The sequence below is a fragment of the Fusobacterium massiliense genome (assembly GCF_900095705.1).
In the GTDB taxonomy this organism is placed as follows: domain Bacteria; phylum Fusobacteriota; class Fusobacteriia; order Fusobacteriales; family Fusobacteriaceae; genus Fusobacterium; species Fusobacterium massiliense.
The window spans coordinates 191,576-246,935 of sequence record NZ_LT608325.1 but is presented as its reverse complement, the minus strand read 5'-3'; the positions used below and the strand labels follow the sequence as shown (position 1 = coordinate 246,935).

Genomic DNA, 55,360 nt, shown 5'->3' with positions numbered 1-55,360 from the left:
CCTATTCATATTAACTCCTAACTATAAAATTATAAAAGTTCAGGAATTGCTATATCTTGATATACCCAATTCATATATTTATTAGATAAATCAAATAATTTATTTAATTCTTTTTCATCAATTCCAATTTTTCTAGCAATCCCTCTCATTTTAGCAGTATTTAAATCTTTTACCATTCTAGCCCATGAACCAAGTGTTCCCATGAAACCAGCTGGAAGCCTTTGTTTAATATCATCAAGAGTTAAAATCAAATTTTCACTAATTCCATTGAGACATTTTTCAGTTTGTTTTCCAATCACATCTCTATAAAATAAGTTATTTTCAACATCTTCTCCTTCATCTTCAGACTCAAAATAAGTATTAAATATTTTATCTGCAACTGCTCTTGTTTTACTAATTAACATGAACTTATCAAATTTGATATAGCCTTCATTTTCTTTAATTTCTTTATCCCAAACCTCTTTATGTTTTTGACAAACAATTGAGATATTTAAAAGAGTTGTAGCAAACTTTGTAGCAAGAAGTTTTTCATCAGCTGGTTTTTTAATTATTTCAATTTCTTTTTTTTCATTTATTTTTATTTCCCTTTTCTCTGTTTTCTTTGCTTTCCTCATTCTTGACACCTTTCTCTGCCATAAGAGCAGCCAAAGCTAGTTTTAAAATATCCATAGAATCACATCCAGCTTTCCAAAACTATAAATGGAAAATTTAATTTATTTTTTAAATTTTTCCAAAAGCTATTTTTCATGTAATCAACTTCAAAGCCTTTTATTTTTTCTTTCTTTTCATAAGCTATTACAACTGCTTCATTAAAACTACTTGCAGTATATTCTCCATTAACTAAGTAAAAATTTTCTCCAACTTTTTTTATGTCTAGTAACATTATTTCTCCTTTACATCCAACCATAATACTTTGACTGACCTTGAAAGCCTTTTAAAACTTCTACTCCTATAAAGTCAAAACCATTTGATCCTTTACTACACCATCTCTTTTCATATTCATTAACTTCATTTATTGTTCCAGTTAAGTCCCAGCTTGAATATGAACCATTTCTATTACAAGCACTTAACTGATTTATTCCATAAATTTCTTTATATAAAATTGGTCTACTTACTTTCTTTTTAAATATTCCAAATTTATCTTTTATATTTTCTATTTTTCTTATTTTTAACATCTTATTCTCCTAAAATGTATTGACACTACAAATAACTTTCTGTTAAAATAAAACTGTTTCGGGGCTTTATCAACACGAGCAAGTTATTTGCAGTGTAAAATGATAAAGTCTTTTTTAGACTAATCTATTTAAAACCTTTATGAAAACTTTAAGTTCCTCTACTTCATTTCTTAAACTAACAATTCTTGCAATTCCTAACATAGCAACAGCTGCATCATCATTAATCAATGATTCATTATATTTAATAGTTGCTTCTGCTTTTTCTGTTAAAGTTTTTTTATCAATCATAGTTATAGTTCCTCCATAAGTTTTTGTAGACTGTTAATATATTCAGTCAATTCTTTTTTATATTCTGTTTTTTCTTCCTCTTTTAACTTTTTAGCTCTTTTTTCCATTTTTTTAATTTTATTGAAATTAAAATATTTTTGTTCTTTAACTTTAACTTCAACTTTTTCTTCTGCTTTTGGTGGAGCTAGAAGCTCTCTTATTTCTTTAACTTTTAAAACATCTGTACTTAAAACTGCTTGAACATCATCAAAACCTAATGAATTATGAGATAAGACTTTTATAGCCTGATCTGACAAACTAAATATTTTATCTTTATAATCAGGAAAGTAAGAATATAAGTTCCATCTTTTTAGAAATACAGAAACCATATCTTTCGTAAGACCTGCACTTTCATACCAAGCCATAAAACTTCCAGAAGGTTTTAATATTTTTTCTATCTCAGCTAATGAACTACAGATATCAAATAAATTATTTTTATATTTTCTAAAAGTATTTAAAATTTTTGCTTCATGTTCTTCAACTTGTTGTTTTTCAACATCTGAAATTTCGTAACTTCCGAAATCAAATTTTCTTAATTGACTTCCAGCTATTGCATCCTCAAATGCTTTCATTACATTATTTTCATTACTCATCTTCTATTTCACCCCACACTTTTATAAAAACATTTTTTATTTGCTCTAATTCTTGAGATCTTCTTTCCCAAAGTAAAGTACCTTTTTCAATTAAGTTTAAAATTATTGAAGATTGCTTAATTGGAATAGATAGAAATACCCCAGAACGATTTAACTTTTCTTTTAAAAAAGAATAAAAGTTCTTCTCTATTGCAGTTCTTCCTACTCTATTTGGAATGACAGCTCTAATCTTAGATAGATCTGTTTTTTTAAGTAAGTTTAAAATAGAATTTGTTGTAACTGAATCTAAAAAAGTTGGAACAATTATATGTTCAGCTATATCAACAAATATTCTGTCCAGATCCATAACTGGAGAACCATCTATAATAATGTGGTCAAATTCTTTTTTTAGATTATTAATTTGTTTCTTAAACTTTTCATCAAGATTCCCTTTTACCTTATAGTCTTGAAGATGTAAGAAAAATAGATTAGGTCTTAATTTTGTTAATTCATAATTTTTCCCTTCCAACATATCTTCAAGTCCTTTTTTCTTTGTATCTTCAATTTTTATTCCAGAATAATTTAAAATATTATTCTGAGAGTCTGAAGTTAATATCAAGACTTTTTCATTTTGAAAAGCTTTATAGGCTCCTAATTGTAAAGCTATCCAGCTTTTACCTACTCCGCCTTTATTATTTTTTACAAGTACGACTCCCATAATCTCCTCCTATTTTTAAATTTTTTTATTGTTCTTTTTTGCAAAATAAATTTTATGATTTTGTAAATTTATTAATTTTACTCCACTAGCTTTCAACTCTATTAATGGAATACTTTTATGTTGTTTTTTATTTTCTAATACAAATACTCCATCTTTTCTTCTTTTTACAATTCCACATAAAATTAAATTTTCATCTTTTGTTGCTAATAGATAATCATCTGTGTATATATATTTTTTATCTTCTTTTATTCCTGTACTCTCCAACCAAATGACATCTTTAAATTCAAAAGTTAGTTCTTCATTTTTGTTTATTCCTGTTATTTTTCTACTTTCAAAGTTTATGTTTAAAACTTTATAAACTCCACCAGTAACAATGCTGTAAATTTTACCTCTTAATTTCACTATTTAATCTCCTTCTTGTTATAAAATTCAGGTTCTCTAAGTGCTTCTTTTATTCCAGCTCCTATACAATATAGGTCAAAAGATAATCTACCCCAGTTGTAGCAATATTTATATTTTTCAAAATCTAATTTTTTGTCCTCTGGAAGCTTGGAGTTAAGTTCTTGAAAATCTTTTTGAATTCTGCACCATTTATCAAAAGGCATATTAATTTTTATAGATTCACTCATAACATCACTCAACTTCCTTTATAGTAGGTCTTTCAATTTCAACTATCTTAGGATTTTTTACCTCTATTATTTTTGGTTTTTCTTTTTGATTTTTCATAATCCCCCTTTCAAATATCAAAAGTAAATTAAATCTAGCTAATTTTTTTCTTGAATATATTTAAAAATGAACGGAGTAATTAATCTATAATACATAACTGTGCTATTCTTTTTTAATTCAAGAAAATGATTAATATTATTATTTTTTAAAATTTCATTCTCTATCTTTTCTTGTTCTTCTAGGGGAAGCTCCCAAAAAATCTTAAGAAATTTTTCATTTCTTTCACTCTCCTTTTTTTCTTCTTTTTTTAAATTTTCCTGTTCAATTTCTCTATTTTCAATTTCTTTAAGGTTAATTTCAGCAGTCCCTTTAAAAAGATGATTAGAGAAAATAGCAGCTATATTTTTTACTCCTGGTTTATTTTTTAAAATATCTATTTGTTCTTGGAAGAGTTTTAAAAGATATCCCAAAGAGTTGATCTTTAATAACTCAATAATTTTATTTTCATGCTTCTTAGAAAAATCAATTTTATTTTCTTTGAACCATTCTTTTATTCTTTTTAAATCTTCAGAACAGTCATATGATTTATTATGTTCTTTATGATTTAATTTTTTATTTAAGTTATTTATTATATATTCTTTATTGTTGCCATTTTCAGACAAACTAGTTTGACTATTTTCAGCAGAATAGTTTGTCTTTTTTTGACAATCCAGTTTGTCTGAAAACGACAAACTGGATTGCTGATTTTGGAAAACTAGATTTTCAATCATTTCATAGTTGACTTTAAAATATCTTTTGCAGGGAACTCCCTTATTTTTTTGTTCCAATATTTTTAAGTCAATTAACTCTTTGATTATCTTATCTTGCTTGTGTCTACCAAGCCCTGTAAGTTCTCCAATTTTTTCTATGGTTTGATAGAACCAACCCTCATTATCTGATAGTCCGTCAGATGCTTCTATAAGAATTGTTAGTAGGAAGGCTGATTCTATCCCAAGTTCTTTAACAATTTGCTTATTCAATGTGTAATAGTTACTGGACATCAATAACTGCTTAAATGTTTTTTCTTGCATTTTATCCAGCTCCTTATTTTTTAATAAATTGGTTTTTTAATCAGTGAATATTGTTGAGCTATTTCTTCACAGATTTGTCTTATTTCATATTCTCTAGCTGCTGATAACTGGTCAGCAGTTTCTTTTTTATTTTCTTCAATCATTTCTTGTGTTATCATTTCATTTATTAAATTTGCTAATGCTTTTTCTATTTTTTTTCTATCTTTTATATACATTTAAGCCTCCAATTAATCATTTAAAATATCTTTTAAAGTCCAAATTTCAATGTTCTTTGTGCTTATATATTGCCAAAGAACTTCATCTTCATAGCCATTATCTAACTTATCTTGATATTCTTTTAGAAGCTGTCTTCTCAAATCTTCAAGTTTTTCTACTTTCTTTTCAATATATTCTTTACTTTTCATAATATTATCCTTTCTTTAATTAATTACTTCATTCCTTTATAGAGTTTTTCAAGTTCTTTCATTGCTTCCATTAATTTTGGATGCTTAGAATTCATTATTTTATTTTTTGTTTCTTCATACCAATTCTTGCTAATATCACTATTGATATAATGTATTCTTTGTATTCCTAATAAATTCATTTGTACTTTTCCTTGTAATTCCACTAAGGCAAATATTGTTTTTGTAGTTTCATCTATAAAATATAAATCTTTCATTTTTTATCTCCTTAAAATCTTTTTTTTATTTCTTCAGCAAAACTTTTATCAATGTTCAAACAGCAAGGTTGAATATTGAATTTTTCTGGTAAAATTGAATATTTAAAATCAATTTCTTTTTTTGCTTCTTCTTCAGAAGTAAATGCTAAAAGAATAGTTTTATCAGCATTAGTTATGATATAAATAGTTCTAAAATTTTCAGGTATTTTATCTTTTTTCTTAGGCATTTTTATCGCCTACTTTGATGTTACAAGGATAGCCCATTTTCTTAAGTTCATCCTTAATTTCAATGAATTTTGTTGTTTTTCCATACTTGTTAATTAGTTCTTGTAGTTCTGTTAGTTTCATAAATCTTCCTCCCATTCTCTTGGGAAATACAGAAAATATATTGTAATATTATAGTGATTATGCTATAATCACTTATATCAATAAGGGAGTCAATTATTTATAATTACTTCTTTGAAAGAAAAGAGTACTTTGGTCGGTGGCTCTTTTTTTTATTTTCTCCATAACTTCAAATCATTTTTACACTCATCTAATTGTTATTAAGAAACTAATAAGTAAAAAATTTTTAATCATTACACTTCCTTATTTTGAATTTTCTATATCCTTCCCATAATTTAAAAAAGTTTTTTATTAATTTAAACAATTTTTAATTGTTATAAACTAATAATAATCTATTTTAAATTGTTTGTCAAGTGTAAAAATTGTTTTAAACAATTTTTTTTGTATAAAAAAGATTGTAAAATTGTTTTTAATAGTATATAATCATATTAAAAGCAATTTAAAATTTTTAAAGGAGGCTTAATATGATCAAATTCAAAATTCATATTTTAATGGCTGAAAAAAGAATGACTCAAAAAGATGTCATGGAAGCCACTGGGATAACAACTACAGTAATGAATAAATATTACTATGGTACAATAGTTAGAATACCTACTCTTCATATTGATAAACTTTGTAAATTATTTAACTGTCAACCAAATGATTTATTTGAGTATATTCCAGATGATGAAAAAAATATTCAAGAATAATTAATCTTTTAATAGCACAGCCCACAAGTGTTAAATGCTTAGGGGGAGTAATTTGTGAGTCATGCTATTCAAAGATTATTTTTTTAAATTATCACTTTAAGATTTTTTAATGTATTTTCAGGAATTTTTAAAATACTTTCAACTTGTTTTAAAACTTCTTTATTCTTCTTTTTTATGTGATGCCACATTAATTGTCTTGACATATTAAGTTTACTTGCAAGTTGACTAATTTTTATATTTTCTTCAATACATTTAATTTTTATAAACTTCTCAATATCCAAATTATTCACATTTACCTCCTTTTGTTTATGTTTACAATCGTAAATACTTACTAAGGTAAATATAAACTATCTATTTACTTTTGTCAACACTTTTTTTAGAAAATCGTTTACTTATGTAAATAAAAATTATAAAATAAAACAAAAAAAGGGAGGTTAAATATGGATGAAAAAATAAAAGAATTAGGAACTTATATTGATAATTTAAGACAAGAAAAAAATTTAGGATTTAATCAATTATCAAAAAAAAGTGGAGTTAATGCGAAAACTTTAAATGAAATAATGTATGGAAAATCAAAAAGAGTAAACCCTGTATATTTAATTCAATTGGCAAAAGCATTAGGAGTTCACTATAAACAATTTTATTGGATTATTGGATATTTACTTCCTGAAGATGATATTGTAAAAAATAAAAAAATAGGGGATTTTAATTTTATTAATACTAAAATTGGGAATAATAATATTATGGTAGGAGGGAATATTTCTAGTTCTACTATTACACAAACAACCGAAAAAAACGAAAAAAATATGTCACTTGATCTAACAAAACTTAATGAAGTTGATGCTGAAAGTATAAGAAATATCTACAATTCATTATTAAAAAAATAACATAGAATAAGGGAGGAGAAAAATGGGTATACATTGTTATGAAAGTGAGATTGGAAATAATAATATTTTTGTTGATGGAGATTATACAGTTAGTCAAAATATTTTACCAAAAGAAAAAATTTTAAATATCTATGAAAATATGTGTAATTATTATTACTTTAAAAATCTTACTACTTATAAACTAAGACTACATAATTTTATTTTAGAAAGTTTACCTTACTATGAATGGACTCCTGAGGAAGAACAAGAATTTTTTATTGTATTAGGTGATACTTCTGAATTTCTAGATGAACAAATTAATTATTATAAAGCAGCTATTGATGTTTTTCCAAACTCTATTGATGCTAAAAGGCTTAAATGGGCATATATAAAATGCATAGTTATTAAATTTTTTAGAGAATTATTTCCAGTGAATAATTAAAATAAGATATTAAAATTTTTTTATTAGGAGGAAAAATGAAAAGTTTAGAAGAAATTCAATTAATGTTAAAAGAATGTAGTGCAAAAGATTTTTTTGGAACTAAAAAGGAAGTAAAAGAACTCCCTAATATTATTCAGGATAATGAAGTAATAACTTATGCAACTTCAGGATTTCTAAATAATAATACTTGGTTGATTGTTTCAACAAATAAAAGAGTAATTTTTTTAGATAAAGGAATAATATTTGGATTAAAACAAATTGAAATACCATTGGAAAAAATAAATTCAATAGGACATAAGAAAGGATTAATTTTAGGTGACATTGAAATTTGGGATGGGGCTTCAAGAATGAAAATTAAAAATGTTCAAAAAGATACATTAGTACCTTTTGTAAATGCAGTCAATAAAGCTAGAGAAGAATTGAGAAAACCACAAGAAGCTAAAGTATTTCATCAACAAGTTAGCTCTGCAGATGAAATATTAAAATTTAAGTCATTATTAGACCAAGGTGTTATAACTCAAGAAGAGTTTAATAAAAAGAAAAAGGAATTGTTAGGATTATAGATTATAATAAATTTTTTAAATAAAAATGGAGAGATAAATTTATCCTCCATTTTTATTTTATATATTTTTTATATTAAGTCCACTTAAACTCTACTATTCAAAAAAAATTATACTTTCATTTACAATAGTAAAACTTGCTTTTTTAATAAAAGTATGATATTAATTAAATCAATTTAGATGTATATTGTAAATACTTACTTTGGTAAATGTAATTTGAAAGGAAATTTCATGAACTATGAATTTGACTACAATTATCTAATAAAAATAATCTCAAAAGAAAAAGTTATGTATGAAAATTCTGAGTATATAAACATTATTGCTAAGTTTTGTTATTTAGATAAAAGAACATTTAAACAAGGTTATGAGAAACTTTCTAAAAAATATAATGATGAACAATTTAAGATTCTTACATATCAAAAAATAAGGAGGAGCTGGTATGAATGTCCAAAGCCAAGAATTCGGATAAAGAAATAGGTCATAATTTTTGCAGTTGTGGAGAATATCTATACTCTGAAAAAGAAGAAAGAATAAGGGTAGCAAAAGGTAGAAAAGTTACAATCTATCTCAAAAGAAAAGAAATAGAGATAATTTGTCCAAACTGTGATGAAATAACAAAAGTGAAATTCTGATGTATGGACTAGATAGAGCTTGTGTCTTTGTTGATGTCCAGACCGATATTTTGTATGTAAGAGAAAGAGTTAAAAAAATGTTTCCTCATTCTTTTTCAGAAAGTCTTTCAAATCATACAAATAATTACAAAATTGATAAAAAAAATATAAATTATATCAAGTTGGAAGAAAAAAAATTAAAAAAGATAACAACAATAAAAATAGATTTTTCTTATCCTAGATTTTTTGAAGATGATAATATTTTTCCATTATCTGATGAAATAAAAAAAATTATAGTGGAAGATAATCTAATAAAACTAATCAATGGTCTAACAGACTATGAAATAACAGAAGATGAAGTAAGATATGAATATTTTGAATTTACTACACAAGAGGCAGTTGGAAATTTTTATAAATTTCATAATATCATAAGTTACTTCTTCAAAGCACTTACAAGAAAGTATGATGATTTGGATAAGGTCCAATATTATAATTTCAATCAAAATGAAAATAAATTTTATACAACAGGTTTTACATTCCAACCAATGATTGGTTGGAAAATTAGACTTTACTCAAAAGGTCATGAAAACAATAAAAAAAATAATATAAGAAAAGTCAAAGGAGCAATTCTTAGACTTGAACACAGATTAACAAAGAAAATTATAAAAAGCTACTTTGAGTTTAACTCAATAAAATATATAACAATAAAAGACATAAAAGATTGCATTCAAAACACAATATCACAAACTTTAGGAAAAATGCTGATTGAAGAGGTAGAAAAATCAGTTGAAGTCCTTAAAGAAAAGTTTATAAATTTTAGATGTCAAGATTTAGATTCACTAATTAGAGATAATTTAGAGTGGATATTTGACTATAAAATAGTTGATGATATTGTTACTAGTAGTAGCAATAAATGCTACAGACAGGTTGTTTTTTATCGTAGCAAGATAAAAGATATCCTTACTCATTCACAGCAAAGAGCATCTCCACAAAGAGAATTTTTTTCTAATATAGAGAGGCTCGAACTATTCTTCGCAAATCTAATACTCTTTAATTGCAAAGTCAAATGTGATACCAAAAATCATTTGGCATTTTTTTGCAAAAAATAGGAAGAAAAAACTTCCTATTTTCACACATTCAAAAAAATTTTTCCATTTAATATCAATGCTTTTTAATAGTTTTCTCGCGTGATAATAATGTGAGGCACTTTAATCCTGAAACTGAAAATATAATTATTTGTTTTTATAATGCAAAGATTTAAAACAATTTAGAACAGGGAGGACTATGGAAATAATTAAAATCAATTTAGATGTTTTAAAAGAAAATCCAAATAATCCTAGAAAAAGTACAGATAGTCAAATTAATCTATATAAAAACTTATTAGATAGATTTGGTTGTGTATTTCCAATAATAGTTGATGCTAATAATTATGTTGTTAGTGACTATGCAAAAGTAGAAGCAGCAAAAATATTAGGAGTAACTGAAATTGAATGTATTTCCATTGAAAATTTAACTGAAAATGAAATACAAACAATAAGAATTGGAGAAGCAAGGGCAATAGAGCTAGGCGAATGGGATTATCAAAAATTATTTGAAGAACTGACAAAACTAGGAGAAAACCTAGAATTAACAGGATTTAATATAGATGAGATTGAAGCATTATTACCTGGTGAAGTTCTTGATGAAAATGAAATAAAAGAAATAGATATTCCTGATGTTGAAGAAAACTATTTTTCAAAGCAAGGGGATATTTGGTTATTAGGAAAACATAAACTTATGTGTGGAGATTCAACTAATTTAGAAGATGTTAAAAAATTAGTTGATAATGAAACTATGGATTTAATGGTTACAGACCCACCATACAATGTAAATTATGAAGCAACAAATGGAAATAAAATTAAAAATGACAATATGAGTTCTGAAAACTTTTATAAATTTTTATTAGATTTTTATAAAAATTCTTTTGAAGTTATGAGAGCTGGTGCAGCTTATTATATTTTTCATGCTGATAGCGAAACAAAGGCATTCAGAGGAGCATTGGAAGAGGCAGGATTTAAAATATCACAATGTTTAATCTGGGTAAAAAATCAATTTGTTCTATCAAGACAAGACTACAATTGGAGACATGAACCTTGTCTTTATGGTTGGAAAGAAGGAGCAGCACATTATTTTATAAAAGATTTTACACAAGATACAGTTATAGAAAAAGATTTAAAAGCTATTGAAAATTATAGTAAAAAAGAACTAATAAATATTTTAAAACAGATGTTAAGAGAGCAAGAAAGCATAATTAGAGAGAACAAACCATTGGTAAATGATGTTCACCCAACAATGAAACCAATCAAATTAATTGCTAGATTAATTCATAATTCTAGTAAAAAAGATTGGAATATTCTTGATTTATTTGGTGGGTCAGGAAGTACATTAATTGCAGCAGAGCAGTTAAACAGAAAAGCATTTTTAATGGAATATGATCCTAAGTATGCTGATGTAATAGTTAAAAGATATAGAAGTTTAGGTAAGTTAGATATTATTTTACAAAGAGAAGGCAAGGAATATAAGTGGGAGGAAATAAAAGATGAGTTAATCAGTGAGGCATAGAGATGAGTAAGTCAGATAATTTTAATGAGAAACAATTAAAAGTCTTAGAAATATATGTAGAACTAGAATTGATTAAGTTCAGTAAAAAGAAAAAAGACTTTTATGATGAGATACAAAAAAGAACTAAATATAACAAAAATACTATTATCTCTTGGATAAATAGATATCTTGTTAAGTATAAAGAAATCAGAGCAGAAATAGTTGAAAAACAAAATGCAAAGATATGCAACTTTGAGGGCTTGACAGAAAAACAAACTAAATATGTTATATACCGAATGTCTGGAATCGGAAAAGAAGAGGCGAAGGAAAAAGCTGGCTACAGTGAAAAGACAAAAGCAGCAAACATAGAAAGAAGTCCAAAGGTTGCAACTAAGATAACAGAATTAAGAGAAATACTATTTCAAGATACACAATTAGGGATATTAAGTATAGCAACAAGATTAAATAAAATTTTAAATAGTGCAATAGAAGGAGTAGATATAATTGAATACATAGATGAATCTAGTCCTGATGGACACACAGTAAGCAAGAGAGTGCGAAAGGACAAACCACTATTAGCAGGAGTAGCAGCAGCAAGAGAGTTAAACTCAATGCTAGGTTACAGAGTAACTGATGAGGCTAAACTGAAAGCTGTGATAAACAGTGAAAATGATACAGCTGTGAGTGATGAGGACTTCGAGTAATCAAAAAGGTACTGTGACGAAAATTTTTTATTAGAGGGTGCGGCTGGAGGCTCGGAACTTTTCAAATACGAAATTTTTTGATTTCCTTCCCAGTTCCAAAATTTATATATACGCATGGGAGAAAATATGATACTTGCAAATGAAAAACAATTATCAAAAATTCTTAATATTTCTGATAGAAGGGTTAGAGAACTGTTCAAGGATTATAAATCAGAAAATGGAAGTTACCCTCTTATTAAATGTGTAACTGAATTTATAAATCAAACCAGGAGTGGAGATATAAACCTGGTAACACAAAAAACTTTTGCAGAAATTTTAGGACTTAGTGAAAAGACAGTTAAAGAACTTGCAAATCGTGGAGTATTAGAAAAAAACTCTAATGGACAGTTTGATTTGAAAGATAATTTAAAAAGATATTTAACTGTTAATGATGAAAGAAATAAGAAAAAAGCAGTTGAAAGAGAACTGCAACAGTTTAAACTTGAAATTTTACAAGATAAATATCATCAGGATGAAGATGTTAAATATGTTTTAACTGATATTTTAGTTAAATTTAAAGCAAAATTACAAGCAACAGCTGTAAAAATTGACAACGAAATTACTGAAATATCAGAAGCTGATAGATTAGATTATTTAAAAAATACTTTGATAGATTGCTTGGAAGAACTGGCAAATTATAATCCACCAATTAATAGGAGAAAAGCAAAAGATGTATAAAAAAACCAGAGAATTAATAAAAGAGTGTTTAAGAATATTGAGACAACCACCACTTGTAAGTGTTATGGAGTGGGCTAATCAATATAGAGTTTTAGATACAACATCAGCAAAAGAAGTTGGTAAATTCAACGTTGAAAGAACACCATATATGATAGAAATATATGAAAAAATAACAAAAGGAGAAACTAAGCAAGTTACATTGATGATGGCAGCACAATTAGCAAAGAGTGAGTTAATCATCAATACAATTTTAAGATATGCTCATTTAGATCCTTGCCCAATGTTAATAGTTCAACCAACTGATGAAATGGCTAGAAGTTTCTCAAAGGAGAGAATACAACCAGCTATAAATAATTCTATATTACACACAATTATTAAAGAACCTAGTAAAAAAGATTCTGGAAATACTGTTACACATAAAATGTTTCCAGGAGGATATATAGCTTTTGTTGGAGCTAATTCTCCTTCAAAGTTAGCAGCAAGACCTATCAGAAACATATTTCTTGATGAAGTTGACAGATATCCAAAGAGTTCAGGAAATGAAGGAAGTCCTATTTCACTTGCTAAAAAAAGAACTTCTACATTTGATGATATTACAAAACACATTATTACAGGAACTCCAACAGTGAAAGGTTCATCTGAAATAGAAGATGAATATAATAATTCAAGCCAAGCTGAATGGTATATTCCCTGCCCTAACTGTAAGAAAGAACAGACTTTTAAATGGGGTAACATAAAATTTGAACCTGATGGAAGTAATGTAAGAATGGTCTGTCCTCATTGTGGTAAAGCATTCACTGAAAAAGAGTGGAAAAAAGGTAATGAAAAAACTGGAAGATGGATACATAAATATCCTGAAAGAACAAAAAATCTAGGTTATCACTTGAATGGATTAGCTAGTCCATTTAGAAACTGGGAATCTATTGTTCAAGAATGGCTAGAAATTAAAGGAGATGTTGAAAAGCTAAAAGCCTTTATAAATACAGTTTTAGCTGAAACCTTTGAACAAGAATATACAGGAAGATTAGATCCTAAGAAACTTATTAAGAGAACTAGGGAAAAATATAGTTATATTCCTGATAAAGCTTTGATTTTAACAGCAGGAGTAGATATTCAAGATAAGTGGATAGCTATTGATATTAATGCTTGGGGTCTTGGATATGAAAGCTGGGGAATGGAATACATAATTTTACATGGAGATTTAAACCAGCAAGAAATTTGGGATAGACTTGATAAAGTTTTGGATAAAGAATATTTTTATCAAAATGGAGATAAATTAAAAATTTATTCAGCTTGTATTGATACAGGAGGACACCATACTCAAAAAGTTTATGACTTTGTAAGTCCTAGACAATATAGGAGAATAATAGGAATTAAAGGGCTTGGTGGAGAAAATGTCCCAATTAATAATGGATTTAGAAAAACAAAAAACAAGGAAATAGACCTATTATCAATTGGTTCAAATGCTCTTAAAGATATAGTTTCTGGAAGATTAGATGCAAGAATCAATGAAGAGGGATACTGCCATTTCAATGGAGAATATGGCAAAGGATATGATTTAGAATATTTCAAATCTTTAACTGCTGAAATAAAAGTTCAGGAAAATCGGAAAGTAGTTTGGAAGAAAATCCAAACAAGAAATGAAGGCTTTGACTGTAAGTGTTATGCAACAGTTCCATTCTACGTATTTAGAATAGAACCTGAAAATTTAGTAAATCTTAGCAGAGAAGAATTATTAGAACTATCAATTAATGGAGTTTTGACACCAAAGAAAACTGAAATAGCTATTGACAGAAAAGGGGTTGAAGTATGAGGAATATAGCAAGTTTTGAAAATAAATTAATAGAAATAGAGGAAGCTGAAGAGGATCTTATTCTACATGGTTCTGCCTGGGTAGCTGGTGTTGAATTTTTAAAAGAAAATTCAGCTGATATGAAAAAATTAGCTGATTTAAAAGAACATTATAAGAAAAAAATTGATGAAATTTTAAATACAAAAATAACAGTCCAGGAGTGTGAAAGATATATAAGACTTTATTTAGAAGCAGAGGAAGCTGTTTTAAAAGGTCAAGAATACACAATAGATGGACAGAATTTAAAAAGAGCTGATTTGGAACAAATAAGAAAAGGTCGGATTTGGTGGGAAAATAAAAAAGCTCAAATAGAAAGTGGAACAGGAGAAGGAATAAGATTTTTTCAAATAGTTCCTCATGAGTTTTAGGAGAAAATATGAAAAAACATAATTCTGAAATAATTAAATTAAACCAGGAACTTAGAACAGAAGAGTTAAGATACAAAATAGAAGCTACGAGGCAGCAAAGAGAATTTCTTAATTATAGTCAATCTGGTGCTAGTACAACAAAGATAGCATTTAAGGGAATGTATAATTCCTTAGATACTACAAAAGATGATATTGAAGATAATAAAGAAATCTTAATGGCAAGATCTAGACAACTTTTTATGGGAAATCCCATTTCAAGAGGGGCTATTTTAAAAATAAGAACCAATGTAGTTGGAGAAGGTTTAAAACTAAAAAGTAAGATTAAGAAAAATCTTCTAAATTTAGATAATGATCAAGTTGAAAAAATTCAAAAGCAAATAGAAACTATTTGGGATTTATGGGCAGATAGTGTTGAATGTGATTTTCAAGGTGAAGATACATTTGATTTTTTACAAGATTTAGCAATGATTACCTATTTAATAGATGGAGAATGCTTTGTCAATCTCCCATATCATCAAAGAAAAGGAGAATTATTTGATTTAAAAATTCAATTTTTAGACTCAGCGAATTGTGAAGCACAAGAAAATAATGACTACTTATATGAAGGTGTTGAAACAGATAAAAATGGAGTAATAACAGCATATCATTTTAAAAATAGACATAATGAATATACTAGAATACCAATATTTGACTCAACAGGGAGAAGACAAATATTAAAAATTAATGAAAAAGAAAGAGTAAATCAATTAAGAGGAGTTCCTTTATTAGCTCCTGTTTTGGAAATTTTATCTCAACTTTCAAGATTTACAAATGCTGAATTAATGAATGCAGTTGTTAGTGCTATGTTCACAGCTTTTATAAAACAAGACAATAATACAGGAAATACTGGGAAAATAGGTGGAGTTGGAGATGGAATATTTCAAAAACCTAATGGAAGTGGAAAAACATATGAAGGTACGGAACTAAGTATGGGTTATGGAAATTTTGGAGTATTAGAACCAGGACAAGACTTAGTTTTTGCAAATCCTAATAGACCAAATTCAAGATTTGAAGTTTTCTTTAATGCAATGCTTAAACAAATAGGAACTGCTTTGGAAATTCCATTTGAAGTTTTACTAGCTGCATTTAATGCTAGCTATTCTGCTTCAAGAGCAGCACTTTTAGAAGTTTGGAAAATGTATCGTAGAAGAAGAAAATGGTTAGCAAAAAAGTTTTGTCAACCTATATTTGAGCAAGTGATAGAAGAAGCTGTTTTAAAAGGTTATATAGATTTACCTGGTTTCTTAGAAAATCCAATAGCAAAAAAAGCATATTTAGGAGCTGTTTGGTATGGAAATTCACCAGGACAAATAGACCCTGTAAAAGAAGTTACAGCTTCAGTAGTAAAAATAAATAATGGATTATCAACAAGAGAAAGAGAAGCTACTGAATTAAATGGCAGCGATTGGAATGAAAATTTAGATCAATTAGGAATAGAAAATAAAAAGAAAAAGGAGGTTGGTTTAGATGGAAATATTAAATCAAGCAAGAAAGAATAAAAATGAATTAAATATTCAAATTTATGGTCAAATCGGTGGTTTTTCTTGGTTTGATGAGCCTGTAAATGCAGAACAAGTATACAAAGAACTTGAAAATTTTGGAAATGATATAGATACTATAAATCTTTATATCAATAGTCCAGGAGGTTCTGTAACAGAAGGATGTGCAATTTATAGTGCTTTGAAAAGACATAAAGCAGTAAAAAATGTTTATATTGATGGACAATGCTCATCAATAGCATCAGTTATAGCAATGGCAGGGGATAAAATAGCAATGAGTCCTGTTGCAACTATGATGATACATAATCCAATTACAGCATTAGCTGGTGATGCAATAGAATTAAGAAAAACAGCAGCTATTTTAGATATTATGAAAGATACAATTATTAATGCTTATGTTACAAAATCTCATTTAAGCAGAGAAGAAATATCTGCATTAATGGATACAGAAACTTATTTTACAGCTGATCAAGCCATTGAAAAAGGATTTGCAACAGAAAAAATTATATTTGATATTAAAAATTCTGAATTTTCAAACTTGGAAAACTTTAAAATAAGACCAAAACAAATTATTAACAGTGGAGACACTGAAAAAAAAGGAGGAGAGAGCATGGGAGCAAAAAACATGCAGGAGCTAGAAGCTCAAAATAAAGAATTAGTAGAAGATATAAGAAAGGAGGCTATAGCACAGGAAAGAAAAAGAATAAATGACTTAGATGCACTTAATGAACAAACACAAGGCAAATGTAAAGAAATTATAGATGCAGCTAAGGAATCTGGGAAATCAAAAGCTGATATTGTTGAAGATGTATTAGCAAAATTTATTGAAAACAAAGGAACAGAAGAAAAAGAAGTTCCTGAAGCCAAAAATCCAACTGATATCTTAAATACCAGAAGAAAAGAAAGTAAACAAATAGAAATAGACAATAGAATACCTGGACAAATTGATGATACAAAAAATTTAATAGCTGATATTGTGAATATAGCAAATGAGGACTAGGAGGAAATATGAAAAAAGAAATACATGAAACAAGTAATTTAAAAAGAAATCTACAATTTCCATTTTATACAGAAAAAGTAGAATTTGAAGCTGGTGAATATAAAATGGGAGATTTAGTTGAATTTGCAACAGGAAAAGTTAAAAAATTAACTACTGCTACTGAAATATATGGTGTAGTAACTGATGATTTTACTGCTGACACTAATAATAAAAAAAGCACTGTATATTTAACAGGTTCTTTTAATGAAAAATATATTAACTTTAATGGAAAAGATAAAGCTGAAGTAAAAAGAGCAGCAAGAAAACTTTTAATAATGATTGGATAAATGGGAGGAAATATGGCAACAAAAATATTTAATTTAAAAACATTAACAGATATAATTTCACAAACAAAAAAACCAAAGAATTTTTTATATGGTTTATTAGTTGGACAGGAAACAGCAGAAAAAACTCAAAAATTTGAGATACATACTAAAGAAGCTGGAAGAGAAAAAGCTCCTTTAGTTGGGAAGAGACAAAATGGAATTTTTGTTAGAAAAGAAGCCTTTGCAGTACAAGTAGTTGAACCAGCATACATAAAATTAAATGCTGTAAATGAAGCAGAAGCTCTATTCGAACAACAATTTGGGCAAACTGAATATGATAATCCTGTAGAAACAGGAAAAATGATGCTTGCAGATACAATGAAAAAATTTAAAGAAATAAGTTTTAGAACAAGACAATGGATGCTTATAGAAACATTAAGAACAGGTGTTTGCCCTATGGAATCTGGAATAGCAGGAATAAAATATGGAGATATTAACAAAGAAGTTTTAACAGGAAATGATCTTTTTAGCAGCCCTAATTGCGATCCTATTGAATATTTAGAAAAAAAACAAACTGAAATTCAAAAAGAAACAGGAGTTGTAATAGATACAATAATAGTTTCTCCTGATGTTGCTGGAGCATTTTTAAAAAATGAAAAAGTAAAAGAATATTTAAATATGAGACATGCAAATTATGTTCGTGTAAATGATAATATACCTGAAAATGATGATGGTAGAAAAGAAATAGCATATCTTCCAACATTAGGAATTACAGTTTATTCTTTTGTTGATTGGTATAAAGATATGGAAACAGAGATTGAAGAACAAGTTATTCCTGCTAAAACTTGTATTGGAGTAAAAGCTAAAAGTTTCGCTTTTAGATATGGAGCAATGGCATTGAGACCTGAACAAGGACAAACAGCAAAATTAATGGTTAAGAAAGAAGTTGTCAGAAAATGGGAACCTGATACAAGTGAAGATCAAGAATTACAATATTTCTCAAGACCTTTATGTGTTCCTCGTGAAGATGTAAAATCTTGGTTTATTGCAACTGTATTATAAGAGGAGTGATGAAATATGAAAAAAATGAAAGCTATTGAAAATATAAGAGTTGAAGAAACATTATATAAACCAGGAGAAGAATTTGAAATTGCTGAAGAAGAAACTCAAAGATTAATTGATTTAGGAGCTGCTGAGTTCGTTAATAGCGAAATAGAAAAAGCTGAAATTGAAGGAGATAATTCAGAGGAAGAAACTAATGTTGGTGGATTAAAAGAAGCAAAGACACCTAAAAAAGGCACAAAAAATGAATAACACTTTTAAAGATGATATTGATAAGACCTTTTTTACAGATTTTGCTGAAAAAATTAACTTGTCAGGAGTAAAACTTAAAGCAGTAATAACAAAAGTACAAAGTAATCCAAAATTGACAGGAAAATTTAAAGAAAATTTGGATTCAACAACATTAATAAGAAATGGTTTAAAAGTCTCTATTAAAACTAGAGACTTACCACCTTCTATTTCTGTTGAAGTAGGAGAAGAAATAAAAATTAATAAAATTTCTTACTATGTTTTTGATGTTGAAAAAAGACATGGAATGACACATATATATGCACAAAAATATGAGGGATAGATATGTATACTCTTGAAATATCAGATGAAAGTTTAAAAAAACTTGAAAAAATTGGTAAAGAATTTTCAGGAATGGATAACAAAATTGTAAAAGAAGCACTAAGAAAAGCTCTTAATTATGCCAAAAAAGAAGAAAAGAAGTTTATAAAATCCAGGTATTCTTTACAACAAAAAGTTGATGCTAATTCTTTAAAATCAAAAATAACATCAACTGATGGTGTTCTTTTAGGAAGTACTAAAAGAAATAAAGTTTCTGAATTTGCAATATCTAAACCAAATCCTGGAAAAAGTAAACAATACATAAAAACTAAAATAGTAAAACCAAGACCAGAAATGACTTGGAAGACATTATTTTGGGCTTTTTGGAAAAATGGAAATCCTAAACTTATGTTTAGAGTAGGAAAAGAAAGGCATAAAATAACATTAGCAACCTCTTTATCTGTAAGAAATATGGGATTACAGATTGATAATGAAAAAATATATGAAGAAATTCAAAAAATATTTTCAAAAGTTTTAGAAGAAAGGATAGATGAATTATGGAGGGAATAAATCCATTAAAAAAGAACAGTTTAGCATTAGAAGGTGCTATAAAAAAAGCATTTGCAGAAGCTAAAATAGAAAATTTTAATTTTTTTAGAAGTTATATTCAGCCTAATAATCTTGAAAATAGAATAAATAATGCTGGAAGTAATAAAGAAAATAAGTTCCCTTTTGTTATTATAAGACCAATAAAATCTGTACAAAAATCAAAAAGTGGAGTTACTTCTAAAATTGCTACATTCTTAATTAGATTAGGAACAGAAAATAAAGACTATGAAAATGGTTTTTTTGAAATAGCAGGAATAGCTGAATATTTAGTAGCATATTTTACAAAACATTCATCAGCAATTGAAAGAAAAGATCGATTTAGTTATTCAATAGATTTAGAAACTATTGAAGCTTACTTAAATGAAGAAATGACTGGTGGAGACTTTTGGATTTATGACATTCTTTTACAATTAAATATTCCAACTGTTCCACATACAGCATATATAGAAGAAAATAAAAGAGAAGTTTCAAATGAAAAGGAGGAAAAATGGCAGGATTAAAAAATGAAAAAGATAAAGAAAAAGATAAAGAAAAAGATAAACCAGTAGTAGCTGAAACTACAAACAGTACAGAAACAAATGTGAACAGTGAAACAGGTAACACTTCAGTAGTTACTCAAAATCAAGTAACTACTGAAGTAAAAGCAGAAAAAAATGAAGCAAAAAAAGAAAATAAAACTTATATCTACATTGGTGAAGAACTTACAAAAGATGGTTTTATCTTAAAGCATAAAGGTTTCTACACTTCTGAACAGTTAAAAAGAATAGAAACTGGAATATCAGATTATGATGAAATTAAGGAAAATTTCATAGATTTAGATGAATATAGTGAAAATAGATAGGAGGAAAAATGGCAAAGTTTCAACATGGTACAAGTTACAAAGAAATGCCTTCAGGCTTAAAAATATTTGCAGAAACTCAGACACCAACTGTAATAGTTGGAACAGGAACTATTAACATGGGAGATATGAGCTGTGTTAATAAACCTATTCTTATTCAAAACTCAAAGGATGCAGCTACTTATTTTGGAGGAGCTAATAACATAAAAGGATTTACAATCAATGAAGCATTATACCTAGCTTTTAATGTATATAATGTAAAACCTATTATTGTTATAAATGTTTTAAACCCTAGTGAGCATAAAACTGCTCATACTGAGCAAGATATTGTTGTAAAAGATTTTAAAGCAACTCTTGAAAAGATTGGAATTATAAATGATGAAAATTTGATTATTAAAAATGGTGAAACATCTACATTGATAGCAAAAGAAAAATATTCTTGTTCATTTGATAATGAAGGAAAGTTAATAATTACATTAGCAAAAACTGAAACATCAGTTAAAAAATTAGAAGTTTCATATAATTTCTTAGATGTTAGCAAATTAAAAGAAACTGATGTAATTGGAAGTATAGATCCACAAACATTAGAAGCAAAAGGACTTGAATGTTTAAAGGAAATATTCCCTAAATATTCAATGATACCTAGTTGTGTAGTTGCTCCTGATTTTTCAACAGCAAAAATAAGAGTAGCTCTGGATGCTAAATCAGCTGTTATAAATGATAAATGGGCATCTATGTCAATTCCTGAAATGCCAAATACAACAAAGTATGGAGAAGTTATAGCATTTAAGAAAGAAAAAAATTATATAGATGCTGACCAAGCAATCACTTGGGGTTGTCCTTATCTTGAAGATGAAGTATTTCACTTCTCAACAGTAATGGCACTACACATGCAATCAGTAGATGCCAAATTTGATGGTGTTCCTTGCGAAAGTCCTTCAAATAAAAATATCAAAATGCAAGGTGTTGGATATTATGAAGGAAGTACATTTAAAAAAGTTAATTTAGATGAAGCAGAGGCTAATTTATTGAATGAAAATGGAATTTCTACAATAATTAGACAACCAAATGGAACTGTGTTCTGGGGAAATAGAACCTCTGTATTTCAACCTGGTGGAGAAACAGATCCAAAAGATGTTTGGATACCTGTTAAAAGAATGTTCAAGTATATCGGAAATACAATAATGCTAAACAATACAGTTGAAGTTGATAAGGGAATGACACCTTCACAAGCTAAAAGCATAGAAACTAATATTAATGTTTGGCTAAACTCTTTAACTAATGATAATAAATTACTTGGTGGAAGAGTTGAATTTAAACCTGAAGAAAATTCTGAACAAGATATGATAGCAGGAAAATTCAAATGGCATATTTATTTAGGAGCGATTATTCCAGGAGAAAGTCTAGAGTTTAGATTAGAGTATGACTCTAAATATTTAAAATTATTATTTCAAAGATAGGAGGAGTAAATGATAAGGTCAACAATAATTGAAGATGCAATTATAAGATTAAATGGAACAGATGAGTTGGTTGGAATAGCAACTATAACATTACCAGATATAGAACATAAGACTGAAACTATAAATGGGCTAGGTGTAATAGAACATGATGAACCTATTCCAACAGCATTTAATGCTATGAAATTACAGTTAAAATTTATGAATAGATGTAAGGACATAGCATTTGAATATGGGAGTAATGTTAATTTAACAGCAAAAGCAGCAATATTAGTTGAAGATTCTGAAACTCATAATAATGATGAAGTTGAAGCCATTTATTCTTTTAAAGGAAAAAGAATAAAAACAAGTGGTGGAGATATAGGAAAAGCTATAAAAAATGAAACAGAATTAGAGTTTTCATTGACTTATTATAAAGAAGAAATTCAAGGAAAAGTTATACATGAAATTGATGTGTATAACAAAAAAGCTATTGTAAATGGTAAAGATTTATATGAAAAAGTTAGAAGTATTTTATCTTAATAGGAGGAAAAAATGGGAGATTTTAATAAAGAATTAAGAGAGGCAAATGCAGAAATAAATAAAAGAAATGGAGTAATTGAATCAGTAGTTGATGAAAAAAAAGATGATATTGAAGAACCTAAAAAAGAAAAAGGTTTAGTTAGAAAAGTTAAACTTTCTGATGGTAGAGAAATAACATTTGATTTTGGAAAATTAACTGGAAATTCAATTATTGAAATAAAGAAAAATTATGGAAAATTAAGAAAAAAATCAGCAACATTAGTGGAAGAACTAGATGATTTTTATTATATGTTAGTCGCAGAATATGTATCTGCACATTCATATGAAACATTCTTAAAACTTTCATATAAAGATTTTGCAAAGGTAAGAGATGAAGTTAGAGATTTTTTGCAGGAAGATTAATAGAAGATCTTGAAAGAGAACATGCAAAACTTTTAGATGAATTAATAGTAGAACTTAACAATCCATTAGGAGTGAATATGAATATTCCATACTCATACTTAATGGGTTGTGATATATACAGAATAAGAGAACTTATAGAAACAGTTGAAGAAACTCTAAGAAAAAGAAGGAGGTGATATTGTTGGGAAAGAAAATGGATTTGATTATGAGAGTGCAAGGAGTTATTGATAAGTCTTTACCTGGTAATTTAAAAAAATTAGCTAATGAAGTTAAGAATTTAAGAGTTGCTAGGCAGAAAATGGAAAAGGCTCAAAGAACTTTAAAAGCTCAAAAAGAGCTAAACAAGGAGATAATGAACAATGTTTCTAAGTATAGAAAACTTAGAAATGAATTAAAGGCATTAGATGAGATAAAAAAGAGAAATAATAGTCTTACTGATGCTGAAAAAAAGAAATATGAAAGCTTAACCAAAAAAGCTAAAGCCTTAGAAACAACTATAAAAGCACAATCTAAATCATTCCAAAAGTATGGAATGGAACTTAAAAAATTGAAAATTCCTTTTGACAATTTGCAAAGTGAAATTGACCAAACTATAAAAAAAGAAAAACAACTACTTGCTCAACAAGCCGCTTTTAAAAGTGCAAAGGGAACATTTAAAAATGTAAAAGATAAATTCAATACTGGATTAAAATATGCAGCTACTGCTGGAATAGCTGCAACAGTTGGAGTAGGAATTTCTTCAGCTAAAGAATATTTAGAATTTGACAAACAAATGATAAAAGTTAAAGCTTTAACAGGAGCTACTGCTGAAGAGTATGAAGCTTTAAAGAAAAAAGCAATGGAAGTTGGAAAAACAACAATATTTACTTCTGAAGAGGCAGCAGCAGGTATGGAAAAATTTGCATTAGCTGGATTTAAACCAAAAGAGATAATAGCAGCAATTCCACCTATTTTTGACCTAGCAACTGCTTCAGGAGAAGATTTCATCATGATATCAGATATGATATCTGATCATATGAATGCTTTTAATATTGGAATAAATGATGTTGGGCATGCAGCAGATATTCTTGCTAATACTATGTCACGAAGTAATACAAATATTCAAATGTTAGGAGAAGCATTTAAATATGTATCTTCTTCAGCACATGATTTGAATATAGATTTAGCAACAGCCTCAGCTGCTGTTGGTTTAATGGGAGACCAAGCTATAAAATCAGGACAGGCAGGAAGAGACTTAAAACAAGCTTTTGCTAAGATAGCTGACAGTAAAGTACAAAAAGACCTACAAAAACTTGGAATTAATGTAAAAAATTCTAAAGGCGAATTTATAGGACTTGTTGATTTTGTAAGACAATTAGAAAAAGTTACTGGGAAAATGTCAGGTATAGAAAAGTTAGCCTTTTTAAAAGAAATGTTTGGAGATCAGGGAGCTTTAGCTATGAATAAGCTGTTAACTGCTACAAAAGAAGTTAATGGTGTTATGTACAAGGGAGCTGATGCATTAGCACAGTTTGCAAAAGAAAATGAAAATGCTACTGGAAAAGCAAAAGAAATGGCTAATACTATTCTTGATAGTGACTCTGGTAAATGGGCATTACTTGAATCAGCTATTTCAGATGTAAAAATAAAAATAGGACAAGCTATTTTTACAAAAGGAGGAAGACAACTACTTGATATAGCTATTGAATGGCTTAATGAACTTTCAAATGTTCTTTCTGGAAATTTTAACGATACAAAAGCCAATAAATTTTGGCAATCTTTTATTGAAAATGGAAAAATATTTTTAGATGCACTAGTAAAGATTGGAACAGCACTTTGGGGAATTTTTACTATTCTAAATAAGATTGGAATAGATAAAATTTTAATATTTTTAACAATTTTGAATGTTCTATCTAAAATTGTTCAATTTGTAACTGTAATCATTCCAATTATAAAAGTTGTTTGGATAGTTATAAGTGCAATTGGAAGTGCAATAGCAGCAGTTGGTGGAGCAGTAGTAGCAGTAGTAGCAGCTATTGTTGCAGTAATAGCTGGTGTAATATATCTTGTTATTAAATATTGGGATGAAATAAAAGCATTTGTAAAAGCTATTCCTGGATTTTTAGTAGAATTCTTTACAGGTGTTTGGAATGTACTTAGTGGAGTTATTGGAGCTATATGGCAAGGTATTGTAGATTTATTTAATTGGATATTAAATAAAATTACTTGGCTATGGGATAAGATTGTTGGAATTTTTTCAACTTTATGGTCAGTACTTACTAAGATTTTTAGTGCTATTTGGGATAAAGTTACAGGTTTCTTCCAAGGTCTATGGGAAAGTATAACTGGACTTTGGGATAAAGTAAAAACTGGATTTTCTGAAAGATTTACAGCAATGTTAAATTCTTTTAAAGATACTATTGCTAGTATTGCAGAAAAAATAAAAGGCTTTTTTGCGAAGCCATTTGAACTTATGTCTGATGCAATAGCAGGTGCAAAGGAAAAAGCATTAGATTTTGCAAGAAAAATACCAGGAATGAAATACATCATTGGAGAAAAAGAAAATATAGGAACTGCAAAAGCTACAATAAATGGAAGCCATGCTAATGGATTAAATTATGTGCCATTTGACGGTTATATTGCTGAGTTACACAAAGGTGAAAGAGTTCTTACAAAAGATGAGAATGAAAGTATCTTTGGAAGTTTAAGAAATAGACTTCAAAATGCTACTCAAAGTAGTAAATCAGAAAATAGCACAAGTAGTGAAAAGCCTATTACTTATCAAATTTACAATAGTTTTACTTTTAATGGAGTATCTGAAGATACTAAAAATAGTATTATAGAAAATTTACAAGAAAAGTTAAATGAACTTCAAAGACAATTAGAAAAAATGAAGGAGGAAAGAGAAACTTATGCAAGAACAAGTTTATAAGACAGAAGCAGGAGATACTTGGGATCTAATTGCTTTTAAACTCTTTGGGAATGAAAATCTTATGAAAGAGTTATTAGAAGAAAATATTGAACTCTCTGAAATAGTTATCTTTCCAGCTGGAGTTGAACTTTCTATTCCTGAAATAAAAGAAGATAAAAAGAGAGGTGTTGCTCCGTGGCTAGTTCAAACTTAGTTAGGAGAGCCTCTCCTACCTTTTTTATAGATAATAAAGATGTAACTGGAGAATTATTAAAACATATAGTTGATGTTGAAATTATAGATAATTTAGAAGGTACATTAGATGAAATTATAATAAAACTTAATAATGAAAATAATAGATTTCTAACAACAAACTGGGCTATTCCAAAGGGAACTCAAATAAAGTTTGGAATAAAAACTCTTAATTGGAATAGTGAATTTGAAGGAGAAAGCCAAAGTGATGTAGGAATTTTTAATATAGATATAAGACAATTCAACAGAAAAACAGCAACATTTAAAGGAATATCTGGTCCACTTAATTCAAGAGATGTTAAAAGGTCTAAGATATGGGCTAATATCTCTTTAGAAGCACTTGGAAAAGAGTTTGCTGATAAATATAAACTAAAGTATTTTTATAGAGTAAAAGACAATATCACTTTAAAAAATATAAAACAAGAGGAAGAGGAAGATTTTTCCTTCTTAAATAAGATTGCCCAGGATGAAGGAGTAAAGTTAAAAATATCTAGTGGAATACTTATCTTATTTGAGGAAGAAATACTATCAGAAAATACTCCTCTTTTAAGTATTAGTTTGAACAATGTTGAGGAATTTGAAATAAAAGATAAATCTAATGATATTTATGATGCTATTGAAGTTAAATACTTTAATACTAAAAAACAAAAAGAAGAAAAAGCAATTATAACAAAACACGAACTTGAAACAGGACAAAAGTCTGATAGTTATAAAAAAGTTTATTCTTTAAAATCCAGGGCTAAAAGTGGAGACTTAAAAAAGTTAGCAAAAAAAATTCTTGAAAATGTCAATAAAAGAGAAATAGAAACAACTTTAAAAATTATTGGATGTAAGGAGTTATATTCTGGTTGCATTATAGCATTATCTGATGCAGGAGAGTTTTCAGGAAATTATGTAGTAACTAGGTTACAACATAATTTTCCAAAATTTACTACATCTATTGAAATGTACAAAATAAAAAAAGATATGAAAAAGGAGAATAAAAAATGATTTCAGCATTAAAAGGAACAGTAGGAATTATTCAAAATATTAATACAACTGATTATACTGCTACTGTACAACTTCCTGAGTATGAAAATCAAATAACAGAGGGATTACAAATTTTATCTCCTATCACTTTTGAAAATAAAATAACTTCTATTCCAAAGGTTAATACTCCTGTGTTTTGTATATTTTTAGGAGATGATACAGAAAGAGGTTTTATAATTGGAAGCTATTTTTCTGAAAAAAATGTAAGTAACTCTCAAGAAGATCAATATAAAATTGATTTTCAAGGTGCAAGTTTAACAATAAAAGAAGATGGAAATATAGAGTTAAAAGGAACTTTAACAAAAATAGATAGTGAAGTTCTTATAACTGGAGATACAACAATAGAAAAAAGTATAACAGTTTCAAATAATGCAATAATAAAGGGAAGTATGAAAGCAGAAAAAGGATTTGAAACAAATAAAGCAACACTAAAAGAAGGAAAATTAGATGTTGAATCTATTGAATATAAGGAGATGACTAAGAAATGAATGTACTAAATAGATTAACAAAAGATTTTTTAAATAATTTCACTACATTTGATTTTTCAAGTAATTTAGGAAGTTATGGAGATATTATTTTTACTGTTGCTCGTGGGAATGTTTTAACTCCTGATGCCATTGATTTAAGTATTTCATCTAAAACAGAAGATCATGACAATCTTGGAGAAGCTCCTTACACAGAGTTTATTCGTAGAAATTTAAGAACTATTTCTTTAAATATTAAGTTAGTTTATACACTAACTAACATAAATGAAGCAATACTAAAATTGGAAAAAATTTGTGAAAATGGAGAGTATTATCCACTTATCTTAGGAAATAAGCCTTTATCAAAGTATGGATTTATGTTAACAGCCTTTAAACAAGGAATAAAGAGTACAAATTCAAGTGGAGAACTAGAAGTTGTAAATTGTTCTTTAACTCTTAAAGAATATATCCCAAAGTTAGATAGACTTCTTTTACCTGCTACTAATAATTTAACTACAGAAAATAGAAGAAATAATAGTAGTGGAAAAAATAAAAAGAAAAATAAAAAAGTATTAAAGAAAAAATCTAAAAAGAATGTTTACTCAAAAGATAAAAATGAAAAAAAATGGCTACACGGATTAATTGAAGATGATTTAAGAGGATATTAATAGGAGGAAATATGATAGTTTCAAATAAGACTATTCCTCAACATCCAAAATTAATGGAATTATATATTCTGTTAAATACAAAAAGAGGAACAGTACCACTCCATAGAGATTTGGGAATAGATAATAGAATGGTTGATAGACCAATTACTGTAATAAAAAATAGTATTTTTAATGACTTACAAATTCAAGTTAGTAAGTATATAAAAGGTCTTACATTAAATAATGTTGAATGTAAGGCTACTGAAAATGGACTTGAAATTGAATGTGAGGTTGAAATAGATGAAAGATTTTAATTTAATAGACTCTAATCCTGAAACAATTTTAGCTGATGCTTTAAGATTTCATGAAGAAATTACTGGAGAAAGATTAGAACTTTGTACAAAAGAAGCATATTTATACTCAACAGTTGCAGCATTATTATCAAATATAAAGGCAAATATGAATGATGTAGCAAAACAAAACTTCTTAAAATATTCAAGAGAAGAAAGATTAGACTTGAAAGGCAATTTTTATGGAGAAAGAGGAGCTAGATTAAAAGCTAACAAAGCAAGAACTACAATTAGATGTCATATTTCATCAGTTGTAGCAAAAGATGTTGTTATTGCAAAAGGTACAAGATTTCTTTATAAAAATTATATGTTTTATACAGAGCAAGAGTACAAAATAAGAAGTGGAGAAACTTATATTGATGTGATAGCTGTTGCTCAAATTGCTGGTAATTTAGGAAAAATATTAGCTGGTGAAATCAAAGAAATTGTTGATAGATATGAGTATATGAAAGAAATAACTAACATTACAGATGTGACAGGTGGTAGAGAAGAAGAGGAAGATGAAGAGTATAGAAGTAGATTAGAACTTATTCCTGAATCATTCACTACAGGTGGTTCAGAAGGCTCTTATGAATATTGGGTTAAGAAATCATCTAACCTAGTTACGGATGTCTTTATAAACAGTCCTAAACCTAATTACATTGATATTTATGTTGTGAATGGTTTGGAACATATATCACAAGAAGAAAAAAGAAAAATAAAAAATTATATAGTTGAGAATAAAAATATTAAAGTTTTAAATGACCAGATAGAAATTAAAGACCCAATATTTCACAATTATAATATTGATTTAGATTACTGGGTTTATGATAGTTCGCTAGTGTCGAAATCAGAAATAGAAAAAGAGTTGACAAATTCGTTAGAACAGTATACTAAATCTTTCAAAATGGGAGAAAGTATAAACTTGCAAGATATTATAGATATTTCTAAAAGTGTTGAAGGTATAAGAAGAATAGAAATAAAATCTCCTCAAACTTATAAAGGGCAAAAATTTTATTTAGCAAAATGTGGAACTATAAATATTTCTTACAAAGGAGCAGAGTCAAGATGAAAGAGCAAAATTTTATATATGATGTAACAAACATAAGAAACCTTGCTCCTGACATTTTAAAAGATGATAAGCAATATAAAGTTATATTAACTGTTATAGATGCACTTATCTCAAAACACATTGTTGCTAATATAGAATATTTAGAGTTTCTTGAAAGAATAGATACTATGACAGAAAAAGAGATAGATATACTTGCAAAAGAATTAAGTGTAGATTTTTATGATTTTTCTATGTCTATTGAGGAAAAAAGAAAAGCATGTAAATTATCTTTTCAAATCCATTCAATTAAGGGAACAAATAAAGCTATTCAGGATGTTTTAAATATCTTTTATGAAAAAGCTAATATATTGGAATTTCCAGAATTTAATGGGGATAATGGAACATTCAAAATAGAAATTATGGGAACAACTAAAAATAACCTAGATATTATGATAGATAGAGTGGAAAAAACAAAAAAGAAATCACAACATTTAACAGGAATTACTTTTAAAAATAACTCTGTATCTCCTTTATATATGGCAACACATATGAGATATGGAACAAAAGTAATACTATATCCACAACCAAGTTACTTCTATCTTAATAATCTAAACTTGGTAAATAAAAATGGAAAATATACTTTAGAAAAAAGAGGTGAAAGAAATGGCTGATTTTAATAGTCACATCATTACAAATGCTGGAAGAAACCTTTTAGCAAGAGCATTAGCTGGGGAAGGTAAAGTTCTATTTACCAAGGCAGCATTTGGAGATCAAAAACATTCAGGAAATTTAAGAGAAGTAACTGAATTAAAAAATAAAAAACTTGATTTAAATGTAATGAATATAACAAATGATAATGGTACTGCTGTTTTAACAGTACAAATATCAAATGAAAATGTAGAACAATCTTTTCAAACAGAAGAATTTGGGGTATACGCAAAAATTGAAGGAGATATAACAGAAATTCTTTATTCATATGCAACAGCTGTATCTGCTGATACTTTTCCAAACAACAGATTAGGAAAAACATATGAATCTATTCAAGATATCTATATGGCTATTTCAAGTGATATAGAAGCTGAAATATATGTAAGAGATAGTATTATTTATTTAACAAGAGATATTGCTAACCAAGTCTATACAGAAACAGGATTAACAGCTGTTGGTACTTTGAAAGGAAGAAATAACTTAGAAGCAGATAAACAATATCTAGCAGACAATGGACATTGGTATAAAAATATTGGTGGAAATAGAACTTGGGAAGCAACATCAGGAACTCCTGATGAACAATTAATTCCAATAACTTGGAAATACTTATATGAAAGTCTTAATAATAAAGAAAATCAATTAATACAAAATCTTAATGGAATTTTAGGAGAAAATAATGGAGAGTTTCCTGTTGAACAGGCAGTGGCAGGAAATGTATATTATTTTCCAAGAAATCAAAAATATTACTATTGTTTAAAAAGCCAAACTAGTAGAGTGAGTGTTCCAAATGCAGACTTTGAAGAATTATCTATTTATCAAAATCGTAAGAAATTGGAAAATCTAATCAAAATTAAAAGTTATTCTATAATAACACAAGACTCTTTAGTAATACAGAACGGAATATTAGTTTTTTCAGAAATTGTAATCAGCAATTTTAAAAACAAAATTGGAATTCCTTCAAATTCTACTATCGTATCTATAAGTGCAGCACAGACTTCTGGTTATTGCGAATATGTTACATACAATTATGAATCAGATACCGCAGCTATTGGGCACATTGTACCTTCGAGTAATCCTCGAAATGCTACCATTAATGTTGCTTATATTTAATTTTTGTAAATAATGGAAATATTATAGCTAGCTTAAATTCATTTAGTATCTATACAACCGACGTTTTTATCTAATTTTAAATCCATAAATTTTTAGTTCATTACATCTAATAGGACTAAAATTTACTGTATTCATAACTCTTATAAAATCTCTATCTTCTGCAAGAAATAGATAAAACGTATTTCCATTTGCTGATGGGATTGAAACATAAGGTCTTGTCGTTTTAGTAAGTAAAGGACCTTGAATAGAAATATAACTAGAAGAAAAATATAGACTAATAAAATCATAGTTTTTAATAGCTTTTCTGTATTCTTCTTCTGTCCAAATAATTTCTTGTACTGTAAAGTTACTTTTATTAGAAAAATTTTTTACTAAAATTTCAGTACCAGCAGATATTGATAGATTTTCCACAGTGGAAAAATTAATAATATATAATCTTAGCTTTTCTTTTTGCTGTTAGTTGATAATTAAAATAAAAGGCTGTAATTTTATTTCCAACGATGTCGTATCCAGCTGGGGCTCCACTTCCCTCTTCTAAGATTATATTAATTATTTTAGATGGAAATATGTCAGATGGGATAGTCCCAGAATATCTAGAAAATAAATCTCTATCTAAGTCTTTTGTTAAAATAATCTCTCTGTTTTTAAAGAAATTTTCCACAGTGGAAAATCTATTCAGTTTTAGTAATCAAAGTGAAATAAATATAATAAAATTTTCAAATATTGCAATTGTGTTTGGTACTTTTAAAAATATTGAGTTTAACAAAAGTACAGATATAATTATCCCAGTTACTTTGAAAAATGTTAGTGTTATGGCAACTCCGTGGCATACAGGAACTCCTGGTAACTTAACTATTATGTCATATGGAGAAAAAAACAAAATAACAATCAGAGCTAATAATAATGGAACTAATCTAACAACCGTAAGTGGAACTTTTATAGCAATTGGAACAATGTAAAAAAATTCTATTTAAAAAACATATAGTGTAAAGTTAGAAACATCAGATATTATTTTCCCATTTTCTATAGAAATTTTAATGGTTTTATAAAAATTATTACCATTGTTTCCAAGCACAATGGCTTGAATATTTCCATTGAGTGTCATAGAAGTATTTAAAACATCAAGTTGACCATTGACTGGTATTCTAAATTCTTTTTTACAAATAAAATTCCCTGAAAGAATTAAATTTCTTTCTTTTAAATAATTAATTTTGATTGAGAAATTTTGATTATCAACTTCTATAACTCCGATTAGATTTTCCATTATTTTAAGAATTGTATAATTAACTTATCAAAAATAGGAGGTTTAATTATGCAATTAATGATTTTAGAAAATCTAAAAAAAGAAAATGTGGTAATTTATTTGGAGTATTTAAATAGTTGTAAAAGTAGTAATTGGGAAACTTGGGAAACAACTTATAAAACATATTGTAATAATTTTAAGTTATTTCTAGTGTGGTTTCAAAAGTCATATAAAAACAGGCTTTTATTAAGTAAAGACACTTTATTAGAAATGCCTGGCATAATAGAAAATTATAGAAATTATTGTAGGAATTTAGGAAATAGTAAAAGAACTTTAATGAATAAGACCACTGCAATATCAACATTCTATGCCTGGTGTGTTAGAAGAAATAAAATCAAATATCATCCATTTTCAGAGAAATTGGATAGATTAAGATTTACAGAAAGAGATAAGATAAGGAATAGCTATTTTTTAACAACAGAGCAAATACTGACTGTTCGTTTATATATGCAGGTTGAAACTAAAAAATATGATTTACAAGATAGAATTTTATGGGAACTATTCTTAGATAGTGCCTGTAGGATATCAGCAATTCAAAACTTAAAATTAGAGCAATTAGACTTGGAAAATGGATACTTTACAGATGTTAAAGAAAAAGAAGGTTATATAGTAAATGCTTTCTTTTTTCAAAAGTGTAAGGAATTACTTAAATTATGGTTAAAAGAAAGAGAAGAAAAAGGAATTACATCTGAATGGCTATTTATCACAAGGTATAGGAAAGAATATAGACAGATGACACAGGGAGCAATTAGGCAAAGAATAAAAAAGCTAGGGAAGATACTAGGGATAGAAGATTTATATCCACATACATTAAGAAAAACAGCCATAAATCTTATTAATAATTTAGCTGGATTAGGACTTGCTTCTAGTTATGCAAATCATAGCAGTAGTGGAGTTACAAGTAAACATTATATACAAAAAACAAGTGCTACAGAAATAAGAAATACTCTTATAGTAGCAAGGAAAAAATTAGGTATTTTTTAGAAAAAAAGTATGGAGATTTTCAAATTTATAAAGAATTTAATGTTATTTTTATTAAGTTTGATGTAATTTTTTAACTTATTATTGTTATCAAAACCTAAGAAAATGTTATCAAAAGACTTCAAATCGTGATTAAATTCCATAAAAAACTGAATAAATTTGAAAATCTATTCAAAATTGAAAGGAGAAAATTATGTTCTACATATATACAAAGCAAAAAAAAGCAGAAATAAAGTTCACAGTAAATCTAACAGCAAACGAAGTTAGAGATTTTATGGATAATAATTTATTTTTAGATTATCCTGAATTAAATAAAGATGACTATATAGTAGTTGAGAAAAGTGAACCATTCAAATATCCAACTTATGATGCAACAACTAATAGTATAAGAGAAATGACTAGAAATGAGCTTATAGAAGAAGATATTGAAATTCAATTAACACCTGGGGAGTATATTGAAAATAAAAAATTAAAATTTATTCCACAGCCAAGCTCTTATCATACCTGGAACACTATAACTCATACTTGGGATATAAATATGGAAGATGTTAAAAAAACTTTTAAACACAAGTTCAGAGAAATTCTGTTGGACAAGATGTTTGGTTCTTATGAGCATGATGGTAAGATTTTCCAAATGAAAGAATACGATGAGATTAATTTTATGCGTGTAAAAATGGCGTTAGACATTGCTGGAGAAACAGAAGACTATAATGTAATTAAACAAGCCTTAGTAACATTGGGAATAGCAATTACTGAAGAACTGGAAGAAAAAATAAAAGGTGCAATGAAAGTTGGAAAGCTAAAAAATCTTTTAAAAACTTTAACAACTCCTTGGAGATTAAAAGATGATTCTGTTGTAGATATATCTCTTGGAGAATTAAATTTAATTTATTTTTCTTGGATATTAAGAGTTATAACTGCACAAAACAAATACACTGCTATAACTAAAAAAATATTAAAAGTTAAAAATGTTGAAGAACTAGAAGCTATTAAATGGGAATAAAAAGAAAAGAGGTAAAATATGAAAAAATTTGCATTAGTGATTGGACATAATCCAAGAGGAAAAGGAGCATACAGTAAATATTTAAATTTATCTGAATATGAATACTGGAGAGGTGTCTGTGATGAGATAAATAACTTAGATGATAATATTGATATTTACTCAAGAAAACCTGAACAAAATTACATCCAAGAAATGAAACCTGTTGTTGCTGAAATTAATAAGCATAATTATGAATTAGCTTTAGAATTACATTTTAATGCTGCTTCTCAACAAGCAAATGGATGTGAAAGTTTAGTTTATTTTAAGAATGAACAAGCTAAAAAATATGCTGAACTTTTTATGAAAAAATTAAAAACTGAGTATGGAAGTAATATAAGAAAAGAATGGAACAAATTAAAAGAAAAGAAAATAGATAAAAATGGTAAGGAAATAACGATAGAAAAGACAGTAGAAACAGAGGGGATAATCCTCATTACTGATTCCAAAACGAGAGGAGGTTATGGAATATGCAATACAAATTGTACTTATGTTTTGGTTGAACCCTTCTTCGGAACTAATGAAGAAGCAAGTAAATTTAAAGATATAAAAAAAATGGCACATTTTATAGTTGATTTTATAAATGGTATGAAAATTTAGGAGGTTTTTAGTTATGGATAAAAAATTAATTTGGCAAGTTTTAGGGTATATATTTTCAGTAGTTACTTATATTGCATTGACTTGGAGATATAAAGGAAAGGAGGAAGCAGCAACTGAAGTAAGAAATGAAGTAATGAAACAAGAATTGGCTATACAAGGAAAAGGTCTAGGAAACCTTAAAAAGAAAGCAGTTCAAGAATTTGTTTCTAAATTACCACCTCATGTAAGAATTTTTATTAATGAAAATACAATAGAAGCAGTAGTAAAAGAACTACAACCAATTTTTAAAAAATTAAAAGAGGGGAAAGATAATGGAGATAACAAAACTAGTGACACATCCACTTTATGATGGAAAAAGATATGAGTTATTCCAGGATTATATTTATGAAGTTAATGGGTACAGAATTACTGTACCCAAAGGCTTTATAACAGATCTAGCTTCAGTCCCTCGTTCATTTTGGACTATATTCCCTCCATTTGGAAAATATACTCCAGCTGCTGTTATTCATGATTTTTTTTATAGTAAGTATAATAACACAGGGTTAAACAGAACCTTATCTGATAAAATTTTTCTACACATTATGAAGGAACTAGGAGTAGGGTTTCTAAAAAGAAAGGCTATGTATAGAGCTGTGAGAATGTTTGGAGAAACTTCTTGGAAAGATAAATTAGAAAATGAAGGGTATAAGGATAAAGCCGTAGTAGACAGAACAGATGAAGCAGTATCTTATTATAATCATTGGAAAAAGATACTTAAATTATAGTTAGGGGTTGGTATAGTGGGGGCAATTATAGTAAAAATATGGGCATATTTTGTTGCTTTTCTAATTTGGCTTATTGGTGGATTTGATACATTAGCAAAGGTTTTAATAGGTTTAATGTTAATTGATTATGCATCAGGAGTATATGCAGGATATAAACTAAAAAATCTAAATTTAAAAAGAGCCTACAAAGGAATAGAAAAAAAGTTATGGATTTTAGCTTTATTGTGCGGAGCATCTTTAATGCATAGATTAGTTCCAGACATTGGCTTTAGAAATTTAGTTGGAATATTCTATTGTGCAACTGAATTATTAAGTATTGTAGAAAATGCGGCAAAAGCAGGAGTACCCATTCCTAAAAAGTTAAAGAAAGCATTAGAACAGTTAAAAGATGAAGATAAAGAAAAGAAAGAATAAAAGGGCAGGGAAAATCCTGTCCTTTTTTATAAAAAAAATTTAAAGGTTCAAAAAAATATCTTGACTTTTTTGAACCTTTAAAGTATAATAGATATATAAGGAGGTGAGAAGATGTCCACTTTAAAGGAGATATTGGAGATAATCTTTTATATCTTATCTATCATTGTTCTTATTAGGCAATTGAGAAAATAAGATATAACAAGAGAAAGGAGGTTTGAGAGTAATCTCACTCCTCCACTCTCCTCTATCTTCCTTTAAAAAGAAAAGAAAAAGGAGGGATAAAATGGAAGTGTTAAGAGCTATAAATGACATATTACAACCTATAACATTAATACTAGTTATAATTGTATTAATAAAACTAAATAAAAAGAAATAAGCCCTCTTAGTTAAACTAAGAAGGCTCAAAAATGTCCACTTTAAATTTGTAATTAATTATAACATTTATAATAATGAAAATCAAGGGAGAAATTATGAAAGATAAAAAAAAGATGGGAAGACCTCCAGCAAAAGATCCAATCAATCATAGCATAAAAATAGGATTGAATGAAGAATTATATGATAAAGTTATTGAATATAGCAATAAAAATGGAAAATCAATAGCTGAAACAGTGAGAGAAGCTTTAAAAATGTTATTAAAAAAATAAGAGGAATTAAAATGAAATTATTTAAAAATGTAGGATTACCTGAACTTAAAGAAATATTAAAAAATGGAATACTTCCTGTATCAATAACTGGAAATGATAATTGGGAAGAAGGTAAAAGAAGTCCAAACTCGAAAGAAGTAGTATATCTTTTTGAACCTAAAACAAAATTAAATACTTTTATGCAATACGGACTTGTATTACTAGAAGTTCAAACAAAATATGCTAAAAAAACTGAATTTATGGCTAATGATCACAATAATGAATTTTATAATGAATATGTAAAAAATGAAATAAAACCTGAAGAAATTAAAAGTATCTATATTCCTAAGATTCTTAGAAAACAAATAGAGAAAACTAATTTTTTAAAAGGAATAGAAAATAGAATTACTTGGGTTGAATTAGAAGATTTACCTGAGAAATCAGATATTATAGAATATGAAAATACAGCAAATATTGAATACAGCTTTAATTACTTAAGAGGTTTTAAAAATTTGAGAAAAGAAAAAAGATTTTTTGGTAATGATTTTTGTGAGGTTGAGGTTTATGATTGTGTAGTTGAAATGTGTAATCAAAATACAATAATTTTTTAAGGAGAGTTTATGATATTATTTACAGCTGAATACTTAAAAAATAAAGGTGAGGCAATCACTTATGAATTTGAAGATGTTGAAAAATATCTTCAAATTTGTGAAAAATATCAAATCATAGAAACATCAATTAGCTTAACTGAAAGTTTAAACATACTGAATGAGCTAACAGCTGACCTAGCAATGTTTCATTACAAAGAACTGTACATTTTCTTTGTAATAAAAGAAATAGAAGGAATAGAAACTTTATATATATATGATTATGCTGATCCAGAGTATGTAATTCAAGATTCTAAAGAAAACTTTGCTAAAGTAAAAAGCGAGGATCTTGTAAAATTACTACTATTCCAATTAGGAGAAAAAAATGAGCTTTAAACATTAGATAGAAATTTAATGTTAGGATATTATTGCAAGGAATAAGCACAGAGGCAGGATCTCAATCCTGCTTTTTTATAATTAGAAATTAAAAAAAGATATAAAAATATCTTGCCCTTTTCTAAATATATGAAGTATAATAAACATATAATAGTTAAACTTAACCAACTATGAGTGAAAGAAGGATAAATATTAAAAATTATAATGAACAAAAGATAACGATAGCTACAAAAAAAGATTAAAAAAATAAAAATTATCAAAAAGTGTATAATATAATGCAGTTCAAATCCCTCTCTCACCGCCATAAATTTATTAACAATTAAGTTAGGGTATCTTATGATAGCCTTTTTTTTACTTTTATTAGAATTATTTAATTTTATACTTTCTTATATAATAAATAAAATCTCCTGACAGCCGTATGACTCTTCCGAGCTCACCGAAATGCTCTCGAGAGTAATACGGACGTCGGAGACTAATTTTCTCTATTTATTTTTTATACTTTCATATACAACAAATTAAAAACTGGACTTTAAAAAGTCCAGTTTTCTTTTTCTTATTTTACTATTTCTTTGATTCTAGCTTTTTTAGCTGATAATCCTCTTAAGTAGTAAAGTTTAGATCTTCTTACTCTACCAACTTTTAGAACTTCGATTCTGTCAATATTTGGAGAATTAACAGGGATTATTCTTTCTACTCCAATTCCTGCTGTAACTTTTCTTACAGTGAAAGTTTTTGCAACTCCTCCACCATTTACTCTGATTACAACTCCTTCAAATAATTGAACTCTTTCTTTGTTTCCTTCTCTAACTTTGTAGTAAACTCCGATAGTGTCTCCAGCTTTGAATTGTGGAATATCAGTTCTTAAGTATTGTTTTTCCACTAATTCGATTAATTTTTCTTTCATTCTTTCCTCCTATAAGCATTCATTTAATTTTTTATTAAAGCGGAATACCAAAATTTATGACAATATATTATACCTTATTATAAAAGAATTGTCAATCCTTTTAAATTTCAACTCTATCATCTAAAGCACGGGAAATAGTTGCAGTATCTGAAAATTCTAAGTTTCCTCCCATAGGAATTCCACTAGCTAACTTAGTAATTTTTATACCAAAATTTTTCATTAATTTTGCCAGATACATTGCAGTTGTTTCACCTTCAAGATTTGGGTTCATAGCTAAAATAACTTCATCTATATCATCTTTTGCTATTCTTTCAAATAAAGATTTTATATTTAATTCATTTGGAGTTACCCCATTTAAAGGATCTAGTCTACCGTTTAAAACATGATAAACCCCTCTGAAATTTGTGGTTTTTTCTAAAATCATAATATCTTTACTTTCTTCAACAACACAAATTATTCTATGATTTCTAGCATTATCATCACAGATATCACAAATATCTTTTTCACAATAATTTCCACAAACACTACATTTTTTTACATATTCCTTTACATCTAATAAAGCCTCTGCAAATTTTTTCACATCTTCTTCAGGCTGATTTAAGATATAAAAGGCATACCTTGTTGCTGATTTCTGACCTACACCTGGTAATTTATTAAACTCTAATATTAATTTTTCTAAAGACTTAGTTGGCATAATAACTCCTATTCAATAGTCTTTTTAAATTCTTTTATAGATTTGCTGATTTCTCTTCTTTCTTTACCTAATTCAGCATTCTTTATTATGTAATCGTCAACTCTATCTTCGTAATCTGATTGCATATTTTCTATTATATCTAAAATTTCTTCATACTTCATATTTGGTTTTAGATAATCTTTCAAGTTTAATAATAGTTCAACTCTTTTTCTATTATCTCTTATTTTTCTATCATTATCTTCTATTTCTCTTTTTATTTGGTTTTTTCTTCTTTCTTTTCTAACAAGCTCTAAAATATTATCCATTTTTTCTTCCTTTCTTATCTTGATAGAACAACAGCAAGATCATAATCTTTTCTGATACTTTTTATTCTTTCACTTGAGCAAGCTTCATCTAATGAGTGAGTTACCATTTCATTTTTTTCTAAACCAATCATTACTCCACCTTCTTCGTTATCTAGTACTTGTATTGCCTTATCTGCCATTCTACTTGCAAGTACTCTATCAAAACCAGATGGAGTTCCTCCTCTTTGAACATGTCCTAAAACAACACTTCTAATTTCACTGCTAATATGTTGTTTCAATTCTTTTTCTATTTGCATTACATCTCCGACACCTTCTGCTACAAGAACTATATCATGCAATTTTCCTCTTTTTCTTCTTTCTTTTAGTTGAAGAGCAAGCATTTCGATAGGATTATCCATTTCAGGTATCATAATCCCATCTCCTCCACCAGCTATACAAGCATGAAGAGCTAAATCTCCAGCATGTCTTCCCATAACTTGAACTAATATTGTTCTTTCATGAGATGTTGCAGTATCTCTTATTTTTGACATTGCATCTAGAATAGTATTAAGACAAGTATCAAAACCTAAAGTAAAATCTGTTCCACAGATATCATTATCAATAGTTCCTGGGATTCCTACAACTTTTATTCCATGTTCTTTGTATAATAAATTAGCTCCACGGTAAGAACCATCTCCACCAATTACAACTAAATACTCAATTCCTTTTTTCTTTAAGTTATTTGCTGCAATTTCTCTAAATTTTGCCTGTTTAAACTCTTCACAACGGGCAGTCAATAAAACAGTTCCACCCTTATCGATTATTCCTGATATAAATCTTTCACTCATAGGAAAAATTTCATCATTTAACATACCTAAGTATCCTCTTTTAATCCCATAAACTTCAAATCCATAAGATTTTGCAATTTTTGCAGCAGCTCTTATAGCAGCATTCATTCCTGGAGCATCTCCACCACTTGTTAGAATAGCTAATTTTCTTTCCATTTTCTTATTCTCCACCTTTTTTTATTTATAAAATACTCCCATTCCCCTAAATTTAGAGTATCTTTTTTCTAATAGTTCTTCTGTTGACATGCTTTTTAACTCTTCCAATGTTTCAAGTACAACTCTTTTTAAATTTAAAGCTGTACATTCAGGATCTCTGTGAGCCCCACCTAAAGACTCATCTATTATTCCATCTATTAATCCTAATTTCAATAAACTATGTGATGATAATTTTAAATTATTTGCTGCTTCTTCTACTTTACTTGGATCTTTATACAATATTGCAGCACAGCCTTCTGGAGATATAACAGAATATACAGAGTTTTCTAACATAAATACTTTATCTGCAACTCCAAGTCCTAAAGCTCCTCCAGATCCACCTTCTCCTATAACCACTGAAATTATAGGTGTTTTTATCCCACTCATTTCCATTAAGTTTCTTGCAATAGCTTCTCCTTGACCATGTTTTTCAGCTTCTAGTCCTGGATATGCACCAGGTGTATCAATAAAAGTTAAAATTGGTATATTAAATCTTTCTGCCATTTCATAAAGTCTTAGAGCTTTTCTGTAGCCTTCTGGATTTGCCATTCCAAAATTTCTATAAACTTTTTCTTCAACTGTTCTACCTTTTTGATGCCCTATTATCATAAATTTTATTCCATCTATTTTACATAAGCCACCAACTATTGCCGGATCATCTCTAAATAATCTATCCCCATGTAATTCAACAAAATCAGTAGTTATATATTTAATATAATCTAAAGTATATGGTCTTGCTTGATGTCTTGATACTGAAACCCTTTGATAATCTGTTAAATCATCATATAGCATTTTTAAACTAATATCTCTTTGATCTTTTAATTTATTTATTTCATCACTTAAATCTATTTCTTTTTCTTCTGCAAATTTTTTTAATTCTTCTATTTTACGCTCTATATCTTCTATTTGAAATTCAAATTGCATGGTACCCTCCTATATAATATTACTAAGCACTCTGTGAATAATAGTTTTTAACTCTTCTCTTTTTGCTATAATATCCACCATTCCACATTCTTGTAAAAATTCACTTTTTTGAAAATTTTCAGGTAGTTTTTGTCTTATTGTTTGCTCAATAACTCTAGGTCCTGCAAATCCTATTCTTGCATTAGGCTCACTTATAATGATGTCTCCAAGCATAGCAAAAGAAGCAGTTACTCCTCCAGTTGTTGGATTAACAGGGACAGATATAAAAGGTAATCCCTTTAATCTCATTTTCTTTACAGCTGCTGATGTCTTAGCCATTTGCATTAAAGAAAATAATCCTTCCTGCATTCTAGCTCCCCCTGAAATAGCCACAACAATAGCTGGAATATTATGCTCTATTGCTCTTTCTAAAGCAGAAGTAATTTTTTCACCAACAACAGATCCCATACTTCCACCCATGAAATTAAAATCCATGCAAGCTATACTAACTTTTATTCCATTTATTTCTCCTAATCCACTTACAACTCCTTCTTTCATTCCAGAATCATGTTGAGCTTTTTCAAATTTTTCAACATATTCAGGAAATCCAATAGGATTTGCTGAAGTCATTGTTGCATCTTCCTCTTTGAAAGTTCCTTTATCAATTAAAAGATCTATTCTTTCTCTTGCACTCATATTAAAATAGTTATTACAATTAGGGCACATTTTCATATTATGTTGTATTTCAGCTTTGTGAGATAAAACACCACACTTAGGACATTTTGTAATTTCTTCTTCTTTCAAATTATCAATATTTTTAACTTTATATTTAGCTCTTTCTTTTTCTTCTGTACTTTTATTTTCACTTAAAGTAACATATTTTTTCTTTGGTTGATTTATATTTATAAAACCTAAATTTTCTGCTAAATTTTTTAAAATTGACATTTCATCACCTCTTTTATATTTTTAACATCATTTAATTTTAGTATATTTTAAAAGTTTTTTCAATATATATTTTATATTAATATATATTTTATGTTTTTTTTATAAATCTATGTTTTTTATAAAGTTCTTTGATCGAGTATATATATTTTATAAACTCAATAAACACAGTCTCTTCAAACTAATATGATAATTAAGAAAAAAATTTACTTTGTAATTTTATATTTTTCTATAAATCATTAAATAAATCATTAAATAAATTATTAAAAAATTATTTTTTTTTAACTTAATAAATAAATTCAATAGAATTCTAATTTCTTTCCTTTTATTTTTTTTATTAGTATGTTATAATAAAATTAAAATAAAATGAAATAATGGAGGAATTTTGTAATGAAATCAAAAATATTGCTACTAGCAGTTTCTTTATTTAGCCTAGTTGCTTGTAGTTCATTAAATGATATAACGTCTAATTTTTCTTCTGGAGAAGTTCCTGCTGCGATAAAAAATGCGGTTTCTTCAAGAGTTAATCCTGAAAAAGAATTGTATGTACTAGCTTCTTCGAATTTAGCAAGAAGTGGTTCTATCATTGCTCAATCTCGTGCTAATAAAGAAGCTGAAGTTGTTTTAAAATCTAAAGTAAAAAAAGAAGTGGATAGTCTATTCAGTGGATATATAAAAAATATGGATGGTTTTTCAAAAAGTGTTGTTTCACCTGTAACATCTGATTTATCTTCTTATGCTACTGACTTAATTATGAAAAAAGTTACTCAAAAAGGTGCTTGGGAAGATTCTTCTAAAATTTACTCTTTACTTTCTGTTCCTAAGAATGAAATAGCTACAATTTCTGATAAAGTTTTCAAAAATTTTATCGAAGGAGCTGTAAAGAAGTTAGATAATTCTATAAAAAAATAATAAAAACTTAATAATATTTTAGATATTATGGGCTGTGGCATTTGCAACAGCCTATTATTTATTAGGAGGCACAATAATGAGAGCTTGGGTTGAGATTTACAAAGAAAATTTAATATATAATATTTTAAAATTAAAAGAGATTGCAAAAAATAGAGAAGTTTTAGGTGTTGTAAAAGCTAATGCTTATGGTTTAGGTTCTGTTGAAATTGCAAAAATATTACAAAGTATCAATATCAACTTTTTTGGTGTTGCCAATGTTGAAGAAGCTATCGAGCTACAAGAGGCAGGTATAAACGGAAATTTCTTAATTTTAGGTAGATCATTTAACGAAGAACTTGTTGAAGCTACAAAAAGAAATATACATGTTGCTATAAGTAGCTTGGATCAACTTATTTTTCTAAAAGAAAACAATTTAAATCCTCAAATTCATATAAAAGTGGATACTGGAATGACAAGACTAGGTTTTGATGTCGACAAAGTTGAAGAAGCTATTAACTTCTGTCGAGAAAATAATTTAAACTTAGTAGGCATCTTCTCTCATCTTTCTGATACAGATGGTTTAACAGAAGAGACTAAAAAATTTACATTAGAACAAATAGAAAAATTTAAACAAATTATAAATAATTTAGATTTAAAATATATCCATATTTCAAATAGTGCTGGAATTACTAATTTTTCAGACGAAATTGTTGGAAATCTTGTTAGACTAGGTATAGGTATGTATTCTTTTACTGGAAATAAAAAAACACCTTATTTAAAAAATGTTTATACATTAAAATCCAGAATTTTATTTTTAAAAGAAATTCACCACGAAAGTTTTGTGTCATACGGAAGACACTATAAACTTCCAGCAAATGAAACTTATGCTGTTATTCCCATTGGTTATGCCGATGGGTTAAAGAAATATCTAACTAAGGGAGGATATGTTCTTTGGAAAGGAATAAAATGTGAAATTATAGGTAACATTTGTATGGATATGACAATGATAAAAATTCCAAAAGAAATTATAAATAGTATAAAAATTGGTGATGAAGTAACTGTTATGGATGCTGATATTATCAACGATTTAAATATTGATGAATTTTGTGCTTGGGAATTTATGAGTGGTTTGGGTAAAAGAGTTAAAAGAATTTTTATTTAAAAAAAATTTGACAATATTTTTTTTATGTGATATATTACAAAAAATAAATTTTAAGGAGGTTCAAAGATGTTCTTTAAGTCAAGGATAAGGAAACAATATATTTTTACACAATTAAATAACTTATCAAAATATTGCTTAAGGGATATTTTTGTTTCTTAATTTTGAGGCAAGTCTATATTTTTATATAGGATGGTTTTAGTTAATTTTTAGAAAATTTATTCTAAAACTTTATGTTATTAATATATATTAATATATATTAATAATATTTATGTAAATTTTTTCTAGAAATAATATAATAAATAAAATCTCTTGACGGCCGTATGAGTTCTACGAGCTCAATGAACACAGGCTCTTCAAACTAATATGGACGTCAGAGACTAATTTTCTCAATTTATTTTTTATACTTTCCTATACAATAAAAACATAAGCAATATAACAAAGTTATATTGCTTTTTTATTTCTATAGGAAAATATAAAATTAAACAATAAAAATATATAGGAGGTCTAAATGAACAACATAAAAGAACAAGCATCAAACATTTTTGAAAATTACAAAAAAGATTTTATAAAATTAAATGAATATCTTTATAACAACCCAGAGTTAGGTTTGCAAGAATACAAAGCCTGTGAAGCTCACACACAAATATTAAAATCTCATGGTTTTAATATTGAAAAAGGTTTTGCTAATTTAAAAACTGCTTTTAAAGCAAGTTTTAAAAAAGGAAAAGGACCTAAAATTGCAATACTTGCAGAATATGATGCACTTCCAGTTATAGGTCATGGTTGTGGACATAACATTTTTGGAGTTACAAGTATTGCAACAGGAATTATCATTAAAAATATAATGGAAAATTTAGATTTAAATGGAGAAATTTTAGTTATAGGAACTCCTGCTGAAGAAACTAATGGTGCAAAAGTCAATATGGCTAAACTAGGTGTTTTTAATGAAATTGATGTTGCTATGGCAGTTCATCCTTGTGGAACAACACATTTTAGAAGTGGTTCTTCTTATGCTATGGAAGCTATTCAATTTACATTTAAGGGGAAAACGGCTCATGCTGCTGCTTCTCCACACGAAGGAATAAATGCTTTAGACAGTGTTATAATTTTATTCAACTCTATTAATGCTCTAAGACAACAGACTTTAGAAACTTCTAGAATACATGGAATTATTTCTAAAGGAGGTGAAGCTGCAAATATTATTCCTGACTTAGCTGTTGCAAACTTTTATGTCAGAGCTAAAACTTTAAAAGATTTAAAAGAATTGGTTGAAAAAGTTAAAAATTGTGCAAAAGGAGCTGCTCTAGCCACAGGTGCAACCTTAGAAATAACAAACTATGAAACAAGTTTTGCCGATCTTGTTACAAATAAGAAACTCTCTGATTTATATGAAAAAAATTTAAAATTATTAGGAGTTACCGATATTAGAGAACGAGAAAGTTTTGGCTCAACTGATATGGGAGATGTAAGTCATTGTTGTCCAACAATACATCCTAATTTTCCACTTACAAGTGAACACCTAACAGGTCATACAATAGAATTTGCTTGTGCTACTATAAAACCTGAAGCATACAAAGGAATGAAAGAAGCTTGTCTTGGAATGACTCTAACAGCTCTAGAATTATTTTCTAATAAGCTATTATTAAAAGAAATAAAAGAAGAATTTAATGAAACATTTAAAAAATAAAATTTTATAAAAATATATTGGAGGAATTATTATGAAAAAAATTATTACTTTACTTATGCTTATCCTATCAACTTTATCATTTTCAGCAAAGAAATTATATGTTGGAACTAATGCCGAATTTAAACCTTATGAATATCTTGAAAATAATAAATTAAAAGGTTTTGATATTGAATTGATGGAAGAATTAGGAAAAAATATGGGCTATGAAATCAAATGGGTTAATATGAGTTTTGATGGCCTACTTCCAGCACTTCAAATGAAAAAAATTGATGCTGTAATAGCAGGTATGTCTGCAACAGAAGAAAGAAAAAAAGCTGTTTCTTTCTCAATACCTTATATTTTCTTCTCAAATGGTGGACATGATGTTATAGTTAATTCTAATAGCAAATTTAAAAAGAAAGAAGATTTAAAAGGCAAAACAATAGGTGTTCAACTTGGAACTATCCAAGAACAATTTGCAAAAAATAATGGATCTATACCTAAGCTATATAATAGTTTTACCGAAGCTATGTTAGACTTAAAAAATAATAAAATAGATGCTGTTATTATTGCTGATGTTTCTGGACAAGAATATCTAAAAACTATGAAAGGTATTAAAAAAATAGATAATATAGCTGACAACTCTCCAAAAGCAGCAATTGCTTTTAGAAAATCTGATGAAAAATTAGCAAAAGAATTCTCAACAGCAATTTTAAAAATGAAAGATAGTAAAAAATATGCAGAACTTATAAAAAAATATTTCCCAGAACACTATAATGATTTCATAGCTAATAACAAATAGCATCTCTTGACAGCCTTGTTATGAGAGTTCTACGAGCTAGTGAACACAGGCTCTTCAAACTAATACGTATGTCAGAGACTAATTCTCACTATTTAATCTTATACTTTTACTATAGAAAAATAGGTTGTATACTAAATGGTGTTGATAGAAAAAATTTCTATTAATGCCATTTTTTAATAAAAAAAAAATTGAGACAATGAAATTTTCCTGTTAAAATTAAATCGCTCAAAATAACCATAAAGGAAGTGATTTCATTGTCTCCATCTGATTTTATCAAAAATATCTTAAATATTCAAGATAATAATATTTCTTTTCCAGAAGAAAACTATTTTCAAATTATTAAAAAAAACGATTTCTTTATTAAAGTTTTTAAAGGATTTCTTAATTCTAATCACTGTGCTTGTCCACATTGTAACTCTAAAAATATTGTTAAAAATGGTTCAAGAATTCGTAAAGTTAGGTATATTCCTTACCAGAATTACAATATTGAACTTGAGCTTACTATACAAAGGTATATTTGTAAGGATTGTAAAAAAACTTTTTCACCTTCCACTAATGTTGTTAGTAATAATTCTAGTATATCTAATAATCTTAAATATACTATCGCGCTTGAACTTCAAAAAAATATTTCTCTTACATCTATTGCTAAGAGATATAATATTTCCGTCTCTTCTGTGCAAAGAATTATGGATACCTGCTATTCTAATTTTAAAGTTAATAGAGAACATTTACCAGAAACTATTTGTATTGATGAATTTAAATCTGTTAAAAATATTGATGGCGCTATGTCTTTTGTTTTTGCTGACTTTCAAAGTAAGAGCATTATCGATATAGTGGAAGATAGAAGACTTCCTTCTCTTACAGAATATTTTTCTAGATTTTCTTTAAAATCTAAAAATAATGTGAAATATATTTGTATGGATATGTATGCTCCATATATTAGCTTAGTTAAATCTATCTTTCCTAATGGAGAAATAGTTTTAGATAAATTTCATATTGTTAACCTTATTAACAGAGCATTTAATCAAACTAGAATATATATTATGAACTCTATTCAAGATCCTTCTTTAAAAAGAAAATTAAAGAGATTTTGGAAGTTATTATTAAAATATTACCCTGACCTTTGCGAAATAAAATACTACTGTCAAAGTTTTAAGTACAAATTAAGTAGTAAAGATAAAGTAGATTATATTCTTGATAAAATACCTGAATTAGAAATTAATTTTAATATATATCAAGATATTATCCAAGCAATTAAACATAATAATTTTAAAAAATTTGAAGGAATAGTAGAAAAATATCTTGGAAGTAAAGAAAAAATTTCTGAGAAAATGAGAGTTGCTTTAAAAACTCTTAAAAAATATATGGAATATATTAAAAATATGTTTGAAACTAATATTACTAATGGAGTAATAGAAGGTTTAAATAATAAAATTAAATCAATAAAAAGAACTGCATTTGGATATTCAAAATTTAGCAATTTTAAAAAGCGTATATTAATTCAAGAAGGAATTGTTTCAATTAATGCCTAATTTTTTTATGCAATAATGAATTTTAGTAACAATAAAAAAAGAGAATTTTCAAGTTTTTATTCTCAAAAATTCTCTTAATTATGCTAAGTCATAGTCTAAACTTTTTCATCAACACTATTTGACAAATAGCCGAAAAATAAAAAATCAGGAATAAAATTCCTGATTTTTTTGTTTTAGTATCTTTCTCCAGTTTTGTGATTAATATATAATGTATCTACAACTGGTTTATGTTCTTTACCAATTTTTGCTTCTGGTAAATCATCAACTTTTAATCTTCTGTTTAATATATTTTTATGGTAGTCTTTATCTTTAACATCAGCTGTTACTTTTCTTTCTTTGCTATAAACATCTTCTGCATATCTTTCATCTTTAGCATTCTCATTACTTTCATAGTTATTATCTAAGAAAACAGATAAAGTTTCTTTTTGTCCATTAGTTTGTATAACCAATTTTAATTCAACTGGATATTTTAAAGGTTTTATTCTAACTCCACCTTTTGCATATAAAACTGGGTCTAAATAATAAAAATCTTCTAATCTATGAATTACGAAAGTTCTTCTTTCTAATTCAGGTAAAGTTGTATCTTCTGCATTCAATGCTGGATATACTATAGCATCGTGTCTCATAATTTTAGATCCACCCAATGTTGATTCTTTCCATACAATAGTAATATCTTTATTAGTTAAATTTTGGAAATCAATGAAAACTCCACTTAAATCTGAACGACTTAATTCCATTTTTAACCCTTTGTATTCTTTTACTAAAACTTTTTTTGCTCCTAGATCAACATTAGAAGCAAAACATCCCATAAAAAATACTCCTAAAACTAAAGATAAAACAACTCTTAATAGTTTTTTCATAATCTCTCCTTTTTTATTATATTTAATTAAACTATATCATATTTTATATCATACTGTTAATTAATTTTTATATTTATAATTTCTTAAAAACAATCAAAATACTATGGCAGCCGTACAAGTTTTAGAAACTAATACGGACTGCCAAAATTTTAAAAAATTATTTCCAGTTAAATCTATAAGATGCTCCAACTGAATACATACTTTCAGTTCTAGCTCCTGGAGTTAATGAAGCTTTTGCATTTACTCTTGTATTTTCTGTAGGTGCTGCTTCTATACCAACTGCTACTGCATGTGTTCCTCTATATCCTCCAACTGCTGCTGCAACTGTTGCTTGGTTAATTCCAATTTCCATAAACTCAATTCCTGACATAGCTGCTGCTCCTGCAAGACCTTTGTTTACTCTATCTCCCAATTTATCAACCTTATTATTTACATGATTAATTTCTTGTACAACTTGATATAATTGAGATCCATTTACAGCTTGTGTAGATGTTGGACTAATTTCTGCTGGTGCTACATTTCCTAATTGTGTAGGTGTTGTAGTTTGTTTATCTGTTGCTACATTTGGATTTACTAAATTAGTTGATAATGGATTTTCTTTTGTATTAATTGGTTCAATAACATTTCCATCTCTATCTACTAATTTTCCATCTTTATTTGTACCTACAGCAGGTAATCCTTTTTCACTGATTGCTTCACCTTTTTCATTTACTGGATAATATTTATCTCCTATTTTAGATACTGGTTTTCCAGTTTTATCTGTGTATGACATAGGTAATCCTGATACATTATATGTTACTTTACTTGTTGTTCCATCATCAGATGTAGTTACTACTGCTGTTGTATTAGTTCCATCTACAAAGTTTACTGTATCGTATGGTTTTACAAAATCTTTTTCTGCTCCATTATTTTGTAAGTTCCATCCTGCATTTAATACATCAGATAAAGTTGCTGCATTATTTCCTGCAAAATTTGGATTTGGTTTTCCATCTTTTGTAGGGTTCAATAAATCTGCTGCATCTGCTGCTGTAATAGGAGCTGCTGTATTATTTTTATTTGCAATTGGATTTCCATTTACATCATATGCTTTTTTATCTCCGTCTTTTACTTGTGGTAAATTAGATTTAACATTTGTGATATTATTTCCACCGTTGTTTAATCCTTTATCTGTTAGAGATACTGCTTTATCTGGATCTGGTGTTCCATCAGCTTTATTTGGAGTAATAGTCATTCCATTTGGAGCTACTTTTACTCTATCGTTACCATTTTTATCTTTAACAGTTAATGCCCCATCTTTACCTGGTGTTCCATCTGCATTTTTACCTCCAGCTGTAACACTATCGATATTGATATCTCTGTTAATATCTGTTTTGATATATGTTGTTGCTTTCTTAGTTCCATCATCATTTTGACTGTCAATAGTTACCATAGAAACTGTTGTATTATCTCCATCAACAAATTTAACATCATCATTAGGGTTTACTTTATCATGAAGTTTAGCTTCTGTTTCAAATGCTTTAGTAACATCTTTAGCATCAGCTTTTCCAACATTCCATCCAGATTCTTGAATAGCAGTTGCTACACTGTTTCCTGTTACTACTCTACTTCCGTCATCAGCTGTTACTTTATTATCATTATCTCCTGTTCCAACTGGTACTTCTTTCTTTAAGTCAGCTTTTCCATCTTTATCTTTTTCATAATATTTAACAGTTCCATCTGGTTGAGTAACTTTTATTGCATTTACTTTTTCACCATTTGGCTTAGTTATAGTAACTTCATTTGTAACTTTTCCTGTATCTAATCCTATAGTTATTTGACGAGTTCCATCTGCTGTTGTTTCACCTTTTATTTTAATACCAGTTCCTTGTTTAAAATCAACTTTATTTGTATTTCTTACTTGGTCATTATATCCAGTATCAGATGTTGAAACAACCCAACCCATATTTTGTAAATCTCCTACTGTTGCTGCATTTGTAGGGTTAGATTTAGAGAAGTCCACTAATCCTGCCTTACCTGGATTTGCTGGTGTAACTGGTGTTGCTCCTGCTTCTGGTTCACCATTTTTACCAACTTTATCTGCTGGATACCATTTTCCATCATTTCCTAATTTTAAATCGTTTCCGTCTGCATCTTTTGCTGGTTCAAATGTTTTTGCTCCATTTGCTACATTTGTTAATGTACTTGGCGTTCCAACTTTACCATCTTTTGCATCATTTGGATTTACTAGACTAGATACTATTTTATCATTATCTTTTGCTTCAGGTTGTTTATCTAAAGGCTTTCCATCTGCATTTTTATATGTCTTAGTTGCTGGATCATACACTTTTCCGTCTAAATCTTTAGGATCGTAATATTTCCCATCTTCACCTTTTTTAACAATGTTTCCATCTGCATCTGTATATTTTACAGGTAAGTCTACCACATCAACTTTTACTGTTGTTACTGTTTTAACTTTTCCAGAGGCATCTAGCACTTCTTTTGTTGCAAGTTTTACATTAGTATTATCTCCATCTGCAAATCTTAATTCATCATTAGGATTTACTTTTTCATCTTCATTTTTGAAATCAGCTGCTGATAATGCTTTATTATTTTTTCCTACAACAAATCCTGATTTTTCAATAGCATCTGCTACTTGGTTTCCTGTTACAAACTTAGATCCATTATTTGGAGTTACAGTTATTCCATCTATAGGGTTTACTCCTTCTTTTGGTTGTCCGTTTGTCACATCTCCATTATTATAAACTTTTCCATCTTTTGCTATAGTTCCTACTGGATCTTTTCCTTGTTTAGGTTTTCCATCTGTTCCTATATCTTCAGGATTATAAACTTTATCTCCAACTTTAACAAGTTTAGTTCCATCAGCTTTTGTTATTTCTGTTGGAGTTACTTCTCCAGCTTCTATTTCAAATGTTAATGTTCTTACACCTTTATCATCAGTTTTTCCACTTACTTGTATTCCATTTTTACCAACAAATTTAACTTCATTAGCATTTCTTACTTGGTCATTGTAAGCTTTTTCTAAATCTCCTGTTGTTTTATCTGAACTTACAACCCATCCCATATTTTGTAAATCTCCTACTGTTGCTGCATTTGTAGGGTTAGATTTAGAGAAGTCCACTAATCCTGCTTTACCTGGATTTACTGGTGTAACTGGTGTTGCCCCTTTTTCTGGTTCACCATTTTTACCAACTTTATCTGCTGGATACCATTTTCCATCATTTCCTAATTTTAAATCTTTTTTGTCTGCATCTTTTGCTGGTTCAAATGTTTTTGCTCCATTTTCCACATTTCCTAATTGTGTAGGATCTCCTGCTTTATTTTTTTCCGCATTTGGATTTACTAAATTAGTTTTTATATCATTTTTTGCAACTTCTGTTGGTTGTTTATCTAATGCTGTTCCATCTGCATTTTTAAATGTTTTAGTTATTGGATCATATACTTTTCCTTCTAAATCGCTTTCTTTATAGTATTTTCCATCTGCTGCTTTTACTACTTTATCTCCAGCCTCATTTGTATATGCTATCGGTAAGTCTTTTACATCTATTTGTACATTACTTACTTTTCCGTCTGCATCTGTTGTTACTATCGCTTTTGTATTTAATCCATCTACAAAGTTTACTGTATCATAAGGTTTTACAAAATCTTTTGCTGTTCCATTATTTTGTAGGTTCCATCCTGCATTTAATACATCTCCTACTGTTGCTGCATTGTTGTAGATTGTATCAACATTAGTTGGTGCTGATTTTTCAGTTGTTGGTGTTGTTGCAGTTGTTGTTCCAAGTTTTCCATTTGCATCTTGAACTTTATCACCTTTATTAACTGTTTGATCTAAGTTTCCTTTTAGATTTTTAACCTCTTGAGGTTTATCTCCCTTAGCATTAACAACTAAATTATCCTTATTTGGATCAGCATTATTTGTTGGATCTAATAGAGGTGTTGCATTTGCCTTAGGTGTTCCATCATCATTTAAGTCTGCTGGTTTATAATATTTTCCATCTGTCGCTTTTTCTACTGGAGTTGTTATACCTGTTGTTGGATCTTTTATTCCATATTCAAATGGTGTGTTATCTTTTAAAGATTTTGTATCAACAGTAATTGTTCTTACACCATCTGTTCCAGTTTTTCCTGAAACTGTTGCTCCGTTTATTCCAACAAATTTAACTTCATTAGCATTTCTTACTTGGTCATTGTAAGCTGTTCCTAAATCTCCTGTTGTTTTATCTGAACTTACAACCCATCCCATGTTTCTTAAATCGCCAACTGTTGCTGCATTATTATCAGATACTTTATCATTAGTTAAGTTTACTAATCCTGCTGCTTTATCTGTTGTACTAGGTGTAGTTCCTCCATTCGCATCTTTTATTGTATCTAATCCACTCTTAACATTTCCTAATTGTGTTGGATCTCCTGCTTTATTTTCTGCTGCATTTGGATTTACTAAATTAGTTTTTACACTATCTTTTGCAACTTCTGTTGGTTGTGTTGCTGCTGTACCATCTGCATTTTTAAATGTGTTAGTTGTTGGATCATATACTTTTCCTGCTAAATCGCTTTCTTTATAGTATTTTCCATCTGCTGCTTTTACTACCTTATCTCCATCTTTATTTGTATATGCTATCGGTAAGTCTTTTACATCTATTTGCACATTGCTTACTTTTCCATCTGCATCTGTTGTTACTATCGCTTTTGTATTTAATCCATCCACAAAGTTTACTGTATCGTACGGTTTTACAAAATCTTTTGCTGTTCCATTATTTTGTAAGTTCCATCCTGCATTTAATACATCTCCTACTGTCGCTGCATTGTTTCCTGCATTTTTTACAATATCTGCTGCTTCTGCTGCTGTAATAGGCGCTTTTGTTGTATTTTTATCATCAGCTGGTTTTGTTGTTCCTGTCTTTGGATCAAATACTGTTTTATCTTTATCATTTACTTGTGGTAAATTTCCTTTTACATTTGATAATGTAGTTGGATTCTTAGTTCCATCTGGTCCATTTACTGATGTTTTTACTTCTTCTTTTGGTACTTCTGCTCCTGTTCCATCTGGATTTTCAAAGAACTTAGTTGTTCCATCTTTTTGTTTTATTGGATATACTTTCGTACCATCTGCTTTAGTGTATACAACTGGTGTAACTGAATTATTTGTTGATACTTGGTCATTTACTTCTACTGTTATTGTTCTTACACCTTTATCATCAGTTTTTCCACTTACAGTAGCTGTTCCTTTTCCAACAAATCTTACTTCATTTGCATTTTTTACTTGCTCTGAATATTCTCCTGTTCCATCT

At 27.9% G+C, this 55,360-nt stretch carries 74 protein-coding genes (2 of these 74 cut by a window edge); 47 read left to right on the top strand and 27 right to left on the bottom strand.

Going from position 1 to position 55,360, the window contains the following annotated elements; all coding sequences use genetic code 11:
• The 15 genes from BQ2505_RS02350 to BQ2505_RS09010 form a co-directional block, all read right to left on the bottom strand.
• Positions 1–9, bottom strand: partial view of a hypothetical protein gene (locus tag BQ2505_RS02350; RefSeq protein ID WP_074016193.1) — the start only. It extends 171 nt beyond the left edge of the window; only the first 9 of its 180 coding nucleotides appear in the window; its start codon is at positions 7–9; the stop codon falls past the left edge of the window.
• A gap of 20 nt (positions 10–29) precedes the next feature.
• Positions 30–614, bottom strand: a complete 585-nt coding sequence (locus tag BQ2505_RS02345; RefSeq protein WP_074016192.1) for a hypothetical protein — start codon at positions 612–614, stop codon at positions 30–32.
• Positions 615–673: 59 nt separating this feature from the next.
• Entirely contained in the window at positions 674–883 is a 210-nt protein-coding gene (locus BQ2505_RS02340; protein WP_143403530.1) for a hypothetical protein, read from the bottom strand.
• 10 nt (positions 884–893) lie between these two features.
• Positions 894–1,175, bottom strand: a complete 282-nt coding sequence (locus BQ2505_RS02335) for a hypothetical protein (RefSeq protein ID WP_074016190.1) — start codon at positions 1,173–1,175, stop codon at positions 894–896.
• A gap of 114 nt (positions 1,176–1,289) precedes the next feature.
• Positions 1,290–1,463, bottom strand: a complete 174-nt coding sequence (locus BQ2505_RS08805) for a hypothetical protein (protein ID WP_187367079.1) — start codon at positions 1,461–1,463, stop codon at positions 1,290–1,292.
• A 2-nt stretch (positions 1,464–1,465) separates the two neighbouring features.
• Positions 1,466–2,095, bottom strand: coding sequence for a hypothetical protein (locus BQ2505_RS02330; protein WP_235817365.1), 630 nt, complete (start codon positions 2,093–2,095; stop codon positions 1,466–1,468).
• Positions 2,088–2,792, bottom strand: a complete 705-nt coding sequence (locus BQ2505_RS02325) for a ParA family protein (protein ID WP_074016189.1) — start codon at positions 2,790–2,792, stop codon at positions 2,088–2,090. Before BQ2505_RS02325 ends, BQ2505_RS02330 begins: the two co-directional genes overlap by 8 nt.
• A gap of 15 nt (positions 2,793–2,807) precedes the next feature.
• Positions 2,808–3,194, bottom strand: a complete 387-nt coding sequence (locus BQ2505_RS02320; protein WP_074016188.1) for a hypothetical protein — start codon at positions 3,192–3,194, stop codon at positions 2,808–2,810.
• A complete protein-coding gene (locus BQ2505_RS02315; protein WP_074016187.1) occupies positions 3,194–3,421 on the bottom strand; it encodes a hypothetical protein in 228 nt (75 codons plus the stop codon). The genes BQ2505_RS02320 and BQ2505_RS02315 overlap by 1 nt, the downstream gene beginning before the upstream one ends.
• A 135-nt stretch (positions 3,422–3,556) precedes the next feature.
• Positions 3,557–4,528 (bottom strand): hypothetical protein, encoded by a 972-nt coding sequence (locus tag BQ2505_RS02310; protein ID WP_074016186.1) that lies wholly within the window; start codon positions 4,526–4,528, stop codon positions 3,557–3,559.
• Between the two features lie 20 nt (positions 4,529–4,548).
• Positions 4,549–4,743 (bottom strand): hypothetical protein, encoded by a 195-nt coding sequence (locus BQ2505_RS02305; RefSeq protein ID WP_074016185.1) that lies wholly within the window; start codon positions 4,741–4,743, stop codon positions 4,549–4,551.
• Positions 4,744–4,755: 12 nt separating this feature from the next.
• Complete coding sequence (locus BQ2505_RS08800) at positions 4,756–4,932, bottom strand: hypothetical protein (RefSeq protein WP_187114554.1); 177 nt, start codon at positions 4,930–4,932, stop codon at positions 4,756–4,758.
• A gap of 23 nt (positions 4,933–4,955) precedes the next feature.
• The gene (locus tag BQ2505_RS02300; RefSeq protein ID WP_074016184.1) at positions 4,956–5,186 is read right to left on the bottom strand and encodes a hypothetical protein; all 231 of its coding nucleotides are present in this window, start codon (positions 5,184–5,186) and stop codon (positions 4,956–4,958) included.
• 11 nt (positions 5,187–5,197) lie between these two features.
• Entirely contained in the window at positions 5,198–5,413 is a 216-nt protein-coding gene (locus BQ2505_RS02295) for a hypothetical protein (RefSeq protein ID WP_074016183.1), read from the bottom strand.
• Positions 5,406–5,534 carry a hypothetical protein gene (locus BQ2505_RS09010; RefSeq protein WP_262360266.1) on the bottom strand — a complete coding sequence of 43 codons (129 nt, stop codon included), beginning with the start codon at positions 5,532–5,534 and terminating at the stop codon, positions 5,406–5,408. The genes BQ2505_RS02295 and BQ2505_RS09010 overlap by 8 nt, the downstream gene beginning before the upstream one ends.
• A gap of 461 nt (positions 5,535–5,995) precedes the next feature.
• Here BQ2505_RS09010 and BQ2505_RS02285 point away from each other — a divergent pair, with 461 nt between their 5' ends.
• Positions 5,996–6,220, top strand: coding sequence for a helix-turn-helix domain-containing protein (locus tag BQ2505_RS02285; RefSeq protein ID WP_074016182.1), 225 nt, complete (start codon positions 5,996–5,998; stop codon positions 6,218–6,220).
• A gap of 83 nt (positions 6,221–6,303) precedes the next feature.
• Here BQ2505_RS02285 and BQ2505_RS02280 read toward each other — a convergent pair whose 3' ends face one another.
• Positions 6,304–6,510: a hypothetical protein gene (locus BQ2505_RS02280; protein ID WP_074016181.1), complete on the bottom strand. Its 207-nt coding sequence runs from the start codon at positions 6,508–6,510 to the stop codon at positions 6,304–6,306.
• A 150-nt stretch (positions 6,511–6,660) separates the two neighbouring features.
• On the opposite strand from BQ2505_RS02280, the gene BQ2505_RS02275 reads away from it, so the two are divergent.
• The 31 genes from BQ2505_RS02275 to BQ2505_RS08910 all read left to right on the top strand — a co-directional run bounded on the left by BQ2505_RS02275 (position 6,661) and on the right by BQ2505_RS08910 (position 31,682).
• On the top strand, positions 6,661–7,107 hold the full coding sequence (locus BQ2505_RS02275; RefSeq protein ID WP_074016180.1) for a helix-turn-helix domain-containing protein: 447 nt from the start codon (positions 6,661–6,663) through the stop codon (positions 7,105–7,107).
• Positions 7,108–7,129: 22 nt separating this feature from the next.
• Positions 7,130–7,528, top strand: a complete 399-nt coding sequence (locus BQ2505_RS02270; protein ID WP_074016179.1) for a hypothetical protein — start codon at positions 7,130–7,132, stop codon at positions 7,526–7,528.
• Positions 7,529–7,563: 35 nt separating this feature from the next.
• Positions 7,564–8,091, top strand: a complete 528-nt coding sequence (locus BQ2505_RS02265; protein ID WP_074016178.1) for a PH domain-containing protein — start codon at positions 7,564–7,566, stop codon at positions 8,089–8,091.
• Positions 8,092–8,531: 440 nt separating this feature from the next.
• Entirely contained in the window at positions 8,532–8,720 is a 189-nt protein-coding gene (locus BQ2505_RS02255) for a hypothetical protein (protein WP_074016176.1), read from the top strand.
• Positions 8,720–9,808, top strand: a complete 1,089-nt coding sequence (locus BQ2505_RS02250) for a hypothetical protein (protein ID WP_074016175.1) — start codon at positions 8,720–8,722, stop codon at positions 9,806–9,808. The genes BQ2505_RS02255 and BQ2505_RS02250 overlap by 1 nt, the downstream gene beginning before the upstream one ends.
• Before the next feature lie 175 nt (positions 9,809–9,983).
• Positions 9,984–11,300, top strand: coding sequence for a DNA modification methylase (locus BQ2505_RS02245; RefSeq protein WP_074016174.1), 1,317 nt, complete (start codon positions 9,984–9,986; stop codon positions 11,298–11,300).
• Between the two features lie 2 nt (positions 11,301–11,302).
• Positions 11,303–11,983 carry a terminase small subunit gene (locus BQ2505_RS02240; RefSeq protein ID WP_074016173.1) on the top strand — a complete coding sequence of 227 codons (681 nt, stop codon included), beginning with the start codon at positions 11,303–11,305 and terminating at the stop codon, positions 11,981–11,983.
• Positions 11,984–12,109: 126 nt separating this feature from the next.
• The gene (locus BQ2505_RS02235; protein ID WP_235817364.1) at positions 12,110–12,700 is read left to right on the top strand and encodes a hypothetical protein; all 591 of its coding nucleotides are present in this window, start codon (positions 12,110–12,112) and stop codon (positions 12,698–12,700) included.
• Positions 12,693–14,513: a phage terminase large subunit family protein gene (locus tag BQ2505_RS02230; RefSeq protein WP_074016171.1), complete on the top strand. Its 1,821-nt coding sequence runs from the start codon at positions 12,693–12,695 to the stop codon at positions 14,511–14,513. Before BQ2505_RS02235 ends, BQ2505_RS02230 begins: the two co-directional genes overlap by 8 nt.
• On the top strand, positions 14,510–14,920 hold the full coding sequence (locus BQ2505_RS02225) for a DUF6148 family protein (RefSeq protein WP_074016170.1): 411 nt from the start codon (positions 14,510–14,512) through the stop codon (positions 14,918–14,920). The genes BQ2505_RS02230 and BQ2505_RS02225 overlap by 4 nt, the downstream gene beginning before the upstream one ends.
• 8 nt (positions 14,921–14,928) lie before the next feature.
• A complete protein-coding gene (locus BQ2505_RS02220; RefSeq protein ID WP_074016169.1) occupies positions 14,929–16,458 on the top strand; it encodes a phage portal protein in 1,530 nt (509 codons plus the stop codon).
• Positions 16,427–17,458, top strand: a complete 1,032-nt coding sequence (locus BQ2505_RS02215; protein WP_074016168.1) for a head maturation protease, ClpP-related — start codon at positions 16,427–16,429, stop codon at positions 17,456–17,458. Before BQ2505_RS02220 ends, BQ2505_RS02215 begins: the two co-directional genes overlap by 32 nt.
• 8 nt (positions 17,459–17,466) lie before the next feature.
• Entirely contained in the window at positions 17,467–17,784 is a 318-nt protein-coding gene (locus BQ2505_RS02210; protein ID WP_074016167.1) for a hypothetical protein, read from the top strand.
• Positions 17,785–17,796: 12 nt separating this feature from the next.
• Complete coding sequence (locus BQ2505_RS02205) at positions 17,797–18,825, top strand: major capsid protein (protein WP_074016166.1); 1,029 nt, start codon at positions 17,797–17,799, stop codon at positions 18,823–18,825.
• Positions 18,826–18,840: 15 nt separating this feature from the next.
• Positions 18,841–19,077: a hypothetical protein gene (locus tag BQ2505_RS02200; RefSeq protein WP_074016165.1), complete on the top strand. Its 237-nt coding sequence runs from the start codon at positions 18,841–18,843 to the stop codon at positions 19,075–19,077.
• Positions 19,070–19,396, top strand: a complete 327-nt coding sequence (locus BQ2505_RS02195; RefSeq protein WP_060798649.1) for a hypothetical protein — start codon at positions 19,070–19,072, stop codon at positions 19,394–19,396. The genes BQ2505_RS02200 and BQ2505_RS02195 overlap by 8 nt, the downstream gene beginning before the upstream one ends.
• Positions 19,397–19,398: 2 nt before the next feature.
• Positions 19,399–19,944 carry a hypothetical protein gene (locus BQ2505_RS02190; RefSeq protein ID WP_059222357.1) on the top strand — a complete coding sequence of 182 codons (546 nt, stop codon included), beginning with the start codon at positions 19,399–19,401 and terminating at the stop codon, positions 19,942–19,944.
• Complete coding sequence (locus BQ2505_RS02185; RefSeq protein WP_074016164.1) at positions 19,932–20,483, top strand: hypothetical protein; 552 nt, start codon at positions 19,932–19,934, stop codon at positions 20,481–20,483. The genes BQ2505_RS02190 and BQ2505_RS02185 overlap by 13 nt, the downstream gene beginning before the upstream one ends.
• On the top strand, positions 20,471–20,824 hold the full coding sequence (locus BQ2505_RS02180) for a hypothetical protein (protein ID WP_074016163.1): 354 nt from the start codon (positions 20,471–20,473) through the stop codon (positions 20,822–20,824). Before BQ2505_RS02185 ends, BQ2505_RS02180 begins: the two co-directional genes overlap by 13 nt.
• An 8-nt stretch (positions 20,825–20,832) precedes the next feature.
• Entirely contained in the window at positions 20,833–22,281 is a 1,449-nt protein-coding gene (locus BQ2505_RS02175; protein ID WP_060798645.1) for a phage tail sheath family protein, read from the top strand.
• Between the two features lie 9 nt (positions 22,282–22,290).
• Complete coding sequence (locus BQ2505_RS02170; protein ID WP_074016162.1) at positions 22,291–22,800, top strand: phage major tail tube protein; 510 nt, start codon at positions 22,291–22,293, stop codon at positions 22,798–22,800.
• 12 nt (positions 22,801–22,812) lie between these two features.
• Entirely contained in the window at positions 22,813–23,202 is a 390-nt protein-coding gene (locus tag BQ2505_RS02165) for a hypothetical protein (RefSeq protein ID WP_029491720.1), read from the top strand.
• Between the two features lie 178 nt (positions 23,203–23,380).
• Positions 23,381–26,113 carry a phage tail tape measure protein gene (locus tag BQ2505_RS02160; RefSeq protein WP_235817363.1) on the top strand — a complete coding sequence of 911 codons (2,733 nt, stop codon included), beginning with the start codon at positions 23,381–23,383 and terminating at the stop codon, positions 26,111–26,113.
• Complete coding sequence (locus tag BQ2505_RS02155; protein WP_029491718.1) at positions 26,094–26,306, top strand: tail protein X; 213 nt, start codon at positions 26,094–26,096, stop codon at positions 26,304–26,306. The genes BQ2505_RS02160 and BQ2505_RS02155 overlap by 20 nt, the downstream gene beginning before the upstream one ends.
• Positions 26,288–27,334, top strand: coding sequence for a phage late control D family protein (locus tag BQ2505_RS02150; protein ID WP_074016161.1), 1,047 nt, complete (start codon positions 26,288–26,290; stop codon positions 27,332–27,334). Before BQ2505_RS02155 ends, BQ2505_RS02150 begins: the two co-directional genes overlap by 19 nt.
• Positions 27,331–27,861, top strand: coding sequence for a phage baseplate protein (locus BQ2505_RS02145; protein WP_074016160.1), 531 nt, complete (start codon positions 27,331–27,333; stop codon positions 27,859–27,861). Before BQ2505_RS02150 ends, BQ2505_RS02145 begins: the two co-directional genes overlap by 4 nt.
• The gene (locus BQ2505_RS02140; protein WP_074016159.1) at positions 27,858–28,505 is read left to right on the top strand and encodes a phage tail protein; all 648 of its coding nucleotides are present in this window, start codon (positions 27,858–27,860) and stop codon (positions 28,503–28,505) included. Before BQ2505_RS02145 ends, BQ2505_RS02140 begins: the two co-directional genes overlap by 4 nt.
• 11 nt (positions 28,506–28,516) lie before the next feature.
• The gene (locus tag BQ2505_RS02135) at positions 28,517–28,798 is read left to right on the top strand and encodes a hypothetical protein (RefSeq protein ID WP_029491714.1); all 282 of its coding nucleotides are present in this window, start codon (positions 28,517–28,519) and stop codon (positions 28,796–28,798) included.
• Positions 28,785–29,885: a baseplate J/gp47 family protein gene (locus BQ2505_RS02130; RefSeq protein WP_074016158.1), complete on the top strand. Its 1,101-nt coding sequence runs from the start codon at positions 28,785–28,787 to the stop codon at positions 29,883–29,885. The genes BQ2505_RS02135 and BQ2505_RS02130 overlap by 14 nt, the downstream gene beginning before the upstream one ends.
• Positions 29,882–30,535, top strand: coding sequence for a phage tail protein I (locus BQ2505_RS02125; protein WP_074016157.1), 654 nt, complete (start codon positions 29,882–29,884; stop codon positions 30,533–30,535). The genes BQ2505_RS02130 and BQ2505_RS02125 overlap by 4 nt, the downstream gene beginning before the upstream one ends.
• Positions 30,528–31,682 (top strand): phage tail protein, encoded by a 1,155-nt coding sequence (locus tag BQ2505_RS08910; protein WP_235817362.1) that lies wholly within the window; start codon positions 30,528–30,530, stop codon positions 31,680–31,682. Before BQ2505_RS02125 ends, BQ2505_RS08910 begins: the two co-directional genes overlap by 8 nt.
• Positions 31,683–31,748: 66 nt before the next feature.
• Here BQ2505_RS08910 and BQ2505_RS02115 read toward each other — a convergent pair whose 3' ends face one another.
• Positions 31,749–32,093 carry a hypothetical protein gene (locus tag BQ2505_RS02115; protein WP_074016156.1) on the bottom strand — a complete coding sequence of 115 codons (345 nt, stop codon included), beginning with the start codon at positions 32,091–32,093 and terminating at the stop codon, positions 31,749–31,751.
• Between the two features lie 10 nt (positions 32,094–32,103).
• Positions 32,104–32,343: a hypothetical protein gene (locus BQ2505_RS02110; RefSeq protein WP_074016155.1), complete on the bottom strand. Its 240-nt coding sequence runs from the start codon at positions 32,341–32,343 to the stop codon at positions 32,104–32,106.
• Position 32,344: 1 nt separating this feature from the next.
• Here BQ2505_RS02110 and BQ2505_RS02105 point away from each other — a divergent pair, with 1 nt between their 5' ends.
• Positions 32,345–32,641, top strand: coding sequence for a hypothetical protein (locus BQ2505_RS02105; protein ID WP_074016154.1), 297 nt, complete (start codon positions 32,345–32,347; stop codon positions 32,639–32,641).
• An 11-nt stretch (positions 32,642–32,652) separates the two neighbouring features.
• Here the strand turns inward: BQ2505_RS02105 and BQ2505_RS02100 are convergent, their stop codons facing one another.
• Positions 32,653–32,946: a hypothetical protein gene (locus BQ2505_RS02100; protein WP_074016153.1), complete on the bottom strand. Its 294-nt coding sequence runs from the start codon at positions 32,944–32,946 to the stop codon at positions 32,653–32,655.
• 48 nt (positions 32,947–32,994) lie between these two features.
• On the opposite strand from BQ2505_RS02100, the gene BQ2505_RS02095 reads away from it, so the two are divergent.
• From BQ2505_RS02095 to BQ2505_RS02060, 9 genes are all read left to right on the top strand, one after another.
• Positions 32,995–33,969, top strand: coding sequence for a tyrosine-type recombinase/integrase (locus BQ2505_RS02095; RefSeq protein ID WP_074016152.1), 975 nt, complete (start codon positions 32,995–32,997; stop codon positions 33,967–33,969).
• A 190-nt stretch (positions 33,970–34,159) separates the two neighbouring features.
• Positions 34,160–34,969 (top strand): hypothetical protein, encoded by an 810-nt coding sequence (locus BQ2505_RS02090; RefSeq protein ID WP_074016151.1) that lies wholly within the window; start codon positions 34,160–34,162, stop codon positions 34,967–34,969.
• An 18-nt stretch (positions 34,970–34,987) separates the two neighbouring features.
• Positions 34,988–35,605: an N-acetylmuramoyl-L-alanine amidase gene (locus tag BQ2505_RS02085; RefSeq protein ID WP_074016150.1), complete on the top strand. Its 618-nt coding sequence runs from the start codon at positions 34,988–34,990 to the stop codon at positions 35,603–35,605.
• 13 nt (positions 35,606–35,618) lie between these two features.
• Positions 35,619–35,954 carry a hypothetical protein gene (locus BQ2505_RS02080; protein WP_074016149.1) on the top strand — a complete coding sequence of 112 codons (336 nt, stop codon included), beginning with the start codon at positions 35,619–35,621 and terminating at the stop codon, positions 35,952–35,954.
• Positions 35,917–36,369, top strand: a complete 453-nt coding sequence (locus tag BQ2505_RS02075; protein ID WP_074016148.1) for a DUF1353 domain-containing protein — start codon at positions 35,917–35,919, stop codon at positions 36,367–36,369. The genes BQ2505_RS02080 and BQ2505_RS02075 overlap by 38 nt, the downstream gene beginning before the upstream one ends.
• 15 nt (positions 36,370–36,384) lie before the next feature.
• Entirely contained in the window at positions 36,385–36,783 is a 399-nt protein-coding gene (locus tag BQ2505_RS02070) for a phage holin family protein (protein WP_074016147.1), read from the top strand.
• Positions 36,784–37,253: 470 nt separating this feature from the next.
• Complete coding sequence (locus BQ2505_RS08710; protein ID WP_154662205.1) at positions 37,254–37,427, top strand: ribbon-helix-helix domain-containing protein; 174 nt, start codon at positions 37,254–37,256, stop codon at positions 37,425–37,427.
• A gap of 11 nt (positions 37,428–37,438) precedes the next feature.
• A complete protein-coding gene (locus BQ2505_RS02065) occupies positions 37,439–38,017 on the top strand; it encodes a hypothetical protein (RefSeq protein WP_074016146.1) in 579 nt (192 codons plus the stop codon).
• A 9-nt stretch (positions 38,018–38,026) separates the two neighbouring features.
• Positions 38,027–38,389: a hypothetical protein gene (locus BQ2505_RS02060; protein ID WP_074016145.1), complete on the top strand. Its 363-nt coding sequence runs from the start codon at positions 38,027–38,029 to the stop codon at positions 38,387–38,389.
• 553 nt (positions 38,390–38,942) lie between these two features.
• Here the strand turns inward: BQ2505_RS02060 and rplS are convergent.
• The 6 genes from rplS to accD form a co-directional block, all read right to left on the bottom strand.
• Positions 38,943–39,293, bottom strand: a complete 351-nt coding sequence (gene rplS / locus BQ2505_RS02055; protein ID WP_074016144.1) for a 50S ribosomal protein L19 — start codon at positions 39,291–39,293, stop codon at positions 38,943–38,945.
• 100 nt (positions 39,294–39,393) lie between these two features.
• Positions 39,394–39,987: a recombination mediator RecR gene (recR, locus tag BQ2505_RS02050; RefSeq protein ID WP_074016143.1), complete on the bottom strand. Its 594-nt coding sequence runs from the start codon at positions 39,985–39,987 to the stop codon at positions 39,394–39,396.
• Between the two features lie 8 nt (positions 39,988–39,995).
• Positions 39,996–40,292, bottom strand: a complete 297-nt coding sequence (locus BQ2505_RS02045; RefSeq protein WP_074016142.1) for a DUF496 family protein — start codon at positions 40,290–40,292, stop codon at positions 39,996–39,998.
• A gap of 14 nt (positions 40,293–40,306) precedes the next feature.
• Entirely contained in the window at positions 40,307–41,275 is a 969-nt protein-coding gene (gene pfkA, locus BQ2505_RS02040) for a 6-phosphofructokinase (protein WP_074016141.1), read from the bottom strand.
• A gap of 21 nt (positions 41,276–41,296) precedes the next feature.
• Positions 41,297–42,238: an acetyl-CoA carboxylase carboxyltransferase subunit alpha gene (locus BQ2505_RS02035; RefSeq protein WP_074016140.1), complete on the bottom strand. Its 942-nt coding sequence runs from the start codon at positions 42,236–42,238 to the stop codon at positions 41,297–41,299.
• Positions 42,239–42,247: 9 nt separating this feature from the next.
• Positions 42,248–43,162 carry an acetyl-CoA carboxylase, carboxyltransferase subunit beta gene (gene accD / locus BQ2505_RS02030; RefSeq protein WP_074016139.1) on the bottom strand — a complete coding sequence of 305 codons (915 nt, stop codon included), beginning with the start codon at positions 43,160–43,162 and terminating at the stop codon, positions 42,248–42,250.
• Between the two features lie 387 nt (positions 43,163–43,549).
• On the opposite strand from accD, the gene BQ2505_RS02025 reads away from it, so the two are divergent.
• The 5 genes from BQ2505_RS02025 to BQ2505_RS02005 all read left to right on the top strand — a co-directional run bounded on the left by BQ2505_RS02025 (position 43,550) and on the right by BQ2505_RS02005 (position 49,212).
• Positions 43,550–44,071 carry a hypothetical protein gene (locus BQ2505_RS02025; protein WP_074016138.1) on the top strand — a complete coding sequence of 174 codons (522 nt, stop codon included), beginning with the start codon at positions 43,550–43,552 and terminating at the stop codon, positions 44,069–44,071.
• Positions 44,072–44,147: 76 nt separating this feature from the next.
• A complete protein-coding gene (alr, locus tag BQ2505_RS02020; RefSeq protein WP_074016137.1) occupies positions 44,148–45,212 on the top strand; it encodes an alanine racemase in 1,065 nt (354 codons plus the stop codon).
• Positions 45,213–45,720: 508 nt separating this feature from the next.
• A complete protein-coding gene (locus BQ2505_RS02015) occupies positions 45,721–46,899 on the top strand; it encodes a M20 family metallopeptidase (RefSeq protein WP_074016136.1) in 1,179 nt (392 codons plus the stop codon).
• A 31-nt stretch (positions 46,900–46,930) separates the two neighbouring features.
• Positions 46,931–47,680 carry a basic amino acid ABC transporter substrate-binding protein gene (locus BQ2505_RS02010; protein ID WP_074016135.1) on the top strand — a complete coding sequence of 250 codons (750 nt, stop codon included), beginning with the start codon at positions 46,931–46,933 and terminating at the stop codon, positions 47,678–47,680.
• A gap of 245 nt (positions 47,681–47,925) precedes the next feature.
• On the top strand, positions 47,926–49,212 hold the full coding sequence (locus BQ2505_RS02005) for an ISL3 family transposase (protein ID WP_083232312.1): 1,287 nt from the start codon (positions 47,926–47,928) through the stop codon (positions 49,210–49,212).
• 173 nt (positions 49,213–49,385) lie between these two features.
• Here the strand turns inward: BQ2505_RS02005 and BQ2505_RS02000 are convergent, their stop codons facing one another.
• Positions 49,386–50,072, bottom strand: coding sequence for a hypothetical protein (locus BQ2505_RS02000; RefSeq protein ID WP_074016133.1), 687 nt, complete (start codon positions 50,070–50,072; stop codon positions 49,386–49,388).
• A gap of 157 nt (positions 50,073–50,229) precedes the next feature.
• Positions 50,230–55,360: the 3' portion of a YadA-like family protein gene (locus BQ2505_RS01995; protein ID WP_074016132.1), read on the bottom strand. 4,754 nt of this gene lie beyond the right edge of the window; 5,131 of the gene's 9,885 nt are visible here — the last part of the coding sequence; its start codon lies off the right edge, out of view; it ends in the stop codon at positions 50,230–50,232.

Excerpts from the sequence above, each read along its gene's own strand:
- BQ2505_RS02325 (WP_074016189.1), bottom strand. The coding sequence starts at position 2,792 with ATGGGAGTCGTACTTGTAAAAAATAATAAAGGCGGAGTAGGTAAAAGC.
- BQ2505_RS02175 (WP_060798645.1), top strand. The coding sequence starts at position 20,833 with ATGGCAAAGTTTCAACATGGTACAAGTTACAAAGAAATGCCTTCAGGC.
- BQ2505_RS02195 (WP_060798649.1), top strand. The coding sequence starts at position 19,070 with ATGAATAACACTTTTAAAGATGATATTGATAAGACCTTTTTTACAGAT.
- BQ2505_RS02305 (WP_074016185.1), bottom strand. The coding sequence starts at position 4,743 with ATGTATATAAAAGATAGAAAAAAAATAGAAAAAGCATTAGCAAATTTA.
- BQ2505_RS02270 (WP_074016179.1), top strand. The coding sequence starts at position 7,130 with ATGGGTATACATTGTTATGAAAGTGAGATTGGAAATAATAATATTTTT.
- BQ2505_RS02170 (WP_074016162.1), top strand. The coding sequence starts at position 22,291 with ATGATAAGGTCAACAATAATTGAAGATGCAATTATAAGATTAAATGGA.
- BQ2505_RS02285 (WP_074016182.1), top strand. The coding sequence starts at position 5,996 with ATGATCAAATTCAAAATTCATATTTTAATGGCTGAAAAAAGAATGACT.
- BQ2505_RS08910 (WP_235817362.1), top strand. The coding sequence starts at position 30,528 with ATGGCTGATTTTAATAGTCACATCATTACAAATGCTGGAAGAAACCTT.
- BQ2505_RS09010 (WP_262360266.1), bottom strand. The coding sequence starts at position 5,534 with ATGAAACTAACAGAACTACAAGAACTAATTAACAAGTATGGAAAAACA.
- BQ2505_RS02330 (WP_235817365.1), bottom strand. The coding sequence starts at position 2,095 with ATGAGTAATGAAAATAATGTAATGAAAGCATTTGAGGATGCAATAGCT.
- BQ2505_RS02235 (WP_235817364.1), top strand. The coding sequence starts at position 12,110 with ATGATACTTGCAAATGAAAAACAATTATCAAAAATTCTTAATATTTCT.
- BQ2505_RS02130 (WP_074016158.1), top strand. The coding sequence starts at position 28,785 with ATGAAAGATTTTAATTTAATAGACTCTAATCCTGAAACAATTTTAGCT.
- BQ2505_RS02190 (WP_059222357.1), top strand. The coding sequence starts at position 19,399 with ATGTATACTCTTGAAATATCAGATGAAAGTTTAAAAAAACTTGAAAAA.
- BQ2505_RS02250 (WP_074016175.1), top strand. The coding sequence starts at position 8,720 with ATGTATGGACTAGATAGAGCTTGTGTCTTTGTTGATGTCCAGACCGAT.
- BQ2505_RS02220 (WP_074016169.1), top strand. The coding sequence starts at position 14,929 with ATGAAAAAACATAATTCTGAAATAATTAAATTAAACCAGGAACTTAGA.
- BQ2505_RS02275 (WP_074016180.1), top strand. The coding sequence starts at position 6,661 with ATGGATGAAAAAATAAAAGAATTAGGAACTTATATTGATAATTTAAGA.
- BQ2505_RS02315 (WP_074016187.1), bottom strand. The coding sequence starts at position 3,421 with ATGAGTGAATCTATAAAAATTAATATGCCTTTTGATAAATGGTGCAGA.
- BQ2505_RS02135 (WP_029491714.1), top strand. The coding sequence starts at position 28,517 with ATGATAGTTTCAAATAAGACTATTCCTCAACATCCAAAATTAATGGAA.
- recR (WP_074016143.1), bottom strand. The coding sequence starts at position 39,987 with ATGCCAACTAAGTCTTTAGAAAAATTAATATTAGAGTTTAATAAATTA.
- BQ2505_RS02080 (WP_074016149.1), top strand. The coding sequence starts at position 35,619 with ATGGATAAAAAATTAATTTGGCAAGTTTTAGGGTATATATTTTCAGTA.
- BQ2505_RS08710 (WP_154662205.1), top strand. The coding sequence starts at position 37,254 with ATGAAAGATAAAAAAAAGATGGGAAGACCTCCAGCAAAAGATCCAATC.
- BQ2505_RS02085 (WP_074016150.1), top strand. The coding sequence starts at position 34,988 with ATGAAAAAATTTGCATTAGTGATTGGACATAATCCAAGAGGAAAAGGA.
- accD (WP_074016139.1), bottom strand. The coding sequence starts at position 43,162 with ATGTCAATTTTAAAAAATTTAGCAGAAAATTTAGGTTTTATAAATATA.
- BQ2505_RS02015 (WP_074016136.1), top strand. The coding sequence starts at position 45,721 with ATGAACAACATAAAAGAACAAGCATCAAACATTTTTGAAAATTACAAA.
- BQ2505_RS02155 (WP_029491718.1), top strand. The coding sequence starts at position 26,094 with ATGCAAGAACAAGTTTATAAGACAGAAGCAGGAGATACTTGGGATCTA.
- BQ2505_RS02205 (WP_074016166.1), top strand. The coding sequence starts at position 17,797 with ATGGCAACAAAAATATTTAATTTAAAAACATTAACAGATATAATTTCA.
- BQ2505_RS02125 (WP_074016157.1), top strand. The coding sequence starts at position 29,882 with ATGAAAGAGCAAAATTTTATATATGATGTAACAAACATAAGAAACCTT.
- BQ2505_RS02095 (WP_074016152.1), top strand. The coding sequence starts at position 32,995 with ATGCAATTAATGATTTTAGAAAATCTAAAAAAAGAAAATGTGGTAATT.
- BQ2505_RS02065 (WP_074016146.1), top strand. The coding sequence starts at position 37,439 with ATGAAATTATTTAAAAATGTAGGATTACCTGAACTTAAAGAAATATTA.
- BQ2505_RS02165 (WP_029491720.1), top strand. The coding sequence starts at position 22,813 with ATGGGAGATTTTAATAAAGAATTAAGAGAGGCAAATGCAGAAATAAAT.
- BQ2505_RS02300 (WP_074016184.1), bottom strand. The coding sequence starts at position 5,186 with ATGAAAGATTTATATTTTATAGATGAAACTACAAAAACAATATTTGCC.
- pfkA (WP_074016141.1), bottom strand. The coding sequence starts at position 41,275 with ATGGAAAGAAAATTAGCTATTCTAACAAGTGGTGGAGATGCTCCAGGA.
- BQ2505_RS02035 (WP_074016140.1), bottom strand. The coding sequence starts at position 42,238 with ATGCAATTTGAATTTCAAATAGAAGATATAGAGCGTAAAATAGAAGAA.
- BQ2505_RS02230 (WP_074016171.1), top strand. The coding sequence starts at position 12,693 with ATGTATAAAAAAACCAGAGAATTAATAAAAGAGTGTTTAAGAATATTG.
- BQ2505_RS02265 (WP_074016178.1), top strand. The coding sequence starts at position 7,564 with ATGAAAAGTTTAGAAGAAATTCAATTAATGTTAAAAGAATGTAGTGCA.
- alr (WP_074016137.1), top strand. The coding sequence starts at position 44,148 with ATGAGAGCTTGGGTTGAGATTTACAAAGAAAATTTAATATATAATATT.
- BQ2505_RS02000 (WP_074016133.1), bottom strand. The coding sequence starts at position 50,072 with ATGAAAAAACTATTAAGAGTTGTTTTATCTTTAGTTTTAGGAGTATTT.
- BQ2505_RS02100 (WP_074016153.1), bottom strand. The coding sequence starts at position 32,946 with ATGGAAAATCTAATCGGAGTTATAGAAGTTGATAATCAAAATTTCTCA.
- BQ2505_RS02210 (WP_074016167.1), top strand. The coding sequence starts at position 17,467 with ATGAAAAAAGAAATACATGAAACAAGTAATTTAAAAAGAAATCTACAA.
- BQ2505_RS02025 (WP_074016138.1), top strand. The coding sequence starts at position 43,550 with ATGAAATCAAAAATATTGCTACTAGCAGTTTCTTTATTTAGCCTAGTT.
- BQ2505_RS02060 (WP_074016145.1), top strand. The coding sequence starts at position 38,027 with ATGATATTATTTACAGCTGAATACTTAAAAAATAAAGGTGAGGCAATC.
- BQ2505_RS02010 (WP_074016135.1), top strand. The coding sequence starts at position 46,931 with ATGAAAAAAATTATTACTTTACTTATGCTTATCCTATCAACTTTATCA.
- BQ2505_RS02255 (WP_074016176.1), top strand. The coding sequence starts at position 8,532 with ATGTCCAAAGCCAAGAATTCGGATAAAGAAATAGGTCATAATTTTTGC.
- BQ2505_RS02140 (WP_074016159.1), top strand. The coding sequence starts at position 27,858 with ATGAATGTACTAAATAGATTAACAAAAGATTTTTTAAATAATTTCACT.
- BQ2505_RS02090 (WP_074016151.1), top strand. The coding sequence starts at position 34,160 with ATGTTCTACATATATACAAAGCAAAAAAAAGCAGAAATAAAGTTCACA.
- BQ2505_RS02245 (WP_074016174.1), top strand. The coding sequence starts at position 9,984 with ATGGAAATAATTAAAATCAATTTAGATGTTTTAAAAGAAAATCCAAAT.
- BQ2505_RS02225 (WP_074016170.1), top strand. The coding sequence starts at position 14,510 with ATGAGGAATATAGCAAGTTTTGAAAATAAATTAATAGAAATAGAGGAA.
- BQ2505_RS02200 (WP_074016165.1), top strand. The coding sequence starts at position 18,841 with ATGAAAAAAATGAAAGCTATTGAAAATATAAGAGTTGAAGAAACATTA.
- BQ2505_RS02310 (WP_074016186.1), bottom strand. The coding sequence starts at position 4,528 with ATGCAAGAAAAAACATTTAAGCAGTTATTGATGTCCAGTAACTATTAC.
- BQ2505_RS02180 (WP_074016163.1), top strand. The coding sequence starts at position 20,471 with ATGGCAGGATTAAAAAATGAAAAAGATAAAGAAAAAGATAAAGAAAAA.
- BQ2505_RS02335 (WP_074016190.1), bottom strand. The coding sequence starts at position 1,175 with ATGTTAAAAATAAGAAAAATAGAAAATATAAAAGATAAATTTGGAATA.
- rplS (WP_074016144.1), bottom strand. The coding sequence starts at position 39,293 with ATGAAAGAAAAATTAATCGAATTAGTGGAAAAACAATACTTAAGAACT.
- BQ2505_RS08805 (WP_187367079.1), bottom strand. The coding sequence starts at position 1,463 with ATGATTGATAAAAAAACTTTAACAGAAAAAGCAGAAGCAACTATTAAA.
- BQ2505_RS02075 (WP_074016148.1), top strand. The coding sequence starts at position 35,917 with ATGGAGATAACAAAACTAGTGACACATCCACTTTATGATGGAAAAAGA.
- BQ2505_RS02145 (WP_074016160.1), top strand. The coding sequence starts at position 27,331 with ATGATTTCAGCATTAAAAGGAACAGTAGGAATTATTCAAAATATTAAT.
- BQ2505_RS08800 (WP_187114554.1), bottom strand. The coding sequence starts at position 4,932 with ATGAAAAGTAAAGAATATATTGAAAAGAAAGTAGAAAAACTTGAAGAT.
- BQ2505_RS02340 (WP_143403530.1), bottom strand. The coding sequence starts at position 883 with ATGTTACTAGACATAAAAAAAGTTGGAGAAAATTTTTACTTAGTTAAT.
- BQ2505_RS02295 (WP_074016183.1), bottom strand. The coding sequence starts at position 5,413 with ATGCCTAAGAAAAAAGATAAAATACCTGAAAATTTTAGAACTATTTAT.
- BQ2505_RS02045 (WP_074016142.1), bottom strand. The coding sequence starts at position 40,292 with ATGGATAATATTTTAGAGCTTGTTAGAAAAGAAAGAAGAAAAAACCAA.
- BQ2505_RS02185 (WP_074016164.1), top strand. The coding sequence starts at position 19,932 with ATGGAGGGAATAAATCCATTAAAAAAGAACAGTTTAGCATTAGAAGGT.
- BQ2505_RS02345 (WP_074016192.1), bottom strand. The coding sequence starts at position 614 with ATGAGGAAAGCAAAGAAAACAGAGAAAAGGGAAATAAAAATAAATGAA.
- BQ2505_RS02240 (WP_074016173.1), top strand. The coding sequence starts at position 11,303 with ATGAGTAAGTCAGATAATTTTAATGAGAAACAATTAAAAGTCTTAGAA.
- BQ2505_RS02215 (WP_074016168.1), top strand. The coding sequence starts at position 16,427 with ATGGAAATATTAAATCAAGCAAGAAAGAATAAAAATGAATTAAATATT.